Source organism: Slackia equolifaciens, from assembly GCF_003725995.1.
GTDB lineage: Bacteria > Actinomycetota > Coriobacteriia > Coriobacteriales > Eggerthellaceae > Slackia > Slackia equolifaciens.
The window spans coordinates 1-57,671 of the sequence record NZ_QIBX01000005.1 but is presented as its reverse complement, the minus strand read 5'-3'; the positions used below and the strand labels follow the sequence as shown (position 1 = coordinate 57,671).

Below are 57,671 nucleotides of genomic sequence, written 5' to 3'. Positions count from 1 at the left end.
CTTGCAGGCATCGACACCGAATCCGACACGCTGAGCATATGCGTCGCAGTGAGCTTCTTTGCAAACTCCTGGGCGACGCTCGCAACCGGAACCGAAGAAGGGCGGTCTCGGGCGACGACGCGTCGATGATGGCGGGCTGCTCCATCGAAAACGTCGGGATCGGACGCATCACTGGCGACGAATCCGACTATGTCCCATATGCCTACATGAGCGGCACATCGATGGCAGCGCCCGTTGCAAGCGGGTCGTACGCCCTCATGGCAAGCTTGCTTCCCAACAAGAACCCGCTCGAACTGCGCGGCCGCCTGCTGGGAACCACCGATGAGATGAAGATAAGCCCTACGGTGTATGGGCAGCGAGTAACCGCGACCGACGGGCGCATCAACCTAGCCGAAGCGATGTCGGCCGATGGGCAGAGCGCGAACGCAAACACGTGGTCCGCATCGCCCGATGCTGAAAACGGCGTGACCGTACTGCACGGCTACGCCCTGAAGGATGCCCTCGTTGCCATCGACGGGGAACCTGCGAAGATCGTGGACGAGGCCGATGACGGCTCCTGGATCGCGGTGGAGACCCCCGCCGCGACGTTCGACGGCGAGCAGCATCGCTTCGATGCAACCGACGCCGAAACGGGACGGGTGTACAAGGCCGCCTATACGATGCCGGTGGCAGAAGGCCCCGATGCTCCGGCAAGCGGAATAACGCTCGAGCGCGTGATGGATGCGCCCGATTTCGAGGGCTTGGCTCCCATCGGCTCGCTCGTCGGCGCCGCGAACGGGACGTACTATGCCGATCCCGAGGGTGCATACCTCTATTACTGCGCCGATCCCCAGGCGAAAGGCGCAACGTGGGAACAGCGCACCGCACCCGGCACTCCCCCCGAAGACGAAACGCTTGCCCATGTGAGCGCAGCGCTTGAGTACGCCTACCTCAACGGTTCGCTCTTCGGGTTCTGCGCCCGCAGCGAGCTCGACGACGAGGGCAACCGCGATCAAGCAGTGTATGCGGCAACCTATTCCATCGCCGACGACGAATGGACTCCGTACCAGCTTGTCGAACGCATCGAGGGCGACGCGGACAGTGCGCTCATAGGGTTCTCAGTCTCAGCGTACGCCGGCAAGGTCTACTGCTACTCCGGCATCACAACCACGCGAACCATCGAAATCGAGGGAGACCCGAACAGCACGACCACCGTCCGCGTTGCGCAGATGATGTGGGCGCAGCCCTCTGCCAATGGTTCCGGGTTCGACGTCGCGCAGTTCGAAAGCGGCGTGACTGCGGGCATGGTGCTGTACGGCGTGCTCGCCCTTCCGGAGGGCGTCGTAGGATTGGGCGTCGACAGAAGCGGCATTCTGCATGCGGTCGAGTACGATACCGCATCTGACACCTGGAGCGACGGCGGCGCCATCGCCGGCAGCCCCGTATTCGATTCCATCACCATCGCGGATTTTGCAAACGCGGTGAAAGTGTCCACGGGAAGTGGCATCGTGGTCACCGGGTTTTCCTGGGAAGGGCTGGGCGACACCTCGCTCATCGCGCACAACGAGGACGGCTGGGAATGGAACGCGCTCGGCTCGTTTGGCACAAGCGCATCCGAAGGAATCACGATAACGGCTGGCGGCATGGCGAACGACGCCCTGTACCTTGCCGGCATCGACGCGCGCACCGATGCCGACGGTTCAAAGGGAGGCATCTTCATGCTGCCGAGCGAAGCGGCGGCGCAGCTCGCCGGCCTTAGCTGCACGGCATCGGCTTCGGCAGGCGAAGGCGGGACGGCGGAGGTTCGTGCCCCGCTTGCCGAGGCGGGCGAGAACGTCACCGTGCGCACAAGCGACACGGCAACATGGACGGCGACCCCTGCGCAAGGATACGCCTTCACGGGCTGGTACGACGCTTCAGGGACGCTCGTATCCGCGCATGCGACCTATGCGATGGCGGTGCTTGGCGACGTTGCGCTTGAAGCGCGGTTCTCGCCCGCAACCGAACAGCCTCCCTCGGGCGAAGAGTCGCAGGAGCCGCCCTCGATCGAAGACCCGCAGGCGAACGACGCGAACGAGCCGAAAAGCCTCGCAGCCACGGGCGATGCGACGCCGTTGTTTGCGCTCATATGCGCGTCGGTGTGCGCCACCGCCATCGCCGCTTATGCAGCGCGCGCAGCACGCCGTCGCATCCGATAGCGGAAGAGGGCCTGCCGCACGACTGCCGCAAGATGGCAGCGGTGGCCTCCTCCAGATGCGCCGCGTCGGAAAAACAACGGACGAAACCCTATCCTTGATCCTGAAGGACAGGATTCATCTCTCAGAAACCATGACCTCACGACAAGAGCAGCCATCGCAAACGCCGCGCAGCAAACGCTTCATGAGCTAGGCAAGGCGTACCACGCAAGAGCTCAGAAGCTCTGCCTCGTAAGGGTCATGGGTAGCCACGATGAGAGTGCGGCCCTCTTCGCAATCGCGCACGATGGCGGCAACGGTCTCCCGCGAGCGGCTGTCCAGCCCCGAAAACGGCTCGTCGAGCAGCAGAATGTCATGCGGCGCAAGCAGGGCGCGAGCCAAAGCGATGCGGCGGCGCTGCCCTCCCGAGCATGCGCGCGCGGGTCTGCCGATGCACTCCCCCACACCGAGCGCCTCGAGCAACGACGGCGCTTCGGCCCATGCCGCATCGCGAGGGTGCAGCGCCAGACGCGCATTTGCGAGCGCGTCAAGGTGTTCTATCAGGCGGTCCTCCTGAAATACCATCGAAACACGCGGCACCTCACGCACGGAACGAGGCCGCGCGCCCGCCCCTCCATGCCGAGGAAGCGCATTCGCGCCCGAGGTTGCACCGCGCAGAGACGAGGGACGGGGATCGGCCGCACAGGAATTGCAGGCAGGGCCTTCTTGATAAGAAGAGCCCGACTCGCCATCGCGATGAATACGGAAAAGCGAAACCGAACCTTCGTCGGGCGCTTCAAGCCCTGCCGCCATACGAAGCAGGGTGGTTTTGCCAAAGCCCGAGGGAGCCATAAGGCACACGGATGCGCCGGGCTCTGCCGCAAACGACACGTCCGAAAAAGCCTGCACCCCATCGAACGACTTGGCAACATCGCAAAACCTGACGACCGAAAGCTCCGGTTCGCATGCGCCATGGCCACAATAGGGCTGGTGAAGAGCGGGGTTGGGGCTGGGATTGGAATCAGAATTGGAGTCGGACCTTGAGCCCGCGCCGGGATCGGCGTCAGCGCCGGACACGCCCTTCCCCCCTCGGTAGAATCCGGCGTTGCCCGACCGACGATCGGATGCGTCCGCCGATATTCCGAAAGCGCCTCCCACGCCAACCAGCAGCCATGAAAGCGCCTTTTCAAAGAGCACGCTCAGGCAGACCACGGCGAGCGTCCAGGCGAACAGGTCAGCCGTATCGAAATAGATTTTCGCACCGTAGAGGGCCTCGCCCATGGAGCCGGCAGGAATGGCGATGATTTCCGCCGCGACGCCGGCCTTCCACGCCATGCCCATACCCGAAGCGCACGCCGCGCGAAAATACGGCCAGACCTGAGGAAGATAGATAGCCGACAACCTGCGCAAGGGTGGCACGCGCAGCACATGCGCCATCTCCAGCAGGCGAACATCGGTCGAGCGCACGCCGTCGCACACGTTTTCATACACGATTGGCGCGACCACCAGCACGCTCACCACCACGGCAAGCTGCGAGGCCCCAGCCCATATAAGCGCAAGCACCACGAAACAGGCGACGGGCACGCTCTTCATGAGAGCCATCGCAGGGGCGAAGAGCTCGCCCAGCCGCACGAAGCGCATGGCGCCGGCGGCACAGAGCAGGCCGAGCAGCGTCCCGAATGCAAACCCCTCCGCGATACGCACGAGCGTGAATGCCACGCGCATCCAAAACTCCGACGTAGCGGCAAGCTCGAAAAAACGCACCAGCACGTCGGCGGGCCCAGGCAGCAGCAGCGCACTGCTCATGAGCATAGAAGCAATCTGCCATGCCGCGACCCATGCCACTACCGCCCATGGGCGGATGCGGAAACGCGTCGAAGAGGCATGCCCGCGACGCTTGGAACTGCCGCCGTTTTGCAAACCGCCTTTTCCTTTGGCGAACACCGCCCCTCCTTCCTTCCACCGATGCGAAGCTTCGCCGATTCGCGGGTTTTCCGCTGAGAGTGCATCGCGAAAAACACCACTCGGACAATAGCATCATACAGAAAGGCGGCAGCCGCACGCGCGACAGCCGCCTTGCCATACGCAATCGCAATACCTGTCTGACCCAGATAGTCTTTCTAGCTCAGATAATAAAAATCTTCTCCGGGCATCGCGCCTCCCACCGATTCGGGCGCGGCTTCATAGAGCGTTTGCAAATACCCCGAAAGCGACGACTTCATCTCCTCGCCCGACACGAACACGATGTTGCAGTACGGAATCGCCTTCTGCGCCACCGCCGCGTCGATAATGCCCTGGTCGCCGATGATTTGCGACGCTTCATCCACGTTATCGTTCACGAAGGTGATGGAATTCGCATAGTCATCCATAAACGCAGCCACCGCATCGGGATTATCCTGCACGAATTGAGTGCGCGCCACCACCACGCCGGTAATCAGCTGCGCGTCGGAACCCACCGCCTGAGCCGTTTGGTCCCACACGTCATTGAGGTCGATAGCGATACGTGCGCCCTCCACCTTAGAAAGCGCGCTCGTTGCGAAAGGCTGCGGAAGCATGGCAACGACGGAGGAATCGGCCTCGAGCGCTGCCAGGCATTCGGCATGCTCGCTCTTCCACTCGATGGTCACGTCGGTATCGGGGTCGATGCCGTTGTTCTCGAGCAGGTAGCGCAAGGCGTACTCGGGCGTAGAGCCCTTGCCCGCCGATACGATGGTCTTGCCCGCAAGATCCTGGATGCTCTGCACGCTATCGTCGACGCATACAATGTCGAGCACGCCGAGCGTGTTCACGGCCAGCACCTGCACCGCGCCCTCGGTCTTCTGGTAAAGCACGGCAGCCAGATTGGCGGGCACCATGCACATATCCAGATCGCCTTGGATGAGCATGGGCGTAAGCTCGTCTGCCGAACCGGCAAGCTCGAACGAATAGGCGCACGAATCGCTCACGCCGCTGGGCGCGTCACCCATCATGCCGGCAAGCCCCATGCCCGTGGGGCCCTTGAGCGCGCCGATGCGCACCTCGGTCTGCTGAATCTGCTGAGTCTCGTCCTGAGCCGTAGCGTCAGACGAGGGTTCGCCCTCCGAAACGACCTGCTGCGAGCATCCGGAAAGAGCGAGAATGCAGCCCAACGTCATCGCCGAAAGAGCCAGAAACGCCCGGCGCCCGAACGCCCGCGCGCAGCGAGCCGTCTGACCTACCTCCATGGCATGCTCCAATCTTTCAGATGGTTCGAATGCAGCAGAGCCTCGGCCTTCTCGGAAAGCGGAGCCTCCAGATAGTTCTCGTAGCACGCCTTGACCGAAGGGTTCTCATGGCTGAACCGCAAGGCGCTCTTTTGGTCGATGCCGTGCAGAATGCCGGCACGCGGCGCCGCCCATTCCTCGCCCTCGTGGATCGGCTGTCCGCCGCCGCCCACGCACCCACCGGGGCATGCCATGACCTCAACGAAATCGTAGTCCACCTCTCCGCGCTCGATAGCGGTGCACAAGGCGTCGGCATTGGCAAGTCCGCTAGTCACAGCAATGCGCAGCGTGCGGTCAGGCAGCTGGAAGCTCTTCTCGCGCCAACCGCGGTCCGCGCCGGCGCTGCGCACCTCGCGGAACGCGTCTGCATCGGGGTTCTCGCCCGTCACCAGGAAGTACGCGCTACGAAGCGCCGCCTCCATCACGCCGCCCGTCACGCCGAAGATATGACCCGCGCCGGTGGCCACGCCAAGGGGAGCATCGAATTCTTCCTCAGGCAGCAGAGCCACGTCAACAAAGCGCGATTTCAGCTGGCGGATAAGCTCGCGCACCGTGAGCACCACGTCGACATCGGGGCCGGCGCCCGCGGCGTCCATTCCCGGATACGTGCACTCCTCCTTCTTCGCCACGCACGGCATGTACGACACCACGAAGATGCGCGACGCGTCCACATCCAGCAGTTCGGCATAGTAGCTCTTGGCCAACGCGCCGAAGATCTGCTGGGGCGATTTAGTGCTGGAGAGCTTATGCACAAGTGCCGGATGCTTCGCCTTGAGGAAGCGAACCCAGCCGGGGCAGCACGACGTGAACATGGGGCCCTCTTCGTCAAGGCGATGCAGAAGCTCGCTGCCCTCCTCCATGATGGTCACGTCTGCCGCAAAATCGGTATCGAACACGTAATCGAAGCCGAGCTTGCGAATGGCAGCCACCATGCGCTGCGGAGTCGCCTGAGCGGGATCGATCGCCAGCCCCTCGGCCCACGAGGTGCGCACCGAGGGCGCCACTTGGGCGATTACGATCTTGTCAGGATCGGCGAGCGCCGCAGACACCTTGGCTATATCGTCGCGCTCGTGCAGGGCGCCCGTCGGGCAATGCGTGATGCACTGGCCGCAGAACGAGCACATATCCTCCGCAACCGCGTCCACGCGGGCGCGCGAACCGGAATCCACAAGATCCCACACGGAGAGATGCTGCACCTTGGCGCATACCGACACGCAACGCAGGCAGCTCACGCACTTGGCGTGCTCGCGCACGAGCGGGAAGCGCGCGTCCACCGGGCGCGAGTCGAATGAGCTCTCGAACGGCACCTCATGGATGCCGAACGTATCGGCCAACGACTGCAGGCGGCACGTGCCGTTGCGGAAGCACGTAGGGCAGCGGCGGTCGTGGCGCGACAAGATGAGCTGCAGGTTGGTGCGACGGGCGGCATGCACGCGCGGCGTATCGGTGCGCACCACCATGCCGTCGGTCACCTGGTTATCGCACGCTGCCACCAGATGGTCGACGCCTTCCACCTCGACCAGGCAAAGGCGGCACGCGCCGATCTCGTTGATATCTTTCAGATAGCACAGCGTGGGGATATCAACCCCGTTCGCGCGCGACGCCTCGAGAATGGTGGTTCCCTCGGCGACCGTTGCGCTCACGCCGTCGATAGTGACGTTTACCACGCGAGCCTCCCCTCTTTATGCAGGATTCCGCAACCGAAGTGATCGCAGTTGAGGCAGCGTGCCGCCTCCTGACGCATCTCTTGGTCGGAGAGCCCGTATTCAACCAGTTCGAAATCGCCGCGGCGCTCGGCGCCGGGACGCTCCCCCATCACCGCGCGTCCACATGGCACGCGGTCGTCCAAACGGGCAGCGGGAATCTCGACGTCCACCGCAATCGTATGATGGAACCCGAGGTACTCATCGATATGCTTGGCCGCCTCCTTGCCGTCGGCGATGGCGAGGATGACCGTGGCCGGGCTGCGCATGGCATCGCCGCCCGCGAACACTCCGTCGATGCTGGGCACCGCGCGCGTCTCGTCCACGTGGAACGTCTTGCGGTCACGCTGCGCGCCTTCCTCGGCGAACGCATCGGAAAGGATGTCTTGCCCGATGGCCACCACGATGCGCTGGCAGGCAAGCTCCACCGGCTCGCGGTCGGCGGCGATAGGGGCGGGGCGTCCTGCCTTTACCGGCCCGATGATCTGGGGCTGCGCCACCAAAGCGCGCACGTTGCCGCCCTCGTCGGTCGCGATGGACAGCGGCGCCATGAGGTCGCAGATCTCCACCCCGTCGGCGATGGCGCCCTCAATCTCCTCGGCGAGAGCCGTCATATCGGCCACGCGGCGACGGTATACCACGCGCACGCTTGCGGCGCCCATGCGCACGGCAGAGCGCGCGGCATCCATGGCAACGTTGCCGCCGCCGATCACGCACACGTCAAGGCCGTCGAAATCCGCCGGCGACCCTTCGCCGACCTCGCGCAGCATCTGCACGGCGCTCACCACGCCCGATGCGTCCTCGCCCTCGATGCCAACCTTTTTATCGCCGTGCGCACCGATGGCCAGATACACCGCATCGAAGTCGCGGCGCAGGTCGGACATGCTTTTGCCGCCCTCGCCTACCGCTTCTCCGCATCGCACTTCGACGCCCAACGCCTCGATGGACGAAATCTCGTCGTCAAGGATGGCTTTGGGGAGGCGGTAGTTGGGGATGCCGTAGCGCAGCATGCCGCCCGCCTTCTCTCGCTGCTCGAACACGGTCACGGCATGCCCCATGCGCGCAAGGTAGAACGCGCAGGTGAGCCCCGAAGGGCCGGCGCCCACAATGGCAACGCGCTTGCCGGTGGCCGGCGCGCACTCGACGCGACGAGGCGCCGTGGCGTGGTCCACCGCATAGCGCTTGATGCCGCGGATGTTCACCGCATCGTCCACCATGGTGCGGCGGCACGTTTTCTCGCACGGGTGCTCGCACACATACGCGCACGCGCTGGGGAACGGGTTGTCTTTGCGAATGAGCTCCACGGCATCGTCGTATTTGCCGGCGGCCGTAAGGGCGATGTACCCCGGAACATCCACATGGGCAGGGCAGCTCACCACGCAGGGAACGCCCTGGCTCGACCACATGACGCAGCGGCCCGACGCGGCGTGCTTCTCAAAATCGTCGCGGAAGCCGCGCACCGCGCGCAGCACCTGCTCGGCGGCGTGATAACCCACCGCGCAATCGGAGCTGATGCGAATCTGCTCGGCCAAGTTCTCCAAGGCATCGATCGCGCCCTGCTCGGCACGGCCGTCGATGATGCGCTCAAGCATCTGGCTAATCTGCCCCAGCCCGATGCGGCACGGCGTGCATTTGCCGCAGCTCTGCGCATGGGCGACGCCCACGAGCGCACGAGTCATGTCCACGGGACAGGTGCCGCGGGCGTTCGCCTCAAGGCGACGCGTGGTGCCCAGGCACAACCCGCCTAGCACATTGCGCATAGCGTCTTGGGGCGCTTCGGTTGCTAGCGTCATATACTCCCCCAAAATCCTTAAAGACCGCCCAAGAGGCGAGCGGTCGCCCGACACAATACGCGAGACGGGCCGCAGCCCGCATCGCACCTCGATGAATGAGTGTTGAATATTCATGCTATCACGCACGGGCACAATCCCTGTGTTTACAGACGGTTAAACACGGGGAGCGGCGCTCGGGCCTAGCTCATCACCTTCGCCGACACCACGTTGCCGGGAGCCACCATGAGCACGCCCACCTGACCCGCCTCGGGCGCATCGAAGTACATGGCGCCGTCGATGGTCTCGGCCATAGAGAAACGCCCGGACTGCTTGAACGTCACCACCACGTCCACGCCTTCGACGTATTTGAACGGCGTGGGATCGGACGTGAGCGCCACCACGGTATCCACCCCGCAGTCTTCGAAGTGCTGCAGAATGCCCTCGATGCGCTTAAGCGTGGCGGGCGACACGTCGTCTTCATCCACGTCCTCGAACATCTCCGCCACGCTGCTGTAGGCGTTGCGCACGCGCGTGGTGGTGCTCGTGCTAAGCGAGCCGGCGGTATCCTTGGTGGTGGTCGTGGTGATGCGCGTGGTGGCGCGTCCCTTTGTGGAGAGCGATGCCAGATCCTCCTCCGTCAGGCTGAAGATGCCGTAGGTGCGATCGCCCTGCATGATGATGCGCCCTGAGGCATAGCGACCGAGGTCGGTCGAATCGATCGAGATGATGGAGGCGCCTTTCTCCTGATACGCCTCTTCAGCGTCCTCGAGCGTAACCGTGTCGCGTTGGGCGCCCACGGAGCGCTTTGAGGACCCCGTGGTGCTCGAGGACGCGGTGCCCGAACCATTCCCCAGCTCACGCGAGGCGCTATCCGCGGATTCGCCATCGATGGAATCCGCCTCATCTTGCGACGATGCGCCGCTCGACGCAGCCGATGCGCCGGAAGACCCCGAGCCCGAAGCGGAATCCTCCTCGTCGTCCGAGCCAAAGATGCCGGAGAGGATCCCCTGGACGCCGCCCTGGTCCTCATCATCGGTCTCGTCGGCCGCATCGGGCCTCACCGTGCCCTCGAACAGTATCACGCCGTAATCCGACATATCGCCTGTGGCGTCGTCGATGGTCGTAGCGGCAACATTGAGACCATGTCCAGCATTGATATAAGAGAAAAGCGCAACGGCGCCCGCGAAAAGCAGGCACGCGAAAACGCCCAGGGCGATGCGCTCGCGTTTAGAGTGGCAGTCATCGTGCTTCTCAGAGCGCGCCGTGATCATACGAGCCGCCTCGGCGGAACAGGCCGGCTGATCGGCGGGCACGGGCTCCAGGCCTTCGACGGCTTCGGCGGCATGCTCCGAACCGCACGCTTCCTTCGAGGGCGCGTCAGGCGCCGCATCCGGCATGATGCCTTCCGCGTGATTTCCCCGCGGATCCGCTGCGGCCATCACGCCACCCCCTTCGCATCGGGCTCGGCGGGCGCGTACTCCGCATCATCATGGATCCCGTCCTCTTTGCTGGAGGATTTAGAGCTCACCATGAGCACCATGGCGATGATGCAGGCGAATCCAACCAGGTCGATGGAAGGAAAGTAGGTTCCCAGACCAACGGCGGTGAAGATGGTGGCCGCCACGGGCTCCACCGCTGCGATGAGAGACGCCTTGACGGGACCGATATCGGAGATGGCCTGCATATAGGCCCAGCTCGCGATAAGCGTGCCTATGACCACGCAGCCCGCGAAGCCGAGAAGCGATGCGGGCGTGAGCGGCATGGGATCGATCCACGGCTGCACGATCACGCACATGAGCAGGCCTCCCATCAGCATGCCCATGCCGATGGTGACGATAGAACCCCAGCGGCCAATCAGGCGCGTGGGAATGAGATTGTAGAACGCCTGGCCGAGCGCCGCCGCCAAGCCCCACACCAGCCCCGGGAGAGGAATGGCGAGCTTGGACACGTCGCCCTGGGTGGCGATGAGGAACACGCCGATGAGCGTCAGGCACAATCCCGTGATCTCGCGCTTGCGCGGCATGCGGTGGCTGATGCGCGCGTTGTACAGCATGATGATAGCCAGGCCGATCATGGAAAGCACGGTGGCGGTACCGCTATCGGTGTAGCTGATCGCCGTGAAGTAGGTGAACTGGCAGAACATGATGCCGAACATGCCGAAAAGGAAAAAGCCCACGAGCGAACGCTTGGAGCGCGCCGCAGCAAAAAGGCGCTTGCGGTCGATCGCGAGCGCGAGCAGGATGAACAGTACGCCCGAGACGGTCATGCGCACCGCGGTGAGCCAATCGGTGCGCACCGCGAACTCCTCGAACAGGAACTCGGCGCACGTGCCGGAGAACGCCCAGCCAACGCCGCCCAGCAAAGCGAGGAACACGCCGCGCACGAAGCGAGAGCGCGTAACCATGCCCTTGATCCTGCGTTTCATCTTTCCCCCTTCGCGCCGCATGCGGCGCAGCTCCTCAGGCCGCGCACTGCGGCACGTGTGGCGGCATGTCCCGATGGCACGCCGCCGGTTTTCGCCTCTAACCCAAAATATCCTTAAGGAACCGGCCGGTATGGCTCGCCTCCACCTGCGCGACCTGCTCCGGCGTTCCGCACGCCACAATGGTACCACCCTTCGATCCGCCCTCGGGGCCCAGGTCGATGATGCGGTCGGCGCATTTGATGACGTCGAGGTTGTGCTCAATCACAAGCACGGTGTTCCCCTTGTCAACCAAGCGCTGCAGCACGTCCAGCAGCTGGCGAACGTCCTCCATATGCAAACCCGTGGTGGGCTCGTCGAGGATGTAGAACGTGCGGCCGGTCTGACGGCGCTGCAGCTCGCTCGCCAGCTTAACACGCTGAGCCTCGCCGCCCGAGAGGGTGGTGGCGGGCTGGCCCAGGCGGATATAGCCCAGACCCACGTCGTGCAAGGTCTGCAGCTTACGCGCCAAACCGGGGATGTTCTTGAAGAACTCCAGCGCCTCGTCCACCGTCATCTCGAGCACCTCGTAGACGTTCTTGCCGCGGTAGGTCACCTGCAGCGTCTCGCGGTTGTAGCGCTTGCCTCCGCATACCTCGCACGGAACGTACACGTCGGGCAGGAAATGCATCTCGATCTTGATCTGGCCGTCGCCCTTGCACGCCTCGCAGCGGCCGCCGCTCACGTTGAAGCTGAAGCGTCCGGGCGCATACCCGCGCGCCTTGGCCTCCTGCGTGCTGGCGAACAGGGCGCGGATGTCGTCCCATAGCCCGATATAGGTGGCGGGATTCGAGCGAGGCGTGCGCCCGATGGGGCTCTGATCGATGTCGATGATCTTATCCAGCTCCTCGTAGCCGGAAAGCTTGCGGTATTCGCCCGTGCGATGGTGCGACCTATTGATGCGGTTGGAGAGCGCAGGGGCCAGCGTGTCGGTGATCAGGGAGCTCTTGCCGCTGCCCGAAACGCCCGTGACCACGGTGAGCGTGCCTATCTCTACCTGGATGCTCACGTTTTTGAGGTTGTTTGCCTTGGCGCCTGCGAGCTTCACGGCGCCGCGCTTGGGACGACGGCGCTCCTTGGGCACCACGATGGCGCGGCGACCCGAAAGGTAATCGGCCGTAATGCTGCCCTGAGCGGCGGCCACCTCCTCGGGCGTGCCGGCAGCAACCACGTGCCCGCCCAGCTCGCCCGCGCCCGGGCCCATATCCACCACATAGTCGGCGTGGCGGATGGTGTCCTCGTCGTGCTCTACCACGATGACCGTATTGCCCAGGTCGCGCAGGCGCTCGAGCGTGGCTATCAGACGCTCGTTGTCGCGCTGGTGCAGGCCGATGGAGGGCTCGTCCAGGATGTAGAGCACGCCCATGAGGCCCGCGCCTATCTGGGTGGCCAGACGGATGCGCTGCGCCTCGCCGCCGGAGAGCGTGGCGGTGGCGCGCTCGAGCGTGAGGTAGTCCAGGCCCACGTCCACCAGGAACTTCAGGCGGGCGCGAATCTCCTTCACCACGGCGGCGGCAATCACGGCTTCGCGGTCGGTGAGGGTGAGGGCCTCAAAGAACTCGAGGCTTTCCGCCGCACTCATCTCGCAGACCTCGTGGATGTTCTTGCCCGCCACGGTAACGGCCAGGATCTCGGGCTTCAGGCGCCTACCGCCGCAGGTGGCGCAAGGAATGGTGGCGAAATATTTCTCGTATTTCTCGCGCTGCGTGTCGCTTTGCGCATCTTTGTAGCGGCCCATCACGGCCTCGCAGGCGCCCTCCCAGTCGATAAACCAGTAGGTCTCGCGGCCGTCCACGGTCACGTAGTCGACGCGCACCTTCTCGCCCGGCAGCCCGAAGAGAAGAGCCTTGCGCACCTTGGACGGAAGATCCTCCCAAGGCGTCGCAGGGTCGGCGCCTAGATGACGGCACACGGCGCGCAGCACCTGAGGATAGTAGTTGCCCGTCGAAAACGGCGCGATGCAGCCCTCGTTGAGCGAAAGCGACGGATCGGGCACGAGCAGGCTGGGGTCTACCTCCTCGCGGCTGCCCAGGCCGGCGCAGTCGGGGCAAGCGCCGTAGGGCGCGTTGAAGCTGAAGTCGCGCGGCTGGAGCTCATCCATCGAATGGCCGTGTTCGGGGCATGCGAGCGCAAGCGAATACAGATGGTCGGCGGTAGAGACGCCGGTGAACCCGGGCGTGCTTTTCTGCGGGTCCGACCCCTTGTCCTCGTCATCCACCACATGCACGATCACGCGGCCCTCGGCAAGCTTGGTTGCCATCTCCACGGCCTCGGCGATACGGCTCGTCGCCGAGCTCTTAAGCACCACGCGGTCCACCACCACGTCGATCGAATGCTTGAACTTCTTGTCGAGCTTGCGGGGCTCGCCGTCAAGGCGCACGACCTCACCGTCGATGCGCACGCGAGAGAAGCCCTCCTTCTGGAGGTCGGCCAGAAGCTTTGCGTGCTCGCCCTTGCGGCCCATGACCACGGGCGCCAGGATGAGCGCGCGCTTGCCCTCGCCCAGGCCCAGGATCTCGTCGGTCACCTGGTCGGTGGTACGCTTCTTGATCTCGCGGCCGCACTCGGGGCAATGGGGCACGCCTATGCGCGCGAACAGAAGACGCAGATAGTCGTAGATCTCGGTGGTGGTGCCCACGGTGGATCGCGGGTTTTTGGAGGTGGTCTTCTGGTCTATTGCCACGGCAGGCGACAGGCCGTCGATGCTATCGAGGTCGGGTTTGTTCATCTGCCCCAGAAACTGGCGCGCGTAGGCCGAGAGGCTTTCCACATAGCGACGCTGGCCTTCGGCGTAGATGGTGTCGAAGGCCAAGCTTGACTTGCCCGAGCCAGAAAGGCCGGTGATGACCACCAGCTTGTCGCGCGGGATGGTGAGGTCTATATCTTTGAGGTTGTGCTCACGGGCACCCTTGATGACGATGGAATCGCTTGCCACGCTCTCCCCTTTCACGGGTCACATTTCGGCAACCGAGTATGATAGCGCAGCGATAGAGGGCCTGCGAACATTCGTGCGCAGGTTCGCCGGGATTCCACAATGCGGCAGACAATGCCCCATACGGAAGACCCGCGGAAAAGCGTAGCCCCTCTCATGCCCCCAATGCATCCTGACACGCCTGCGGGAGATCCTGGGGCTGAACCTCCTCCCACGAAACCACGCCGCGAATGGGCAGCACGCGCAGCATGAGGTAGGCGCCGTCGCGCAGCTCGCGCGTGGTCTTAAACGTCACCTCTTCGGATCGCCCGCGCTCGTCGTAAGCGGCGAGCGTGTATTCGAACGGCATGTCGGAGTCGCCCGAGTCATGCACGCGCGCATTGTCTATCTGCGCATACCGCGGCGCACCTTCGCCCGTCACCGACGAAAGCGCGAACCAAGCCGCACCCACCACGGCAGCAACGGCGACGATCACGACGATGAGGCCTTTTACCGAGCTTCGTTCCATGCGTAAACCTCCTATTCCATCACGGATCAGATAAAGACCATGATGAACGAGGCGGCTTACGGCATCCTGGCGCAGACCTTTCATCAACCTTACCGATTGTCAGCAAAGCTCAAACGCCCAGACGGCAATCGGCATATGGCGCCGTTCCGAAAGGCACGCACGCCCCTCCCCGCTCTCGGGCGCTATCGAGACGCAGGCAATCGGCCTACACCCCGGGCTTTACCAGACCGCTTTCATACGCCGCCACCACCAGCTGAGCACGGTCATGGGCGTCGAGCTTGGTCATGATGCGCCCGGTGTGGGTGCGCACCGTTGCGGGAGAAATCACAAGCGCGTCGGCAATCTCCTCGTTGCTCAAGCCCCGACCCACCAGCGTGAGGATCTCGCGCTCGCGGTCGGTGAGAGCCTCAACCGCGGTGCCGTCGAAGCGCTTGCGGCGACGCGACTCGGCATAGGCCTCCACGAGCCTGCGCGTGATAGAGGGATCGATGAGGGCATCCCCCTCGTGCACCACGCGCACGGCGCGGGCCAGCTCGTCGGGCTCGACGTCTTTGAGCAGGAAGCCGCTCGCGCCAGCCGCCAGGGCATCGTAGACGTATTCATCCAGATCAAACGTCGTAAGGATGAGCACCGACACATCGGCGGTGTCGGGGTCGGCGGCGAGCTCTCGCGTAGCCTGGATGCCATCCTTGCGAGGCATGCGGATATCCATGAGCAGCACATCTGGACGCATGCGGCGCGCGAGCGCCACGGCGTCGGCGCCGTCCACGGCCTCTCCCACCACCTGGATGCCTGGGAACGACGAAAGAATGAGCCTGAAGCCTTTGCGCACAAGCTCCTGGTCGTCGGCAATGGCGACCCGAATGGGACGACCCGCATCGTTAGCAGCAGCAATATCAGCCATGGTTCCCCTCCAAAGGTATCTCGGCGATCACGGTGCATCCCTCTTGCGGAGCGCTGCGCACCGTGAACGTGCCGCCTATCGCGCCCACGCGTTCGGCCATGCCCTGAAGGCCATGGCCCTCCGCGTGCTTCGCGGCGTCGGTATCCATGCCCACGCCGTCGTCTGAGAATTTGGCGTATGCCTGCGAGGCGGTAGAGCGCAGAAGGATATCCACGCGATGCGCCTGCGCATGCCGCACGGTATTGGTGGCCGCCTCGCGCACCACCTGAAACAGCGTCATGTCCACGAACGCGGGCACTGCTGCCCGGTCATAGCCGCGGTCGGTCAGCGTCACGCGGATATCGGCACGCTCAAGGTATTCCACCAGGTCGCCCATGCGCTCCGTGCCCTCGGCGGGCGCCTTTTCGGCTTCCTCGTCGCCGCGCAGCACGCCGATCATCGCACGAATCTCCTCAAGAGCGCCCTTGGACACGGCGCGTATGTCGCCGATGGCCTCCTTGGCGGCCGCAGGGTCTATATCAACGAGGCGCTCGGCAGCGGCGGCCTGTATGGCAACGGCGGAAAGCGAGTGGGCGGTGATGTCGTGCACATCGCGCGCGATGCTAACGCGCTCTTCGGCCACGCGGCGCGCGGCGAGCTCCTCGCGCCCGCGCTCCGCCTCGTCAAGACGCCGACGCGTTTCAAGGAGATACGCCGCATACACGCGCATGGCGAAACCGGCCAAACCGCCGGCGGCAACCACCGCCACGTTCATGCCCTTCATGATGAAGGCAAGCGTCACGCTCTGATACGGCGTGGGGGCAAACGCCACGCCTACGGCAACAACCGCCGCCGCAAGGATAGCCTCGCGCCGGGGGCGCTCGTTCGCCACCGTGTACACCGCAACCACGGGACCCACAACCGACAGCGAGAAGCCATACATGTAGCCGGCCGTGAACAGAAAGCATGACAGCACGATCAGCAGCGTGGGCCAGGGCGCCACGCGACGCAGCACAAGCGGAAGCGTAGTGAAGGCGAGCGCCACATAGGAGTAGAACCCGGGCACCAGATCAACCTGCCGCATCATTTCGCGAAACAGGTTGTCCACGAACACGACCGACGTGGACGCGAGCAAAAGCTGCGCGCACCCGAACGCGAACGCCGCTATGGCCACGGCGGCGTCAATCGCCCAATCTTTGGGCGTGCGCTCCTCCTCGTCGTCCACGGGCTCGGGGATGTCTTCACGAAAGGGTATGTCAAGTCTGATGTTAGTCATATGGCCACTCTATCCGATGGAGACCGCATGCGCCATACCCCACGCGACGTACTCGATGCAAAGGACACGATAGACGCATGGAAAAGACCCGGAAACGAAGCCCCGCGCTCGAAAGCCCGCGGATGGCGCAGGCGTATCGGCTGAGCAGGCGTTGCCGCCTATCCGCGAGGATGAGCGCGCCGGCGGGCCTCTTTGAGGTGCGCGACGGACAGATGCGTATACACCTGCGTGGTGGAAAGGCTCGCATGACCCAGAAGCTCCTGCACGCTGCGCAGGTCGGCGCCGCCCTCCACGAGGTCAGTCGCGAAGGAGTGGCGCATGTCGTGCGGAGTGTATGCCTCGTCGATTCCGGCCATGACGAGGCTCCTCTTGAACACGCGTCGCATGGAGTCGGTACTCATCTTGGCCCCGCGGGACGATACGAAAAAATAGGGGCATTCCGCACCGGAGAGCAGTGAGGGGCGCGCTTTTATCGCGTACGTCTCCATCGCCTCGACCGCCGCATCATGCAGAGGAACGATGCGCTCCTTGCCGCCCTTGCCGAAGATCTTCGCCAGGCGCGACTCGAAGGACACATCGCGCACGAGCAGGCCAGAAGCCTCAGAAACGCGAGCTCCGCACGCGTAGAGAAACTCGAGCAGCGCGCGATTGCGCATGCCGGTCGGCGTGGCGTCGCCCTCCCACGCCGAGAGCAGCGCGTCCATCTGCGCTGCGGGGATGGCATGGGGCAGGCTCTTTGCCGTCTTGGGCCCCGAAAGCGCACTCACCGGATCGCTTTCCGCATACCCGTGAACGATCAGCCAGCGAAAGAACGTGCGCAGGGCCGAAAGCCTTCGATTCACGGTGCGACGCGAATACTGCGCGCGATCGAGGTTGGCGAGGTACATGCGCACGTGACGATGGCTCGCGGCGAGCGGAGAAACGCCGCAGCGCGCCGCCCAACGCCCGAAATCCGCAAGGTCGATACGATAGTTGCGCGCGGTATGGGAGGAGAGGTTGCGCTCCTGCACAAGCGACGTGCAGAAGGCGTCGACGAGCGCCTCGTACGCAGCGTCGATGGTCGCGCCCCTAGGCAGCTCGCCGGCAGCTCCCTCCGACGCGCTCCCTCGGCTGAGCTCGCCTGCATCCCCCTTCGCTCGACCCTCGGACACGACAACCTCCTACAGGATTCCCCGTACGCGCAGATCGGCTACATAGCCCTCCATGGCGGCAAATCCTCGCGCGGCATAGGCGGCATAGCGCTGCTGCTTGTTGCGAACGCGTTCGGGCAGCGGCGGCATGATGCCGAAGTTCACATGCATGGGCTGATAGCCCTGGGTGGCGGGGTCGGTCGCGTAGTCAAGAAGCGCGCCGAATGCCGTCTCACGCGGCAGACGCGGCAATTCGCGCGCGGTCAGGCGAGCGAATGCGTTCAGCGCGGCCACGAGCCCCGACATGATCGCCTCGCAATATCCCTCTGTTCCCGAAAGCTGGCCGGCAATGTACACGTCGTGTCCCGCGCATCTCTCGGGCGCCAAGCGCATATCGCGCCCAAGAAGACGCGGCGCATCGATGAACGTGTTGCGATGCATCACGCCATAGCGGGCGAACTCCGCGTTCTCAAGGCCGGGAATCATGCGGAACACACGCCGCTGCTCGGGAAACGTCAGATTAGTCTGAAAGCCCACCAGGTTGTACGCGGTCCGCTCCGCGTTCTCGGCGCGCAGCTGAACAGCCGCCCACGGCCTGCGCCCGGTCGCAGGGTCAACCAGCCCCACAGGTTTGCACGTTCCGAAGCGCGGAGCGTCGTGCCCCTTGCGGGCGATCTCTTCTATAGGCTGGCAGGCCTGGAATAGGTCCTTCGTCTCGAAATCCTTCGCAATAACGCGCTGGGCCGCCAAGAGCTCCTCGATGAAAGCATCGTAGGACTCCTTGGAAAACGGCGCGTTCAGGTAATCGCCCGGTGCGTCCTGCTCATAGCGCGACTGCCGAAACAGCACGTCCATGTCGAGCGAATCGGCCGCGACGATAGGAGCGGCGGCGTCGAAGAACGCCAAGCTCTCCTCCCCCGTCGTGCGAGCAAGCCAGGCAGCGAGCGCATCGGATGTAAGAGGCCCCGAGGCGATGATCGTGGCGTCCGCCTCGTACGCGAACGGATCGGTCACCTCCTCCACGCGATAATCGATGAGCTCGTTTCCACGCACAAGCTCCGTCACGCGCCGGGAGAACCCGTCGCGGTCGACCGCCAACGCGCCCCCGGCATCGACCTTGTTCTCCCACGCCGCGTCGATCAGCCTGGACCCCAATGAGGAGAGTTCGGCTTTGAGCATGCCCGCCGCGCTTTCGGGCTTGGTGCTTTTGAACGAGTTCGAGCACACAAGCTCGGCGCACTCGTCCGTATGATGCACAGGCGTCGATGTGGCAGGGCGCATCTCCATCAGACGCACCCGCACGCCGCGCGAGGCGAGCTGCAGCGCCGCTTCGCTGCCGGCCAGGCCGGCTCCGATGATGTTCACAGTCTTTTCCATGCGCGAAAGCTTACCACACGCACCCCGGCGCGCGCCGCCTCGCACAGGTGCGCCCCACATACCGCCACGCGACCTCCAGAATGCCGTTCGGATCGCACGCCACCATGCGACACCCGGAATCTCATTCGCCTTGTATACCTCCACATGACCTACAGGGTGTCGCTCGGCTTGCTCACCTTCACGCGACATCCAACATGCCGCGTGGCACACGTCCTGTAGCGCATTCCCGCGCGCCGCAAGCATCCGATTGCGAAAGAGACCGCGTTTTTTGGACAAATCGACAGGTTAGCCGAGCGCGAAAGCGTCATCAAACACCTCTCAGAAAGTTGCACCAGGGTTCTTCCTGGTGCAACGCCGCGGCACAACGATGAGAACAGGGCTGGACGGCATCATTAGGCCCGATCCCGATGCTAATCCGCCGAAAAACCCTGTTCCGTTCCCGGCCAGCCTGAAAACTTGTCCAAAAATTAAAGGTTCGTCCGTTTTGCCCCACGCCCAAGAGGCTTAGCGTCCGCAAAACGCAGGATCAATCCCTACGCCTTTACCCCCCACGCCCCTAGGGGGCTTAACACCCGACGTAGCAAAAGGGCCAAGCCCCGGCTATGCCCCACGGCCAAAGGGGCTTAGCACCTGAGGAAACGGGGGCGAGCCCCGTTTTGTCCCACGTCCCTAAGAAGGCTTAGGCGCGAGTCGGTCGCATCTTCGTCACCCCGAAACGCCCGTCGGGGAACCGTTCGATGACGCCCTCGCCCTCAAGCCGCACGATGCGCGTCATCAGCCTGCTTATGGCAGCCACGCGATCCTCTTCGTCGTCGGCAAACATTTCCACCATCTGCTCCAGACGAAGCGGATCGGCCGCCAACGCAGCAAGCATGGGGTCGTCGTGCTCCTGCGGCATTTCGAAAGCGAGCTGGCCCGTGCGCGTCTCGGGAAACAGCCTGTCCAGCAGCTCCGAAAACGACGCCTCGTCCACCACGGGATACGCCCCTTGCGAGATGAGCGCGTTCGCCCCGCGCGATGTAGGGGAGAAAATGGAGCCCGGCACAGCGAGCACGTCGCGATTGGCGGCAAGCGCCTCGTCGGCGGTCGAGAACGTGCCGCTGGGAAGCCCCGCCTCCACGATGAGCGTTGCGCGCCCCAGGCCCGCTATCAGCCTGTTCCGCTCGCGAAACGTGTAGCCCACCGGAGGGAAATCCCACGGATGCTCCGACACCACCGCGCCGCCCGCATCCACGATGCGCTGGAACAGGCCGACGTTACGCACGGGATACGGCCGATTGCAGCCTCCCCCGAGAAACGCCACCGTTTTGCCGCCAGCCGAAAGAGCGGCCTCATGGGCGCATGAATCGCAGCCCAAAGCCCCGCCGGATATCACCGTAATTCCACGCTTTGCCGCCATCCCGGCAAAGAGCTTCGCAGCGTTCCTGCCGTAAGGCGTCGCCCGTCTGGCGCCCACCACCGAAAGCCCTTCCGTGAGAGCGTCGAGATCGCCCACGCCATAGAGCGTATCGGGCGGGCGTGGTATCGCCTCCAAGGCCGCGGGATACCCCTCCGACCCTCGCGCTATCTCCCATCGTGCGCCGCGCACGCCCGCATGCGGCCTCTCGCCCATAACGCCGTCAACTCCCTTCGACACCGCTCCTTCGATTCGTGCTGCATAGGTTTGCCCCCTGATCTGCGCCATTCGCTCGCAAAGTTCGCCGCAGACGCGGCAGAGCGCCTTCGGCCGCACGCAAGCCCGCGCTCCAGGCCCACCGGACCCATCGAATGCGCCGGAGCTTTCGCAGAAGCGGAGATCCGCCGCGCTCCAGGCCCACCGAGCCTACCTTCTCAGACGCAGCCCCATAGCCTCGAGCACATGCTCCTCGTGCACCTCTTTGCATTGAGCCATGTCGGCTATGGTTCTAGCGAGCGAAAGCACGCGCGTGATCCCTCTCCCCGAAAGCAGAGCATCGCGGGCCAACGCCTCGAACAATCGCCCCGTTGATGCGCTCATGCGACAGCATGCGAGAAGCGCCTCGGCGTCGTCGCGCTCCGAATCGCCCAGAACGTCGCGCCGCCACGAGGCGAACTCCCGCGCCGATCGCACGCCTTCGAACAGCTCGCGCGAGGACGTCTGCGGCGCCGCATCGCGAATGATGTCAGAGGGGTCTGTGCGCCATACGTCCACATGGATGTCGATACGGTCGAGCAGGGGGCCGCCGATGCGCGCCTGGTAGCGCTGCACCTGCGTCGCCGAGCACGTGCACTCTCGCGAAGGGTCGCCGTAATAGCCGCACGGGCACGGATTCGCCGCCGCTACGAGCATGAACTTGGCCGGAAGCTCGACCGAGCCGTCGGCGCGCGTAATCAGAATCCTGCCCTGCTCCATAGGCTGGCGCAGCGCCTGCAGCGTGCTCGAGCTGAACTCCGGCAGCTCGTCAAGAAACAGCACCCCGTGATGCGCGAGCGATATCTCGCCGGGACGCACAGGATTGCCTCCGCCCACGAGCCCCGCGGTGGTGGCGCTATGGTGAACCTTTCGAAACGGCCTCACGCCGGAAAGGATCGATTCGACGGGCTCGCCCACGGTCGAATGGACCATGGCTGCTTCGATACGCTCGTCGTCATCGAGCGGCGGAAGGATGGACGGCAGCGCGCGAGCGAGCATCGTCTTGCCCGACCCCGGCGGCCCCATGAGAAGCACGCCGTGCTCGCCCGCTGCTGCAACCTGAAGCGCGCGCTTGGCCATGTCGTGGCCGCGCACCGAGGCGAAGTCGATTCCGGCTCCCTTCCGCTCGCCCTCGGCGATGCGCAGGCGCGCGAGGTTCATCGCACGCAGCTGTCCGAGCGCGTTCACGCACAGCTGATCGACCCCCTCGAGGTAGGCGCCGTCGGCCGCGTCCGCCGCCACCACAAGATCGAGTCCCTCTTTGCGCGCGCATTCCGCATATGGAAGCGTGCCGCGCACAGCCCGTACGCGCCCCTCGAGCGAGAGCTCGCCCACCATGAGATACCTGGCAAGCTTTTCTGCATCAGCCTGACCCGTGGCGCCTAGCAGCGCGGCGGCAATGGGCAAATCGAATCCAGAGCCCGTCTTTCGAAGGGAGCTGGGCGCAAGGTTCACAACCACCTTATCCGCCGGCATCGTGAAGCCGCAGGCCCTGATGGCGGCGCGCACGCGCTCCTGTGACTCACGCACCGCCGCATCGGGCATGCCCACGATGGACATGCCTGGAAGGCCGTTGGACACCGAAACTTCCACATCCACAGGAACCGCGCGCACCCCCACGAGCGCTGCAGAGCGAAGGATGCATCGCCCCTGCATGCTAGTCGCCCGTTGCAAAGGCGTTGACCAGGTGCCGTGCGAGAGCTCGCCTACGCGGCAGAGCGAGCACCCCGATGACATCGAAACGCACGCGCGCGCCCGGCCCATCGTACTGACTCAGGAAAAATCCGGCGATACGCTCGTATCTCGCACGCTTTTGCGCCGTAACCGCCTCTTCGGGAAGCCCCCGCTCGATGCCGGCCCTGGTTTTGACCTCCACGAACACAATGCATCCGTCATCAAGCGCGATGATGTCGGCCTCGCCAGCGGGGCAGGTCCAGTTGCGCTCCAGTATCACGTAGCCCTTACGGCGCAGCAGCGCACACGCGGCCTCCTCGCCGCGACGGCCCAGCTGCTTGGGCGAAAGCGCCCGCGGGTCATCGTAGTCCTCCCCATCCGATTGCGCGTCCCGCTCATCCTCTTCGCAGGCAAAGGGGTCGAAGCCCAAAAACTCGCCCACATCGCACATCCCAATGAACTCGCCTTCGCAACCGCCCAAAATGAAAGGCCCGTCGGGCAGGACGCACTCCTCCTCATCGATTCCGCATTCGTCGAGGTCGCACACGTCGAGTTCGCCGCAGCAGACAGACCCCCTCTGCCGCTCGCATCGCACGGTCACCTCGACGGCAGACACCTGAGAAGGGCGCCCTTCGCAGGCTGCATGGCATGTAGGTCCGGTGTTTGTTCGCATGGAATCCCCTTTCTCTTTTCGCGACGCCGGGTCTTTCGCGCCGCGCTCGCGGCCAAGCGCACCCGGCCACGAATTCGCGTTCCGTGCCTACAAGCCTAGATTGCAAACCTTGCCAAACCCTTTCCCACGAATTCGCTTTTTGCCGCGCAGATTATGAGGTTTCTGGCCGACTACCATCTGAAACCTTGCGAAAACCGCCCCGGCATCCTTCCGGTTTAACGGAGCATCCCCTCTTGCCATGCGCAAAACCTTGCCGGACTCCCCTTCGAACCTTGCCCGTTTCTTGCTCGGCTCCCAAAATGAAAAAGCCGCGCAAGAGCACGGCTTTCCAACGGCTTTGAATGATGCTGCCCGTCAGAACAACGTTGCCTGGGTCCATGCGCGGCAAAACGTCTCTCGATGGATGGGGCATGTGCCCAACGCTTTGATGACTTCGATGTGGTCCGCGCTCGCATATCCCTTATTGTGGTCGAACCCATAGGCAGGCCACGTTTTTGCGTACTCGTCCATCAGGGCATCCCTTTCCACCTTCGCCACAATCGACGCTGCGGCAATGGACGCGCACTTGCTATCGCCCTTGACCACATTTCGCTCGCGGGGATCCAAATGAAGCGCGTTGCCATCCAGAAGCACCGCGTCGGCGCGTACGCCTTGCGCCTCAACCGCCGCAAGCGCGCGCGTGAAGGCGAGTCGCAGCGACGCCGCCATGCCACGCTCGTCTATTTCGGATGGCTCGACGTATTCTACCGCCCACGCAAGTGCGGTCTCCTTGATGGTCGCGGCAAGGGATTCGCGGCGCTGCGCGGTAAGCTGTTTCGAGTCGTTGAGGCCAAAAATGTGGGGTCGATCGGGCAAAACAACCGCCGCAACCGCCAGGGGCCCCGCAACCGGACCTCGCCCCACCTCGTCAAGGCCAACGACCACGCCCTCGGCAAGCTCCTGTTGGAAGGAATACATGCGCTCGGAACGCGCCGCCTCCGCATCTTGGGCATCCAGGCGCTTCCTTGCCGTAGCAAGCGCCTGGATAACGCCTTTTCGTTCGTCCGCCGCAAGCGCACGCGCAAGCGCCTCGTACTGATCGCGGTCGGCATGCTGGAGCTCCGCACGAATCTCAGCCAGCGTCTTACCCATGATAACCTCCGATACGAAAGAAAAAGGGGCCGCGAACTGCGACCCCTTTCATCACGCAGGAATGAAGCGCTAGTTGAACGCCTTCTCCTTGATCTTGGCAGCCTTGCCCACCTTGTTGCGCAGGTAGTACAGCTTGGCGCGACGAACCTTGCCCTCACGCGCGACCTCGATCTTGTCGATCTTGGGGGAATGCACGGGGAAGGTACGCTCAACACCCACGCCGAAGCTGATCTTGCGGACGGTGAACGTCTCGCGGGCGCCATGGCCGTGACGACGGATGACATCGCCCTGGAACACCTGAATACGCTCGCGATTGCCCTCGACGATGCGATAGTGAACCCTTACGGTGTCGCCCACGTTGAACGGAGTGACGTCCTTGATCTGCTGCTGCTCGATAGCGCGAATGATGTCCATGTTCGTTTCCTTCTGTTAGTCTTTCACAACGACTGAGCTGCCTAAACGCGATTTCAGGAGCGGCCTTGCGCGCGTGCGCGGGCATCGCAAGCAATGCCCCGATGAGCCGAACCTTTAAAGGCCCTGGACTGCCTGGCACCGCAACAGAGGTCGGATGGAAACGCCGCGTTCTCTGACGAGATGCCGCATGCTCCGACGTGAAACGGAACGCTTAAACAAGCCGACGCAGTAGTATATCAAAACAATCCCAGGTAACAAGGTATTTTTTCGCTATCACGGAAAAGTTACTTCGTTGTCTCGAGGACGTATTTATCTGGAATGGGATTCGGCATAAAGCCTCAACCTTTAACAAAAGAGGGCACATCAGAAGTTGAGACGCCCCCATTTAAGATGAACCAATCGTCTTCGACCGCCCGCGCGCACTGCCGCCCAGGCACCACCGTCTCATACACACGTCCTCGTCCGCAAGTTGGCGTCAGCCCAACCCTTAGTGTCGTGCACGAAACGCAGCATCACGATTGACACGGAATCTGTAGCGGATGCGGTATAAAAACAGCGTTATGTGCCAAGAATTCGAATGCCCGGTATAAAAAACGCGTTATATGTATGTCGAATCCCGATCGAGAGCATTCAATGAACGCCTTTTCACAAGACTTCATTAAATGTCATTCGAGAAACCCCAGCTCAATAAGCTACACACGACAGAGAATCAACTCGATGCATACGATTCGCCCCACCTGCATCCACATATAGCGCGATTTTTATACCGGACATGCTGAAAGTTAGCAAATAACGCCATTTTTATACCGGACGAGAACGACACTGATGACGAATTATGTGCCAACAAGACGATTTCTAAAGTTATCGAGGATAATCCGGCCCAGAGATTAGATTCCCGTAGAGCGCGAGGCTGACCCACTTAGCGGAAGAACTTAAGGCAGGAAGCGAAACCGACCAAAAACTAGGTCAACACCGAGATGGGTATCGACCTGGCTCAGATTATTATCAGCATGCTGCAGCAGATTGCGAATGCTACTTCTGCTGCGGAGGCTCAGGCTGCTGGGGCGTCGCAGAGGCTTGCGGCTGCTGCGGGATTGTGGGCTGAACGGGAGCGCTTGCCGGCTGGGCGTAAGCCTGCGTAGGCTCCTGAGGCATAACGGGCTGAGAAGCACCGGACGCCATGCCTCCCTGCTGCGGCGCATAGCCGACAGCGGGCTGTTGAACGTACCCTTGGGGAGCGGCCGCGCCATAGGCCGGCTGAGCATACGCGACAGGATTCTGCGCTGCCTTCTTCAAGCGGTTCGAATACACCGCATTCACGATAAGGAGGACGCAAGATACCACGCGGCCCATCAAAATGGAGCAGATGGCGCCCGCAATGGACCAGCCAAAAACCTTGCCCACCTTTTGCGGGTTGCGGCAGTTGCGCACACCAACGATACCGGCGATCAGCGAAATAACGCACAGCACCAGACCGACGCCAGAAAACGCGCTAATGAACCCGAATACTGCGGACACAAACGCAGAAGTCTCCTCGGGGGTCATGTCGTATTGAGCGTCGATACCGTTCGTGGCACCCAGCTCATCGCGATATTCGACATATCCGTCGAAGTTCGACGGGTCGCTCGCCACCGCGCCCAGGCCGGCCGAAAGCGCTATCACCGCAACGCAGCCAAGAATAGCAAGCACGGAAAGAACAATGGAGGCGATACTCACCCCGCGCACAACGCTGATGTCGGATTCTTGCATGGCGAAACCTTTCTCTTGGAAACCTGCGCCCATTCTAACGCGCCATACCGCAGCCGCCATAAGGCCGCCGCCAATCGAAACGCCGCGTTCACCAAGGCGTTACCCCGGCGTTTCCTTCATGTGCGCAGACGGTCGTCTATCGAATGCCCGGCAGACCGAAACCGGCAAGCATCTCTCGCTCGCGCGCCTCCATCTCCTCGGCCTCCTCGTCGGAATGCACGTGGTCCCAGCCGCACAGATGCAAAAGCCCGTGCACCAACAGCACGTAAAGCTCCTGCTGCGGCGTGGTGCCGAACTGCGCGGTCTGCTCGCGCGCCACGTCAGACGCGATTACGATGTCGCCCAGCAAAAACGGTTCGTCATCGGGAACCCCGGCGTCTTCGTAGGCCGTATCGGAGTCGAAATCGTCGTCATAGCCGTCGCATTCGAACGAAAGCACGTCGGTGGGGCGGTCGATGCCGCGGAACTCCTTGTTCAGGCGATGGACTTCCTCGTTGGTGGTAAGCGTGATGGACACCTCGGTGTTCTCAGGCTGACCCTCCCGTTCGAGCACGTAGCGAGCGATGCCCTCGATGTCTACGCCCTCGGCGATATCGGCGCCGTGCTCGATCTCAATCGCAATATTCACTATTCCTCGCTTCCCTTCGCTCCCATGCCGCCGCATTCGTAGAGAACAAGCGCCGGCGCCACCACGCCCGCCGTCTCGGTGCGCAGAATCGTCGGCCCGAGCGTTACCGGCCATGAGCGTGGCCCCGACGTGAGAATATCCACTTCGTCGGCAGAAAGGCCGCCTTCCGGCCCCACCACAACGGCGATGCGCGCGTCGCGCCTGTCGCCCATAGCGCACTCGGCCATGCCGCGCGCGATGGCATCCGCGATGGTGGAGGTGGCGGGGCACTCCTCCCAGCACACGAGCACGCAGGTCGCACCCGAAAGCGCTTCGGCGACTTGCTTCACGCTCATGGGTTCGCCCACCTCCGGCACCGTAAGGCGCCCGCTTTGCATGGCTGCCGATTTCGCGATGGCCCGCCAGCGCGCCACGCGCGAGGCCGCCTTTTTCTCATCGAGCCTCACCACGCAGCGCGAGCTCGCCATGGGAATGAACGCTGCTACGCCCACCTCGGTGGCGTGTCGAATCACGTCGTCCATCTTCTCGCCCTTGGCGATGCCCTGGACCAAGATAACGTCAGGCCCCGTCTGCTCCATGTCGAGCCGCTGCGAGATGCGCGCCCTGATATCGCCGCCTTCGACCTGCACGATCTCGCATTCGAAATAGTCACGCGCGGCGTCCACCACGCTCACGTGCTCGCCCGCGGCAAGACGCAGAACTTTGGCATGCTTGCGGTCATCCGCAGAAAGGCGCAGAGGAAACACCTCGTCCGCCTCATCGGCCAACACCTGATCGTCCAGAAAGAAATGATGGAGCGACATACGCCCTCGCTTTCATCGCTTTGCCGCTTTGGCGGCAAATCACACCCGACGCATTGGAAAACGGCAGAACGCGAACCCGATCAGGAGACACCTGCCAGTTTCAGCAACGCCGGAACATATACAATCCCAGCCACGACGATGCTCGCACAGGCCGTGATAAGCGCCGCACCCGCCGCACAATCCTTCGCGCGCTTGGCCAGCGGATGAAGCCCGGGCGACGCAAGGTCAACCACGGCCTCAAGCGCGGTGTTCATCGTTTCCATAGCGAGCTGCACGCCAATGCACACCGCGACCGCGGCCCAGCCCCACAGCGGGACCTGCAGCAATGCGCACAGCGCGAACGCGAGCACGGCTGCAACGCAATCCACCTTGAAATTGCGCTCCCCCGACGCCGACTTGACGCCCTGTGCAGCGTAGCCGAAGGATTTGAACAGCGAATTCCCGCTTTTCATGTCCTGCCCGGTTCTGGGACGGAGCCCCTCCGTAGCCGCATCGCCCATATCTGCGCTGCGGTGCGTTGCGGTGTCTTTCGGCTCGCCGCTCATAGCACGACCTCCACCATGTCGCCCGTCGTGGCACCCGCAGGCACCGAAACCGTATGATAGCTTTCCGTTGTGGCAACGCCATCGGATTCAACGAGCGCAAGCTCGCATGTTCCGGCACGCCTCGCGCGGTCGGCCGAGCGAAGATCGGCGCCCACGGCCTCCAGACGTTTGGCGCGATCGGCCTTCACCTCGGGCGCCACCTGATCGGTGCGACGCGCGGCGGGCGTGCCCTCGCGCTTGGAGTACCGGAAGATATGCATCTTGGAGAACCGGCACGCACGCGCCATGTCCTCGGTGGCGCGGTAATCCTCTTCCGTCTCGCCGGGAAAGCCCACGATCACGTCGGTCGAAAGCGAGAGCATCGGCATGGCATCGTACAACCTGTCCACCAGATCCTTGAATTGTTCGGCCCTGTACGGACGCGCCATCTCGCGCAGCACCTTGGTCGAACCCGATTGGAGCGGCAGGTGCAAATGGCGGCAGATGCGCCCCTGAGCCGCGGCCATGAGCGCAATCAGATCGTCGTCCACGTCGCGCGGCTCGATGGATGAAACGCGGAACCGCACGCCCACACCCGTCGCGTCAAGCAGAAGGCGCAGCAAGTCGGCGAGACCCATCCCGTCGTAGGAATACGATCCCAGGTTGATGCCCGTAAGCACGATCTCCCGCGCCCCGGCCTCGGCCGTGCGGCGCACCTCTTCGACGATTTCTTCGGCAGGACGCGACCAGGCGCGGCCGCGTGCCACATGCACGATGCAGTACGTGCACGCATTGTTGCAGCCATCCTGCACCTTCACGCCGACGCGCGTGGGAAACTCCTCGCCAACATGCACGTGCTCGACGCCCGCACCCCAACGGTCATGCCCATGCGATTCGAGACCCGCGTCACTGGCGAGCATCGCATGCACCGCAAGCTTGGGGACCACTTGAACGCGCTCGCCCATCGCCGTATAGGTTTCGGGGTCTATAGCGGCCGCGCATCCCGTCACGAGCACGCGGGCACGATCGTTGGACCGCAGAGCCTGGCGCACGGCCTTGCGCGTCTTCTTCTCGGCCTCGCCGGTCACGGTGCACGTGTTGACGATGATCAAATCGGCGGCCGCAGCATCCACCGCTTGCGCGCCTTGCGAAAGCAGCGTGGCTGCAAAGTCATCGCTCTCAACGCGATTGACCTTGCAGCCCAAATTGACTACATGGAATTTCATGTTAGTTGAACGCATCGCGCAGCTTTTGCAGAGGAGAACGGGGCGCGGCAACCTCTTCGCCGAACTCCTTTGCCACCTTCTCCAAAAGCTCTCGCTGCTTCTTGGTAACGCGCTTGGGAATGAGAACGTTGATGTGCACGTACATGTCTCCGCGCGAATCGGCGTTCAGGCGCGGCATGCCCATGCCCTTCACGCGCACCACCTGCTCGTTCTGGCATCCCTCGGGAATACGCACCTGCACCTTCTCATCCTCGAAAATGCCGTCGATTTCGATTTCAGCGCCGAGCGTTGCCTGAATGAAGCTGATGTTCGCGCGCGCATGCAGGTTGTCGCCTTCGCGCTCGAAGAACTCATGCGGCTGAATGCGGCACGTGACGATGAGGTCGCCCGCTTTGGCGCCGTGCATGCCCGCCTCGCCGAAGCCGCTCACGCGCAGCTGCTGGCCCTCGCGGATGCCTGCCGGAACTTCCACGGTCACATGCTGGCGGTCGGGGATGCGGCCCTGGCCCTCGCACTCCTCGCACGGGTGGTCGATGACCTTGCCGGTGCCGCCGCAGTTGCGGCACGTGCTGGCCGTTTGCATGTCGCCCAAGAACGTATGCTGAACGGTGAACACGCGGCCGCGGCCTCCGCACTCGGGGCAGTCGATTTCATGGCCGCCCTCGGCCATGCCGGTTCCGCCGCAGGTTTCGCAGGGCGCCAGACGGTCGTACACGATTTCCTTCTTGGCGCCCGCCGCGACCTCTTCAAGCGTCAGGCGCAGACCCACGCCCATGTCGCGACCCTCTTTGCGCACTGTGGCGCGACCGCCCGCTGCGCCGCCGAAGAAGCTGGAGAACAGATCCCCCATGCCGAAGCCGCCGCCGAACAGGTCCTCGAAGTCAACGTAAGGAGCACCGCCGCCCGCTGCGCCCGCCGCCCCGGGAATGGTGCCGAAACGGTCGTACTGGGCGCGCTTGGACGGATCGGAAAGCACGTCATATGCCTCATTGAGCTCCTTGAAGCGCTCCTCGGCATCCGGCGCTTTGTTCACGTCGGGGTGCAGCTCGCGCGCCTTGCGGCGAAACGCCTTCTTGATCTCGTCGTCGGTAGCGGTCTTGGCAACGCCGAGCACCGCATACAGATCTTTGGCCATCTTGGGGGACCTTTCTATCTTCTACAGATCGCGCAGCGCGCTTCGTGCGGCGCGAACGGCGCGAATAACCTTCGAATAATCCATGCGCGTGGGGCCGATAACGGCCACGATGCCCGGCGCGTCAGGAGGACCGTATTGCGCAGCCACCACCGAGACGCCGGAAAGCTGGCTTGCTCCGTTCTCGCTGCCTATGCGAACGCCCAATGGCTCGGCGCCCTCGGCGACGTCATCGAACAGATGCATGAGCACCGTGTCGTCTTCGAGCACCTGCAGCACCGGAAGAGCCGCCTCGGTCTGCTTGAACTCGGGCTTGCGCAAAAGCGAAGAGAGCCCCAACCTGTGGGCGCGCAGCGCATCCGCTTCCTCGAGACAAGCAATGAGTTCCTCGATGATCACGCGCGCGAGCGGACTCGAAAACGCCTCGTACGCACGACGCGCCGCCTCCTCCTTGCGAATCTCGTTCACCGAATGGCCGGCAAGGAGCGCATTGAGCGAATTCTGAATTCGCGCCAGGTCCTCGGTGCTCACTGGCTCAACGAACTCGACGGAGCGATTGAGTACCTGCCCTTCCTCGGTCACCACCACCATGAGTATGCGGTAGTCGGAAAACGACACCAATGACACCTGCTTGACCGACGAGCCCAGAAGCGAGGGCGCCGCCACCACCGAAAGGCAGTCGGTAAGGCGAGCGAGCGCCGCCGAGGTCTGCTCCATGAGCTCATCGACGCGAGTGGCGGCGTCGCGCACGTCGTCGAAGGTGGAATCAGAGGCCTCGTCGCCGTATTCCTGCGCAAGCAAATCGTCCACGAACGCACGGTAGCCGGCATCGGTGGGAATGCGACCCGCGGAGGTGTGCGGCGAGGTCAAATAGCCCTCGTCTTCAAGCACGGAAAGCTCGTTGCGCACCGTCGCGGGAGACACCCCCAGGCGATAGCGATCAACCAACGTGCGCGAGCCCACAGGCTGCGCATTGGCAACATACTCCTCGATGAGCGCCTGGAGCACCCTCTGTCGACGATCGGATAGCACCGAATTACGGCCTTTCTGCGTACGAAGCCCCGCACTTAGGGCTTTATCCCTTGCGCGGGGTCATGGATTCTTAAACGTAGAGATTCTAGCAGCCCCGGGCGCAGAGTGCTAACGATATCGTGAATTGTCACGCTACCGTCACGCATCCGTCAACGAACGAAGGCATCCTCCGCCTCAAAGCGATACGCATCCTCCAGCAGACGGTCAAGCACGGCATTGAAATCATCCAGGGTCACACACTGGTTGAGCTCGCCCCGCGCGCGAGCGGCTCCGGGGATGCCGTGAAGGTACCACATCACGTGCTTGCGCATGTACACGATGTGGTTGCCCATTCGCTCGGAAAGCATGGCGGCGTGACGGCGCGCCATACGCACGCGCGTCTCGACGCTGGGAGCCGCCGGCTCAGGCGCACCCGCAAGCGCAGCTTTGGCCTGCTCGAATATCCAGGGATTGCCCTGAGCCGCACGGCCGATCATCACCGCGTCGCAGCCCGTCTGACGCACGAGCGCAACAGCGTCTTGGCCGCATTTCACGTCTCCGTTGCCGATCACAGGCACGCTCACCGCACGCTTCACGCGGGCGATCACGTCCCAATCGGCCTCGCCCGAATAGAACTGCGCAGCCGTACGCCCGTGCACGGTGACCGCTGCCGCACCCGCACCCTCCATCATGCGGGCGAATTCCACGGCGATATCCTCCCCCGCCGCGTATCCTTTGCGGAATTTGACCGTGACCGGGTGCTCAACCGCACGCGCCACCTGCTCGACGATCGAGCGCGCCACATCGGGCGTGGTCATAAGCGCGCAGCCGTCGCCCTTCTTCACGATTTTGCGGGCCGGGCAGCCCATGTTGATGTCGATATACGCCAGCGCCTCCCCCATCTCCTGCTCGATCCAGGCGGCCTCGCGCGCCATGGTATCGGGCTCGTGGCCGAAAAGCTGCACCGCAACCACGCGCTCGCCCTGCGCGCGATCGAGCAGATGCCGCGTTTTCTCGTTGGCGAACGAAAGCGCCTTGGAGGAAACCATCTCGGTATAGGTAAGATCGGCGCCGCACTCCAAGCAAAGCGCCCGAAACGCGATATCGTTCACCCCGGCCATGGGGGCAAGCAACACAGGCACGTCTAGGGGACGGGAAGGAAACGTAACCCCAAAAGGCGCAGGCGGAGTCACGTGCGGCTCAGCCAGAGCGCGGAGAGGGGGCTCCGCGCGCAGTTCCGCACGAACCGAACATGCCGTTTCCGGCATGTTCGCGCGAGCAGGACTGTTTGAGCACGGAGCCTCCTCTCCACGCGAGCCCTGGGATGAGAGCAATTTACGGAGCCAGTTCGAAGATTCTTCCATATAACTCATTTCCTAACAGCCAGCCGCCCAACGTTGGCATATAGCGGCCGTTCTCGCGCTTTACCAGATTGTCGCGTACCAGCCCGCGGAACACATCTAGCACGCCGGGCAAAAGAAGCGCCGCCTTGCGCACTTCCTCCTCGGATACACCTGCACACATGCGCATCTTCATCATCAGGTCCTCTGCGCACATCTGGCGGCGATTCAAATCGTCCACCACCTCGCCGTCCTGAACGCGCATCCGGCGGCTCTCGTTCTGCGTCATGGTAACGGCCGACGCGCCAAGGCCCAGATACGGCACTCCGGTCCAATACGCCTTGTTGTGGCGGCATTCGTAGCCATCCTTGGCGTAGCTCGCCACCTCGTAGCGATGGAAGCCCGCCTCTCCCAGTACGTTGGGCGCCATGCCCATCATCAGGGCCTCATGCTCCTCGTTCACGTCTTCCAGCTCGCCGGAATCCACCATGCGACGGAAGGGCGTATGGTCCTCGATGGTAAGCGGATACACGCTCACGTGCGTGACGCCCAGATCGACGGCTTTCCGCAAATCGGCCAGAAACATATCGGGCGTCTGGCCGGGAATGCCGCACATCAGATCGATCGACACGTTCTCGAAGCGCTCAAGCGCCGCGCGCACCGCAGCCTCGGCACGGGCGGAGTCATGGATGCGATCGAGCGTCTTCAGCAAGCCGTCGTCAAAGCTCTGCACGCCAATAGACAGCCGGTTCACCCCAAGCGCGTACACGTCGCGAATAAGTTCGGGCGTGAGCGACTCCGGGTTGGCCTCCATAGAACACTCAACCTCAGGCGTGAGGTTCATGGAAACGCCGAGGGCGTACAGAAGCGAGCTCAAGCGCTTCTGGCCCACGTAGCTCGGCGTTCCGCCGCCGATGTACACCGTTTCTATGGCAGCAAGCTCCCCTTCTTTCGCCTTGCGACGAACATCCATGATGAGGCCGTCCATGTACTCATCGATTGCCGGGCTGTCAGAAGCGATCGCCTGCGTCGCGAAATCGCAATAGGCGCAGCGGTGTTTGCAAAACGGCAGATGGATATAGAGCGCCTTATACGGATCGTGCGGCATGCGCCCTCCTTCCTTACGCAAAAGCGGGCGCGTCGAGCCGCACCCGCCATTCCGTTTGTCAGCCGATGGAGCCCATTCCCAAAAGAATCCAGCCGCCCACGGCAAACATGACAATGACCAGCACGATGACAACGAAGCATCCCACGGCTACCGCCGCCTTGGACCCGCCGCCCATGTGCGCACGCTCGCGCTCGGCGGCAGCCTTCTTCTCATCGAACGGATCGTTCAGCCAATCGTAATCGTCGTTTCTCGCCATGTTATTCGTCCACCTTCAGAATGGCCATAAACGCCTCCTGCGGCACCTCTACGTTGCCGATGGCCTTCATGCGCTTCTTGCCCGCCTTTTGCTTTTCAAGCAGCTTACGCTTGCGGCTGATGTCGCCGCCGTAGCACTTGGCAAGCACGTCTTTGCGCTTGGCGCGAACGGTCTGACGTGCCAGCACGCGACCGCCCACCGCCGCCTGGATAGGCACCTCGAACATCTGCTGCGGGATGATGCCCTTGAGCTTCTCGCACAGCACGCGGCCTCGGTCGTACGCCTTGTCCTTGTGCACGATGAAGGAGAGCGCGTCCACCGGCTTGCCGGATAGGAGGATGTCGAGCTTCTGCAACGCGCCGGGCTTGTAGCCATCGAATTCGTAATCAAGGCTCGCATAGCCCTTGGTGCGGCTCTTGAGCTGGTCGAAATAATCCAGGATGAGCTCAGACGATGGGATTTCCCAGATCTGCTCCACCGTGGTGGTGGAGAGGTAGTTCATCGTCTTGAACGTGCCGCGGTGCGACACGGTAAGGTCCATCACCGCACCCACGTAATCGGGCGGAATCATGATGGTGGCCTTCAGGTACGGCTCCTCGATGTGGTCGATTTTGGAGGGGTCGGGCATGTCCTGGGGAGAATGAAGGCTGATCATCTCGCCGTTGGTCATGAACACGTGATATTCCACGCTGGGGGCTGTGGCGATGAGGTCAAGGCCGAACTCGCGCTCCAATCGCTCCTTGATGACCTCCATATGGAGCAGGCCCAGAAATCCCACGCGGAATCCGAAGCCCAGAGCGTGGCTGGTCTCGGGCTCCCAAATGAGCGCCGGGTCGTTGAGCGAAAGCTTCTCGAGCGCCTCTTTGAGATCCTCGTACTGGTCGCTATCAATGGGGAAAAGACCTGTGTATACCATGGGCTTTGCCTCGCGGTAGCCCGGAAGAGGCTCGCTCACGCCGCCCTTGGCGCTGGTGATGGTGTCGCCCACGCGCACCTGCGAAACGTCCTTGAGGCCCGTGACGAGGTAGCCCACCTCGCCCACGGAAAGCTCCGGAAGCGCGATTTCGGCGGGGTGACGCGCGCCCACCTCTTCTACCAGAATCTCGGTGCCAGCATTTACCAGACGCACCTCATCGCCCTTTTTGATGGAGCCGTCCACCACGCGCACGAGCGCCACCACACCGCGGTACGGGTCGAAATACGAGTCGAAGATGAGTGCACGCAGCGGGGCGCTCGCATCGCCTTCGGGAGCGGGCACCATGTTCACCACGGCCTCGAGCAGGTCGGGCACGCCCTCCCCCGTCTTGCCGCTTGCCAGGATGGCGTCATCGGCCAGAATCGCCAGGCCGTCTTCGATCTCGCCCTTCACGCGCTCGGGGTCGGCGGAAGGCAGGTCGATCTTGTTGATGAGCGGGATGATTTCCAGGCTCGCGTTCATAGCCATCATGGCGTTTGCCACCGTCTGCGCCTCCACGCCCTGGGTGGCGTCCACCACCAGCACAGCGCCTTCGCACGCGGCCAGGCTGCGGCTCACCTCGTACGTGAAGTCCACATGCCCCGGCGTATCGATAAGGTTGAACTGATATTCGTGGCCGTCAGAGGCGGTGTACATCACGCGCACGGCCTGGCTTTTGATCGTGATGCCGCGTTCGCGCTCGATGTCCATCGAGTCCAGCAGCTGATCGGTCATATCGCGCTTAGCCACGGTGCCCGTGAGCTCAAGGATACGATCAGAGAGCGTCGATTTGCCGTGGTCGATATGCGCGATGATGCTGAAGTTGCGAATAAACTGGGGGTCGGTTGCCATGCAATGCCTTCTCTACCTATGTAAAAACCGTTATGTGTCAAACGTTTTCATTTTAAATGAGCAAGCGCTTCGCGGCGCGCACCATTGCGTCGCTGCACGGGTTTTTCGCACGGACGAAGCGAAAACGCACGCCCTACGGCTCGATATAGCTGTCGATGAGACGCTTGAGCACGTCGATGCCCGTGCCCTTTTCGGAAGAAACCGCCACCACGGGCACCTCCGGCCCCAGCTCAAGCTGCTTGCGCAGGGCGGCGGTGGAGCGCGACACCTGCGATTTGCTCAGTTTGTCAGCCTTGGTCTGCACGATGATGAACGGAAGCCCGGTTGTCTGGAGAAATCCCACCATCTGCACGTCGAGAGCGGTGGCGGGATGGCGTATGTCTATGAGCGACACGACCAGCGCAAAATCGCGATCCTGGTTGAAGTAGCCCTCGATCATCTCCGCCCAGCGAGCCTTCTCCGATTTGGACACCTGAGCGTATCCGTAGCCAGGCAGATCGACAAAATCGGCGGAATCGGCCTCAAAGAAGTTGATCGTGGATGTCTTGCCGGGCTTCGACGAGACCTTCGCCAGCTTCTTGCGATTAAAAAGCTTGTTCAGAAGCGATGACTTGCCGACATTCGAACGACCGGCAAACGACACCTCCGCGCGGCGCGAAGGGGGCAGCTGCTTAGACGTGCCGTACGCCGCCATGAATTTCACGTTATTGTAGTTCATGAATGCTCTCCTGAATGCGTAAGCGCCGAGGTCGAAAAGGACGAAGCTCAAGCCCGACCAAGCCCCTGCGCGTTTTTCTCTGCGCCATCCTACCCAATAGGCGCCGCCCGATTGTTCGTTTTCGCAGATATTCCTCCATATTCGCAAGATTTCCTTTGACTCGAGCGAGGCGGGCGCTTATAGTTATCCATCGCTGTGTGCAATGCGGGCCTGACCACATGCCCGTCGCGCTCCGCCCCCAGCTCTCGGCCGATACGGAGCGTACAGCGCACAGGTACGCGGCAAAAGCCGCAAGCGGTTGCCAAGACCCAACCGCGGCAATCGTTGGACACCCCACGTGTATGGAGGAAAGAACTGTGGCAAACATCAAGAGCCAGAAAAAGCGCATCCTGACCGCCGAGAAGGCCCGCCAGCGCAACCGCGCCTACAAGTCCGCCCTGAAGACCGCCGTGCGCCGCGTGCGCGAGGCCGTCGCCGAGAAGGACGGCGTGAAGGCCTACGTTGCCGCCCAGGAGGCGTGCCGCCTGCTGGACAAGGCCGCCGGTAAGGGCATCATCCACAAGAACCAGGCCGCCAACCGCAAGAGCGGCGTCATGCAGCTGGCCAACACCGTCGTGACCCCCGAGGATATCGCCAACGCCCCCAAGCGCGAGAAGCGCGTCCCCGAGGCGAAGGGTGGCACCAAGAAGGCCGCCCGCAAGGCTGAGAAGAAGGCCGCCTACGCTGCCGCCGACGCCGAGAAGGCCAAGCGCCGCGAGGAGACCCTGAAGCTGGAGAAGGCCGCCCATGAGCGCAAGGCCGCCGAGGCTGCCGCCGCTGAGGCCGAGGGCGAAGAGGCTGCTGAGTAGCAAGGCGCCGTCACGGCAGAAGCTCATATCTGAGCGAGACAAAGCCCGCGAGCAATCGCGGGCTTTTTTGTTGGTTCGACAAGGTTTCTAGCAGAACCCGAGCAAAAACCGGCAAGGTTTGGGCAAGGTTTTGAGGTAGGTTGATTAGAGGCCAATCATATTTCCGATCGAATTCGGACACAAACTTCGGCAATGTTTCGGCAAGGTTCATATGCCACCATAGTTGCACAAAAAAGCATGCGTGCATGCGGCGTGACTTGCTTACTCTTGACTGTTTGTATCCTGTAGGATACAGTATGGAGGTGCACATGTGGGATGCGGAGCTAACGCCAAGATTCAAAAAATGGATAAACGGGTTAAAAAATCGCCAATCGCGTTTTCGCATACTCGCCAAGATCCAGGAAATACGAATCGAGGAAACGCTGGTGGGAGACTGGAAACCCGTAGGCGACGGCGTCTACGAACTGCGCTTCCCATTCGGGCCGGGCTATCGCGTGTACTTCGCCATGTTCGAGAATAAACTGATAGTCCTGCTTGCGGGAGGAGACAAGACCACTCAGGCCCGAGATATCCGCGCCGCCAAACAATTGCTGCGCCAGCGAAAGGAGCATCGAGATGAAGACTGAACGCTTCGATATCGTCGATTTCCTTGATTCGGAAGAGGATATGGCTGCGTACCTGGATGCGATCATCGAGCTGAACAATCCCAAATTACTGCAGGCGGCTCTAGGAGACATAGCCCGCGCCAAAGGCATGAGCTCCATCTCAAGCGAAACGGGCCTCTCAAGAGAAAGCCTCTACAAATCGCTGTGCGAACAAGGTAACCCACGATTCGAAACCCTTGCCAAGGTACTTGATTCTTTGGGGCTGCGCTTCAGCATCGCACCGAAGCGCACCGCCTGAACACGAAGCAATCTTTAATGCGGGAGCATGTCAGCGCAGGTAGTACACCTTGGGACCGGTGCCAGCGGATTCGTGAAGGAATTCGTACGTGCGCCCTTTGATTGCCTTGGAGATTTCGGATTCGGGGTCATCAAGATCGCCCCAGTAGCGGGCGCGGCCCGGGCACAGCTGCATGCAGGCGGGCACCTCGTCGCGATCGATGAGGTTGTAGCAGAGCGTGCACTTCTCAACTGTGCCGCTGCGATGCGCCGGAGCATCCGCCTCACCCACCACCATATCAAGATAGTAGCTCACATCCCCCGGAATGAGCGTGCGTACGCCCTCGTACGGACATGCCTCAATGCACGATTCGCAGCCGATGCACAGCTCGTCGTCTATCCACACAATCCCATCGTCGCGAATTTGCGTAGCGCCCGTAGGGCAAACATTCTCGCAGGCGGGAGCTTCGCAATGCTGACACGAACGCGGCAAATAATACTGATGGCAGTTGGGGAACACGCCGCCCGCTATGTCATTGGAAAGCGCTCCTTCTGCCGCTGCAATGCCAGGAACGTCAATATCCCCATCATCCGTTTTGGTGTACACCACATTGTAATGAATGTCCTTGGGCAGATTGTTTGCAACCTTGCATGCCACCGAGCAAGTGTGACAACCAAAGCAGCGCCTTAAATCGATTGCCATCCCGTATCGCGTCATACGACCCCCACTCACTATCCCAAGCGGCTATGATACCGCAGCCGCTCATTGCTCGGCATGCGTTTTCGAGTCGCGCAGCGCACGAAAGAGACGTGCTGCGCCATATCCAATAAACACCACGGAATAGATGGCGACCGAAACCTGCGCAGCTTCTCCACCTTTCAAGGCAGGCGGCAGGAGCATAAGCATCAGATGCGCGTACACAAGCCCGAAAAACACATACGCAAGCGACTGGACTCGTTTCCAAGTTTCAGCCTGCATATAACGCTTGACCAGCTTAAACGAAGTTATCCCAAGAATAAGGAGCAGCGCAAAGAGCACAAGCGCCACAATGAGCGCCACCAAAACGGCGCCATTGACATTTCCAGAAATCAAGCGAGTCGCGTACGAAGAAAGATACACCGCCATATGGCCCAGCGAAAGAATCCATGCAATTACAGATAGCTCAGCCCGAATTGGCTGCAGCCAACGACGCACGCGCGATTCGCGAGAGAAAACGCCTATGAACATAACGATGACAAACAGAGCGAGCGCAAGAGTGCACTTGTGGACAGCGGCGAACAGCCCTTGCGACACCAATCGCGGCAGCCCTAAAGAATCGCCGAAAATAAACAGCGCGTCAACGCAGACGGCCAACGCATAGAACAGTGCTGGCGCTCTATGAATTGGATTGCGCAATGCAAAGACGGCACCGGCAGATCCAGCCAATATTGCAAGAAACGCCATTTGTCACACCCTGTCGGATTCCCGTCCGCCCGCATAGTCGTTGCACAATCTGCCGACAAGCAAAGTGGCAGCCTGCGCAATATGAGCGTACGCTCCCGCTTCGGGATATTCAATCGTACGGATAAGAAAATCAGGAAGCCAAACAGCAACATGGCGCGACGCAAAAGAACTAATTTTGGTTTCCAAGTCTGCAGCCGCACCGCAATCGCCGCTATGCAGTGCTGAAGCAAGAGAGCCAAACAGATACGACAGGAAAAGGAACTCATTTTGAACGCTATCGCAGGGCTCGCTATGGGCGTCTTTGGGCATCACGCCCGCCTCTTTCATGCAACGCTCGACATCAAGCGCAACGCGAGTTTGGAACAAAGCAGGAACATCCTCACGCCCCTGCGCCACATGGAGAAAAGCGCTTTCGTAAGGGAAGATGGGGGTATGCCCACCAGGAGTTAGATACATTATCGAATACGCAACGCGCAATGATTCGCAAAGCTCATCGGGCTGCCCGCCGGCATGCCGCCTAAGCCGCAAAGCTACCTCATCTACATTACTGCCTTTCAACCCAATCTCATTGAGGCATGAGGCGCAATCCGCCTGAAAACTCCCGCATGTGAGGGCATACGCTAAATCTCTGTCAGGAAATGAAAATGCCCTTCCAAAAAGCTCGCAGCTGTCCGCCATCCCAATTGCCAAGCGCAAGCTTTCCTCCGTCGTCTTCCTCACCTCTTCATCTCCCTCCAACCAAGCGCAGGCGCCGCAGGCTATGCTACGGCGCCGCGCTGACACTCGATTCTATTGCAGGTAGTAAACCTTTGGCTTTGTTCCGGCATCCTCGTTCATAAAGACGTATTCACGTCCTTCAATTGCCTTGGATATTTCGGATTCCGGATCGTCCAAGTCACCCCAGTAGCGGGCGCGACCCGGGCACAGCTGCATGCATGCGGGCACTTCGCCGCGATCGATGAGGTTGTAGCAGAAGTTGCACTTCTCCGTGGTGCTAACCTTGTGCGGAGGAGCATCCGCTTCCCCCACCTGCATATCAAGATAGTAGCTGGGCTCTTCCGTAATTGTCGTACGCACTCCATCATATGGGCACGCCTCCACGCACGATCCGCACCCGATGCAAAGTTCGTAGTCAATCCATACTATCCCGTCCTCGCGCTGCTGGGTCGCGCCCGACGAGCAGTTCGCCATGCATGCTGGGCTCTCACAATGCTGGCACTGCATGGGATGGTATGACATCGTGCACTGGGGGAAAGTCCCCGAGGCGGTGTCTATGGCGTCTCCGCCCACTGTTTCAACCCAGCTATAGTTCATGTTCTCGGGCATATTGTTAGCAACCTTGCACGCAATTGCGCAGGTATGACATCCGATGCAGCGCTTAAGGTCTATCGCCATTCCGTATCGCGTCATTGCTATTCGCCCTCCTCGATTTTCTCAATGTCAATTGCGCAGTCGAGAAATACCTGATTCCTGCTGATTCCGTCGTATTCGTGCATGGACAGATTACCGAAGTGCCCTTCGATGAACTCATCCATCTCAAAGCCACGAGGAACCGTCACCGTCTTACGCGGGGCTCCCGCATGAAGAACGGCACGCATAACCACGCTGCCGCGATCGTTGAACAACCTGACGGTATCCCCTTCAACTATTCCAAGCTCGCTGGCATCTTCAGGGTTAATCTTGCACACAGGCTCGGGATACAGCTCGTTAAGGTAACCCACATCCTGCCATTGCGTGTGAGTTCGAGTTCGAGGACGCTCCGAGATGCAGTGGAAGGGGAAGGTTTTGCGCGCTTCGCTGTTAATCCACGCCTCCTTGGGCGGTGTCCAGGCAACAGAGCGCTCACGCTCCGCATCGACGTTTGAGCCGGAGTTGGGAACATAGGCGACATACGGCTCTTCCTGGTAGAGGGAAATCAGGCCTGACGAGGTACCAAACGTGTAGTTCTTATAGGCGATGAATTCCGATCCGTCTGCCGTCCAATGGCGCAAAGCTTTTTCCTGCTTGAGCTTATCAAGCGTAATGCCGCTCTGACGCAGTGCATCGGTGTCGAAAATTGCCTGCTGATAGGCATCGTCGCTCTCCAGCAATGGGAAATTGCTATAGCCCATCGCATCGACGAGCATCTTTACCATTTCGCGGTCGCTTTTGCTCTCATAAAGAGGATCGCATACCTTGTCCTGCCAAAGAACAAATGGGGAGTTGGTGCTTTGCCACAAAGCATCCTCCACCTCAAACCAATAAGCCACCGGAAGAAGTATGTCGGCGTATTTCGCGGTCTCGCTCATCACCATATCTGCCACAACAACAAGTTCAAACTTGTTGATCCACTCCAGCATGTACTCTCGCCCAGTGTTGGTTCCCAGGGGATTTATTACAGCAAATACAATGGATTTGAGTGGGAACGGCTGTCCCTGGTATTCACCAGTATCAAAAATCTCATTGAACTCACTTACAGGCGGCGAAAGCGGGCTCGTACCCTGGCAGTAATTTCCATCGGCATCTTTTGGCATGCTCACACCAACTACGTTGTATAAACCATAGGGCTCGCCGTTGCCGCTGCCCGTAGCCCCACCCTGAACTCCAATGTAGCCAAGCGCAAAGCCCAAAGTATTAACGGCACGATATGCCTGATGGGCGTTGAAGTAGTGGTTGAACCCGTAAATGTTGTAGGTGTTGACAGGACCTTCTTCGCCATAGACGCGCGCAAGCTCGCGAATGTCGTCAGCCGGAACTCCGGTAATTTCGGAAGCCGCATCGGGGCCGTATTCTGCAATACGCTCAACAATAACTTCCCATTCGGTCTTCACCGTAAAGCCCTCAACCTGGGGTATTTTAGAAAGCTTCGGATTTTTCGCTTCCGCATATGCAACAGCCTGCTGGGCATCTTCGTCCCATACCACATTAGGGTCAATTATGGTGGGTTCGCCGGTCAGGGGATTCGGGTCGCCCTCGGTGGGCTCGACCCCTAAATCGCTCATGCGCAAGAAGGTCCCGTCTTCTTTAATAAGGAAGGGTGCTTCAGTGTGCGCCTTTAGGAACTCCTCGTTATGCCAGCCGTTTTCCACAACAACATTTAGCACGCTCATGGCCAAAGCGGCATCGGTACCCGCATTAATGGGAATAAACCAGTCGGCAAACTGAGCTGTAGGGCTAAACACGGGGTCAATGACAATAAACTTCGTGCCGTTCTCTCGCGCCTCATTGATAAAGTGCATGGTTTGCACGTGAGAAATAACGGGATTAAAACCCCAAGCCACAATGGTCTTGGAATTCAGTAGGTCAGCGTTTTCGTTCTGGGCGCGGAACATATCCGGCCCGCCCAGCATTGGCGTTCCCGCAGTGCTCCAGGCGGCATCGAAATCGGTACCGACTGACGTCATGCCGAGAATGGCCGCGAGCGTGCTCCATACGAATGTAGGTGCACCCAAGTTGCCGCCATTGGTGCATTTGACATTGGAAGCGGGACCGAATTCCTCAATGTTCTTCTTCCAGTTGTCAGTGATGGTTTGAATGGCCTCATCCCAGCTGATACGCTCAAATTTGCCTTCGCCGCGCTCCCCCACACGCTTCATAGGGTATTGCAAGCGTTCGGAGCTGTACATCCTGAATGGCTGCGTAAGACCTTTGCTGCAAATTCTAGTATAACGCGAATCGGGCAGCTCTCGAGCAGACGTGCGCACCACCCTGCCATCGCGCACATGGACATTCAGTTGGCAACCCTGCATACATGCTCCGCGACATGACCCGCAGTAAATTTCATCGGGCTTTACCTCGGTCGTTGCCTCCTGCATGCCTTCGGTCTGCGGCGCACAACCCGCAAGCGCTCCCGTTGCAGTGAGAAGCGCTGCGCCTTTGATGAAATTCCTCCGAGTGAATCCGCGCGATGTGCTCTCGCCCATAGTTCCCCCTTCTCCCTTTTAGGACTATGCGGACAAACCGGGCCCTGGAGAAGATGTTGGAGGGAGGGTTGCATCTCCCCCAGATGAACCCGATGCGAAAACGTCTCGCAATTTCCGCTGCAACCATTGTGCGACGCAGAGTGCATTATTGCGATAAACCGACTATAAGGTTTGGGTGAATTAAAGATTAACCCGAGATAAACTCGCATCGTAAAAGACCGGGCAGAACGAGCACACCACCCTCGTGGACGAATGCATGTTGACGATGCGCCTGGAGCAATCCGCTAAGACGGTCCACCAAACCGTTACGCTGCCCGCATGGCTTTTCGCGCTCGCAGTTTAACGCGACGTGAATTTCCCTTACCCCCCAAGCCGCGCTTCACAAGCAGCTGGCAGTCTAAGTCCTACACCTCGTCGGTCATCTTGTAGCCCACGCGCTGCACGGTGAGCAGGTATTTGGGCTCGGAGGGGTTTTCCTCGATCTTCTCTCGAATCTTGCGCACGAACACGGTGATGCTGTTGGATTTCGGGTCTGCATCGCCCCAGATGTATTCCTGAATTTGGCTGCGCGTGAACACCTTGCCGGGGTGCGCGGCCAGAAACGCCACGATTTCGAACTCCTTGGTGGTTAGCGTCACCGGCTTGCCGCGCACGAGTACCTTGTACTCGTCGAAATGCACCTCAAGCTCGCCGATCTTCGCCACGCCCTCGCGATTGGTGGCGTGTACGAAATCCATCGTATCTTTATGCCGGCGGATATTCGCCTCGATGCGCAGGAGAAGCTCGGCTGAATCGAACGGCTTCGTTACGTAATCGTCCCCTCCCGCTCTAAAGCCTATGGTCTTGTCCACAATATCGCTTTTGGCCGACATGAAAATGATGGGGATGCGCCTCCCCTGCGCGCGAATATGCTGACACAGGTCAAAGCCGTTGATTCCTGGCAGCATCACGTCCAAGAGCAGCAGGTCAGGATGCTCTGTGGATAGCATTTCCATGCCCTCTTCGCCGTTGGTCGCCCCGCAGAATGCATACCCGTGCGCCTCCAGCAGCTCGCGCATGGCTCGCTGCAGGCTCTCTTCGTCGTCTATCAGCATGACCTTATACATCGTCATCCCCCACAATCGCCTCTTTGGGAATTTCCACCGTGAACGTTGACCCGCAGCCCAACTCGCTTTGCACGCGCACCGAATAGCCCTGCAGCTGTGCATACTCTCGCACCAGAGCAAGCCCCAACCCGCTGCCGTTGTATTTACGCGTTGAGGTGCTATCGACCTGGAAGAACTTGTCGAATATACGAGTTTGATCCTCGGACGCAATGCCTATTCCCGTATCGGCCATCTTCAGCGAAACGGAATCCGAAGCCGCATTATATTCCACGGTCAGTCGCACGCTACCGCCATCGGGCGTGAATTTGATTGCATTGCTTCCAAGGTTCTCAAGCATGCGCGCGATTTTCTCATAGTCTCCCATAACGAGAGGGACATCAGGCGCGACACTCGTACTGAATCCGACCTGGTATTTCTTGGCCAGGGGTGCCATGGTCGATTTCACCGAAGCAACAACATCGCCGAGATCAACAGGCTCGCATGACGCCGAGATATTGCCCGAATCCGATCGCGCCATATCAAGCATATCGTTAATCATACGCAGCAAAATCTGAGCGTTCTTTTCGATTTCCTCCCATTTGGCGCGCTCGCCCTCCTGACCTCCTTCGCATGATTCGCGCGAAAGCTGGGCAAAAGTGATGATTGAGGTAAGCGGTGTGCGCAGCTCATGGTTCACCATTGAAAGCAGGTTGGATTTGAACTCCGTCTCTTGCTCGAGCTTTTGATTGAGTCGCGCAAGATCGTCGCGCTGACGCTCGAGAGCTTCGTTTGCCCGTGTAAGGTCGCGCGTGCGATCGCCCACCTCTTCCTCCAGATTGGCATAAATCGAACGCAGCTCGCCCGCCATAGAATTGAATCCGCGCATCACGCGCCCGATCTCTTTGGCAGTGCGCGTGTCGTCAAGCGTCACCTTGAGCGATCCGCCCTGCATTTCGCCAAACGCCAGCTTCATGCGGTTGAGGGGGCGAAACACGAACATCGAGGTGATAACCCACACCACACCGCCGATGACAAGGGCAATGAGCAGGAAGTATATGCAGTCCCGAATGAAGTTCTCCCACATATCTTGCACATGCATATCGGTCGGAAGGACGATGCTAATAGCACCTCCCACCGAATCAAGCGTCCATCCTTCTTTGGCATGACCGGTTTTATCGATCTCTCCCACCGGATCCCCGTGGCACTCCAAGCAGCTTTCGTCTACCTCAAGCGCCTGCACGTAACGAAACCGCTCTTCGCCCTCATACTCCGCAATACCGTATTGCTCGGTCACGGAGTGGTCCGCATTGAAGGCGTTGAGAGCCTCCGTCTCGAAGGCATCGGGCGTGCCTTGATAGTTGCGGGGCTCCAGATTCACATAACGTATGGCATAATCGCTTCCGGCGGAAAAAATAGCTCCAACGCTCTTGCCCACCACCGCGCAGTGGAGCCCCTTGAATTCATAGGTTCCGTCGGAGGTGTAGTTGATTTTGTCTTGGGAGTTATCCATGAACTGCCAGACTGCATCCATTTCGCGCGCAAACGTGCGCGCTTCTTCAAGCATCGCCGATTCCGCCTGTTCACGCTGGGAGTTCAGATCGAAAACCGCGAACATAGCCAGCGCCACCAGAAACACGGCGGTAAGCGCACTGAGATAGATGGTCTTGAGACTGATGTTTTTCATTTTCACGAAGAACCCCCATCGCCCGTTGGACTTTCGGGCAGATACGGGTTCATAATATCAGCGCGTGCGGATGACGGAAAGCATCCAATTCATAAATGCGTCTTCGGCAACAGCGCCGCTTTTCATGGCGCGCTCGGCTTCGCGTGCCGAAACGAGCGCATGACGCAGCTCCTCGGCGCTCCAGCGACGCGCCCATGCCGGATGATTCTTCACGCGCCACTCGGGCTGTTTAAGATGGGCCGCAAGTGCCTTGGCGCCCCCTTGACCTCGCGCCGCAAGCGCATGGGCGGTGATAAGCTCCCGCAGACGCGTGACGCACATGCCGATCAGCGCGTACGGGCTTACCGATTCCATCTTGCCCAAAAGCGAGACGCAAGCAGCCGCATCGCGCGCGGCGAAGGCTGCCGTGAAATCCCAGGGCTTCACCTCGGCGCTGCGCGTAACGAGCATCTCGACCTCGGCTGGGCCGATTGGCTGCCCTCCCGAATGAGCCAATGCGAGCTTCTTGATTTCGGCGTCGAGATGGACGGTGTTCTCGCCCACCAGATCCACCAGCCGACGCGCCCCTGCATCGTTGAGCGTGACACCGTGCGAAACGGCCATGCCGCGAACCACTTTGGGAAGCTCGTACGCCTTCTTCGGAGTGCAGTCGATGACGGCCTGCTTCCCCAACGCCGCAACCGCTTTGTACAGTCGGGTGTTTTTCGCCAGCTTGCGCGACACCAATGCAAGTACCGTCGTGGGGCTTGGCGACCCAAGATACTCAACAAGCGCTTCGGAATCGGCTTTGGCGAGCGAATCGGCATTGCGCACCACTACAAGGCGCGCCTCACTGGCAAACGGCATCGTATTGCACGCGGTGACGATATCTGGACCTGAGGCGTCGGCGCCGTCAAACGTATCGGAATTGAAATCCATATCGCCCAGCTTGTCCATACGGGCACGTAAACGCTTAAGCACGGTCTCGCGCTTGAGTTCGTCCTCGCCATTGACAAGGTATGCGGAAAGAAGATTCGAGTCAGCCATAGCAATCAGTCTAACGCAAACGGGGCGAAGTGCGCCCTACATGACAGAATCGGCGGATTTGCCTTTAGGCGATTTCTTCCTAAACACCATTTCGACACCCAATGCGTCCAAGATCTTTTCCACCGTTTTAATGCGCGGATTGCCGTCTTTGCTGAGCGCCCGATACAAATGCTCGCGGGAAAGACCGGTTTGCCGCGAGAGCTCCATCATGCCGCGCGCCCGGGCGATATCGCCTAAGGCAACCTGAAGAAACTCGGGGTCATTCTCTTCTATGGCGGCATTGAGGTAATCGGCGATGTCTTCCTCGGTTTTAAGATATTCCTGGATATCCCACGAAGTGAATTTAGTTCTCATTCAGCATTCTCCAATCCTCCAAAACACGCTTGGCTTTGGCGATGTCGCGCTGTTGGGTTGATTTATCTCCTCCCGCAAGCAAAACGATCAATGCGCTCCCCGTCAAAGCAACGTATACCCTATATCCCGGACCAATATCAAAGCGCAGCTCGACAATGCCGCTCCCAATCGGTTTCCAGTCTCCCGCGATTGCACCCTGAGATTGAATCCTACGGATGCGTGCCGCAATCGCCCTTTTTGCCCTCCGATCCGACAGCTTCTCAAACCAGCGACGATACGACCTTGCCTGCACCACCCTCATCATCTGCACTCCTTACTGTAGCTTATAACTTACACGTTTTCAAGCAATTGCATCCTTTTGCGCGAATACCTCTATGCCGGATTCGGAAAATCGGCAGGTCACGTCGCCCATCGTATCGGCGCGAAATACTTCAGCCCCCGCCTGGTCAAGCGCCTCAAGGGCCTCCTGCGCAGGATGGCCGTAACGATTGTTTTCGCCCGCGCTGATCAGCGCCACCGAAGGAGACATCGCAGCATACGCCTCAATGCTCACGCCGTTTTTGCTTCCGTGATGCCCCGCTTTGAACACGTCCACATGCCCCACCAGCCCCGACTCCACCATCGCCTCAAGCTGATCGGCCTCCGCATCGCCCGTCAGAAGAGCGCACGCCTCGGGCAGCCCATCGCCTTGCGCATCGTACTCAACGAGCAGGCACAGACTGTCGGCGTTGCCTCCCTCCTCGCAGAACGACTTTGGCCACACGGCGGTGCAGATGAAACGCCCAACCTTGATCGCTTCGCCTTGCGCAATGCCGCTCACTCCATGGGGTCCGGCAACGCGTTGCGCATCGGAAATGAGTTCGTCGCATCCGTCGCAGCCGCAAGAGAACGTCGGTTCAGCCAAGAACACGCCCCCTCGAGAGATCAGCGAATCGAGGGCCGAGAGCGATCCGCAATGGTCATCGTCGTGATGGGTAACAACCACCCCATCAAGCGCCATCACGCCATGACGCGCAAGCGCGGCAGAAAGCTTTGAATCCTGGTTCCCCGTGTCCACGAGCAATGCGGCCCCTTGGCTCCGAACAAGAATCGCATCCCCCTGGCCAACGTCCAGCATCACAATCTCATCCGCCGAAAGGCGTGGCGCGAATAGCGATAGGACGATGAAAAGCGCAGCCGTCGCACACGCCAGCAGCCTCATCGCCCTTGCAGAAACATCCGGCCAAACGGCCCAGACGGCCCCAACGGCGACGATCGTTACCAAGGTGGCCTCCACGGCCCCAATTGCGCACGGCACAGCCGCGTAGGGCACGCGCGAAAGGACCATCGCCACATCGCAGAACAGTCCCGAGAGGACGCACATCGCCTGCAGCACGAACATTCCCGCATCGGACACGATGGCCGCTATTGCCAGCGCAACAAGTCCCCCTATCAGGAGAACCGAAAACACCGGAGCAGCAAGCAGATTGGCGATCGGAGATATGAGCGGCACGCGCGCGAAGACGCTCGTCGTCACGGGAAAGATGGGGAGGTTTGCGGCCATGGTCATACCGAACGCCTCACTCACGGCATCCGCGCGTCCACCCAGCGCCTGCCGAAACCACGAGGCGAACAGCCCAGCGAACACCACAACGCCAAACGTGGATGCGGCAGAGAGAAAGAACGAAAGCGAGAGCGCGTTCGCTGGGTCCATCGCAATGAGCACGCATACGCACACCGAAAGTGCCGCAAGGGGCGACGACCTTCGCGAGGCGAACACGCACGAAATCGCCACGCCCGCCATGACGGCTGAACGGATCACGGGCGCCGAAAGCCCCGTGAATACGGAATATGCCGCATACATCAGGCATAGCGCCACCACGCATGCACGCCGCGGCACACCCGCCCTGGCCAGAATCGCAGCAGCAAACGCTCCGACCACGGCAAGATGCGAACCCGAAACGGCCACCATATGAGCAAGGCCCACCGTCTTCATCGCGTCGTAGAGCCCGCCTTCTTCCAAATGGCTGCGATCTCCAAGAAGCAACGCGCGAAGCAGCGCGGAACCCATGCCGGGGATTTTATCGAAACGCCCGGCAGCCCAGCGGCGTGCAGCTACGACAGGGCCAAAAACTCCCTGCTCAGCGCAGAGCCGAACATCCGACGCACTCGCTCGGCACGCGATCCCCTCCGCCGCATACCGCGCAAACGACGACTCGGACAGTTCCGAGAAACGGGCCGCGCCCACGATGCGTTCGCGCGCGAAGTACAGCACGTCGCCCTCATAGGACAGGAGCACCTTGACCCGGCTTCCGTCGGAACGTCGTACGAAAGCCTGCGCGCTTTTGCCGAAATCGCCCTGCTGAGCGTCAGTTGCGAGCTCGAATACGACCTCGCCTGCACTCAAGTCCTCAGGTACGCCGCGGTCGATCAATCCCGCGTCAATCCTCATCACCGTGAGACAAACGGCACAGATCCAAACAGCCACCGCAACGTAGAAAGTGATAGGAGGCCGGGGACGAAGAGGGCGATTCCCGCCTTCGCGCACGTGCCCCTCGCCAAGAAACGAGTCTAGAAGCGAAGAGACGCGCAACCCGCCTGAAGCCATGCGCAACGCGTCGCAGCGCCTCATGCAAGCGTCCATCGTCCGCCCTTATACGCAAATCGAATCTTTGAGCTTCTCGAACTTTTTCTCGCCTATGCCGCTTACGCGCTGGATATCCTCAACCGACGCGAACGGCCCTCCCGACTCTCGCTCCTCGATGATAGCCTGAGCAGTGGCAGGCCCCACGCCGGGCAATGTATCCAGCTCATCCGCTCCGGCGGTGTTGATGTTGACGACTGCCGCAGCAGCCGAAGACCCGGCGCCGTTTGACGTCTGCGCGCTCTCACTTGCGGGAAGCGCGCCGCCTTTGACCTGTTCTTGCGTGGGAATCACCACCTGCTCGCCGTCTTGGAGCACACGGGCGAGATTGACGGCATCGGGAGCGGCGTCTTTGGCCAATCCGCCCGCCGCATCTACCGCATCCTGCACGCGGGACCCTTCGGGGATCGAGTAGATGCCCGCATCCGCCACCGCCCCGGCAACATGCACGGTTACAAACGGCGCAAACGAGGAAGCCGCATCCCCATCGGCCGCGCTACCGCTCGACCCACCAGCACCGCTCGCAGCCGCAGCGGAGCCGGCATCGCCTGCAGGGCCATCCCCAGGCTCCCCCTGCGATTCTTCGGCGGAATCGCTCGGAACGACAAACGCCGGCGTTCCGCCCGAAAGCGGACCGAACGCCACCGCCGCTATGCATACCGCAGCAAGCACGGCGGCACCGATGAGCGCGGCAGGCGGCACGCGCAGGGATCGAATCTTGGTAAGGATGCTTTCTGAGGATTGGGCAAACGGCATAAGGCACCGCCTTCCGCATCGAGCGCCGATCGGCGCCATCCCATCGGTCTGATTCGATGCTAGCCTGCAAACCTTGCCAAACCCTTTCCGCGGAATTCGTTTTTTGCGTCGCGGATTATGCGGAATGCGCCGTGCCCCTCGATCGAAACCTGCCGGCTCCCCCCTGCACCACCGCGATCTCTCAGAATATTGCCCTCTCGTTTTGGCCACAATCTTGCCAAAACCTTGCCGGAGCGCAAAACGCACCCGACGAGCCCCATGCAAACGCCTCGCGCGCAAACAAAAAGGGCCGCGACCCGAAAGTCGCGGCCCTTAAGCGAACGTCTGCATGACGCTTCCCGCCTACCGATACGCCCGCCAAACGGAGGGCGCGCTCGAACGCAAATGCGACACGGGAGATAAGCAAGACGCCTGAAAACAGACCTACCAGCCTTTGCCGGCGGGAACAACGTCGTCAGGAACCTTGCCCTCTTCGACCTCGCCAATAACCCGGTCGAGCACATCGAGCGCTCGGTCGAGCTGCTCCTTGGTGATGACCAGCGGCGGCTGGAAGCGCAGGATGGACTCGGCGATGGTGATCATCACCACGCCCTCGTCGTAGGCGCGGTAGATAATCTTGAGCGCATCTTTGGCGCACTTCGTGCGCGTGCCGGGCTCTACGATGTCGATACCCAGGTTGAGTCCCATGCCGTGCACGCTGCCGATGATCTTGTGACGCGCCTGCATATCCTCGAACCGCTCGCGGGCATACGCGCCCAGCTCACGCGAGCGCTCGATCAGGCCCTCGTCCTCAATAACTCCGATCGTCGCGAGCGAAGCGGCGCAGCACACGGGGTTTCCGCTCGTGGTGAACAGATGCGCCGGGAAGTCAAGCGAATCCATGACCTCGGCCTTGCCGATGACGGCAGAAAGAGGCATGCCGCTCGCGATGGACTTGCCAACGCTCATCAAATCGGGCTCGATGCCGAAATGCTCGATGGACCACCACGTGCCCGTACGCGCCATGCCCTGGTTCACTTCGTCCACGGCGAACAGGATGCCGTGTTCCTGGCAGAACGCGTAGAGCTGCTCCACATAGGCCTTCGGCGGCACGATGATGCCCAAATCGCCCGCGATGGGCTCCATGATGATGCAGGCGATCTCCTCGGGAGGCAGGTAGTTCTCGCACATCTCGAGCAACGGATGCATGAAGTAGGCAGCCTGCTCCTCTTCAGAAAGATGGTCCACGCCCTCATGGTAGGCGTCGGGATACGGAATGTGATACACGCCGGGCAGCAAGGGCGCCATCTTGCGACGCATGTTCAGGCTGATGGCGGAAAGCGTGAGCGAGCCGAACGTTGAGCCGTGGTAGGCGCCCTGGAAGCTCACCATGTACTGGCGGCCGGTGTAGGCGCGCGCGAACTTAATGATAGCGTCGTTGGCATCGGATCCGGAATTGCCGAACACGACTTTCTTAGGGCTATCGCCCGGGGCGATCTCGCACAGCTTTTGCACAAGCTCGATTTCGGGCGTGTGGTACATGTACGCCGGCGTGTAATGGATCAGCTTCTGCGCCTGCTGGGTGATGGCATCCACCACGCGCGGATGGCAATGACCCACATTGGTTGCCGAGGCGCTGGCCAGAAGGTCGATGTACCCGTTGCCGTCCACGTCGTAGAGCATGGCGCCCTCGCCGTGGTCGATAACCATGTCGTAGTACGGAATGCGGCCCGTAGGAGCATAATACTTCTGCTCCTGCTGCACCATCTGCTGCGAAAGCTTCTTCTTGGCATCCGCCATGATGAACCTCTTCTCTCTTGCCGTCTTCGCCGCCCATGCCGTTGAATCGCTTACGCGTTTGCCTTGCGTCATTCAAGCACCACGCCCCATCACCGACGGGGCGACGATGCGCATCCTTCTCCCAGGAAGAACCCGCATGCAACCCGCAGGCGCTCCGCATGCGCAGCGACGCGGCAGACGAATCCGCCGCGTCGATTTCCCTTATTGTACAGCTCTAGAATGAATTTCTAATCCTCGTCGCGCTCCATAGCGGGAGTCTTGCCCGTAACCTTCCAGTAAATGGTGCGGGCGACGATGATGACGATGAAAGCGATGGCAAAGTACGCCACGAACGGGTAGATGGTGTTCACCAGGATGGAGAACGGCAGCTGCCCGCCGATGAGAGTGACCAGCGCCAACGCCACGATCAGCGTCTTATGCTTGACGGGATCCTGTTCCTCGGTGACGAACTGGTTGGCCACCGATACGAACATCGGGACGATGGTGTTGTAGATCATAATCAGCAGCACGATGGCGAATACGATGCCCACAGCCGGGGAAATCATCTGCGCGAACTGCAGAGCAGGGACCTCAAGATGGCTCACGTCGGCGTAGGTGGACAGCATGGCCAGGTTCAGGCACACGGCGCACAGGCCCAGCAGGAAGCCGCCGAACAGACCGCCCAGCACAGCCTCTTTCTGGGTGTTTGCCTCGGCGCCCATACGCGAGATGAACGGCACGCCAGCCAGAATGTTGTAGGCAACATACATAACGGCGCCCATAAACCACCAGCTCACGGAGTCGCCGATGCCGCGAAGCACGCCGCCCTCAGCGTCAGCCGCAGCGACGGCCGCATCGGCGTTGCCCAGATTCTGGAAGTTGGTGAAGAATGCCACCAGCGCGATGACGATCAGGAACACGATGGCGATAGGGCCGATGGTTCCCAGCAGGTTTACGATGCGCTTCATTCCCAGAAGCGAGCTTGCCAGTGCGATCACGCACATGATGGCGCTGCCCACGAACTGAGGCAGACCGAAGTACTGGTTGAACGTGGCGCCCGCGCCCGACAGCATGATGATGCCGATCAGGAAGCAGAACAGGATGGTGAACCACTGCAGAAACGTGCCGATATACTTGCCGGCGAAGAAACGGAAGCTCGAGAAATCGACCGCGCTGGCATGCTTGTAGCCGTAGTTCATGAACACAGCGCCCAGAACCGCGAACAGCAGCGTGGTGACGAAGCTACCGAAGATGCCCAGGGTTCCATACGATGTGAAGTACTGCATGACCTCCTGGCCCGACGCGAAACCCGAACCGACCAAGGTGCCCACCAGGGTGCCTGCGAACTGCACGACTTTGCCCGGCCTGGTTTTCTTTGCGGACTCGTCTGCCATCCCCATCATCCCCTTTCCCAGTTGCGTCGCCCGCCGCGACGCTCTCGAAACGGATACTCTGCTATCGCGCTTTACTCCGCGATAGCGTTCTGCTCATTATGGGGAGAACGGCCCCGCAAGTCCATTGAGCGGGGTGAATTATTGGGTGGACGGCACGTGATTTAACAGGCAAGAAACAATCGCGCGAGGCATATCTCAACCCTGATGCGCCTCGCCGCGGCGTGAAACGCTTCGCCGCGTCGCCGGACGCATCGCCACATTACCGAAGATAAAGCTTAAATGTATTTCGAACCGAGTCGCTCGTCGACCGCCTGAGCACGCAGCCGATCGAGCTCCGCCTTCGGAGTGACGAACAGGGAGCCATCGGGGTTGTAACGAGGGCAGATTACCTTGATATACGCATTGCCATCGGTGCACTGCGCCACGTAATTGACCCCGGTGTCAAGATCTATGCTTACCGCATGATCCCTCAATGCAACACGGTGACCCGCTCTGGGAGATTCATACACGCACAACAGGTTCATTTGCTAGCACCTCCTCAATCGATTCTCTTCTTCTTCGCGCACCCTTATGCCCTTTGCAGAACGCAGCATGTAACCGGACAATCTATAGCGAGACTGGCCAAAATGATCCCATCCACTCTCCTCGTACGTTGGCTCCATCGCAAGATCGAGCCGTTGCGCCAACGCCTGGGCAAGGGCCAAAGGGTCGGACGGTGTCGCAAACCCGTGATCCCTGAACCGGTAAAACCTGTTATCGCCAAAACGCGCGCCGATCTCATGAATATTGAGAAAGGCGTCGACGTAGCGAGGAGACATGTCCGCGTCAACCGAAATCCAATCAAGATCGATCCGGCTTTTGCGGATAGCATTCGCGATATCGTCCACTAAAACCTGCAGGCTCGCCCAATCCCCTACTTCGCCAGACTGTGCATTCCGCTGTTGCCCGTTGTCACCTTGCCGCTTACCGCCGCCGAACAGCTCGCCGAACAAACCCATAACGCACCGCCTTCCACATTCCTTCTTCTTCTCCGTGATATGGCCTATGGTTATGATGCTCCCCTTGTCAAGCCCCGGTCACTCCTGACGGCGTTTTGCGCAAAGCGGCGCATCCATGCGGAATGCGCGCCGCCCCATGCTTCATCAGCCCGCTCGCCCCGTATGAGCAGTTTGCGACGCGACTGCGAACGTTTTTTGACCCGGAAAACGCAAATCCCCTTCGTTCCAAAACGCCTCAACAACGACAAACGGGGTTCAAAGCTTGCTTCGTTTGCAGATCGATTGCAAAACAGACAAGCTTTGAACCCCTGACAAATCGGGTCAGCTATGAATCCTACGCCTGAGCGGGCGCTTCATCCTTCTCACGACGCTTTGCGCGCCAGTACGACGAAGGGCAGCGATATTCGTGAAGCTCGAGCGCGTCCATGATCTCGTCTATCCACGCGTCGTAAGGCAGATTGGCCTCCACCGCCTCCACCTCGGGAATTTTCGCATGGGTCTCAGGGCTGCGCGGCATGAACAGCGTGCAGCAATCGGGCGCGGGGTTGCTGGAGATGTCGAACGTGCCCAGCTTTTGCGCGTCGGCGATAATCTCCAGCTTATCGCAGCCGATGAGCGGACGGAAAATCTGCATGTCCACCGCCGCATTGGTGGCGGCAAGGTTGTCGAGCGTCTGGGACGCCACCTGCCCCAGGCTTTCGCCCGTCACCAGGGCCTTGGCCCCTTCCTTGTGGGCAATGCGCTCGGCGATCTTCATCATGAGCCTGCGATAGATGACGATGCGCAGCGCAGGAGGAACCTGCATGGCGATCTCGCGCTGATAGTCGCCGAAGGGTACGATATAGATGCGCGCGATTCCGCCGAACTCCTCGAGCACGTGCGCGATGTCGTCCACAAGATATTCCGAGGTGGAAGCCGTCTGCGGGCGCCCTGAGAAATGCACTCCGATGACGGTGGCGCCGCGGCGCGCCATGCGCCACATGGCCACAGGCGAGTCGATGCCCGAGGAAATAAGGCACACCACTTTCCCGGCCGTGCCCACGGGCAAACCACCCACGCCGGGCACGCTCAGCGCATAGATATAAGCATGCCCCTGCACTACCTCGACGTGAACCTCGACGTCGGGGTGCTTCATCTTCACGGGCTTATCAGGAAAGCGCTCGCACAGATGCGCCCCCACAATCTGATTCATCTGCATGGAATCGATTTCGAAATCGGTATGGCTGCGGCGAGCCACGACCTTCCACGTGGTGAACTCCCCCGCCTCTGCCAGCGCCTGGGCGGCGGCCTCGCACATGACGCCGATATCGCGCTCGCAGGAGAATCCGCAGCTCACACGTGCGACTCCAGGCACGCGAGCAATAAGGCCCACCGTGGATTCCGCATCCTCCTCGGTGGCTTCGTGCACAAAAATCACGAGAATGCGACCCGATATGCGAATGACCTTTTCCACGCAGGGGCGATCGAGCAACGCCTGGAGGTTGTACATGAGTTTTTTCTCGAACGCCGTGCGGTTGTGGCCCTTGAGGCCTAGCTCGTGGTAGTGGGCCAGGCAGATACGTTGGAATTGCATGGTTTCCTTTCTTTCAAAGGGGGAGGGGGAAGAGGAAGAATCCTCTTCCCCCTCCCCCTTTGC

Annotated in this window: 51 protein-coding genes (1 of these 51 running past the window's edge); 5 read left to right on the top strand and 46 right to left on the bottom strand. The window is 61.1% G+C overall.

The features are described 5' to 3' along the window. Positions 1–129 carry the 3' portion of a S8 family serine peptidase gene (locus DMP06_RS04385; protein ID WP_123208537.1) on the top strand. 1,830 nt of this gene lie to the left of the window's left edge, so 129 of the gene's 1,959 nt are visible here — the last part of the coding sequence; its start codon lies beyond the left edge, outside the window; it ends in the stop codon at positions 127–129. Further along, positions 39–2,177 (top strand): S8 family serine peptidase, encoded by a 2,139-nt coding sequence (locus DMP06_RS04380; protein WP_123208536.1) that lies wholly within the window; start codon positions 39–41, stop codon positions 2,175–2,177. The genes DMP06_RS04385 and DMP06_RS04380 overlap by 91 nt, the downstream gene beginning before the upstream one ends. A gap of 186 nt (positions 2,178–2,363) precedes the next feature. Here DMP06_RS04380 and DMP06_RS11785 read toward each other — a convergent pair whose 3' ends face one another. The 29 genes from DMP06_RS11785 to yihA form a co-directional block, all read right to left on the bottom strand. Then, on the bottom strand, positions 2,364–4,097 hold the full coding sequence (locus tag DMP06_RS11785) for an ATP-binding cassette domain-containing protein (protein ID WP_123208535.1): 1,734 nt from the start codon (positions 4,095–4,097) through the stop codon (positions 2,364–2,366). A gap of 176 nt (positions 4,098–4,273) precedes the next feature. After that, positions 4,274–5,356: an ABC transporter substrate-binding protein gene (locus DMP06_RS04370; RefSeq protein ID WP_123208534.1), complete on the bottom strand. Its 1,083-nt coding sequence runs from the start codon at positions 5,354–5,356 to the stop codon at positions 4,274–4,276. Next, entirely contained in the window at positions 5,347–7,062 is a 1,716-nt protein-coding gene (locus tag DMP06_RS04365; RefSeq protein WP_123208533.1) for a [FeFe] hydrogenase, group A, read from the bottom strand. Before DMP06_RS04365 ends, DMP06_RS04370 begins: the two co-directional genes overlap by 10 nt. After that, on the bottom strand, positions 7,056–8,891 hold the full coding sequence (locus DMP06_RS04360; RefSeq protein WP_123208532.1) for an NAD(P)-binding protein: 1,836 nt from the start codon (positions 8,889–8,891) through the stop codon (positions 7,056–7,058). The genes DMP06_RS04365 and DMP06_RS04360 overlap by 7 nt, the downstream gene beginning before the upstream one ends. A gap of 179 nt (positions 8,892–9,070) precedes the next feature. Then, the gene (locus DMP06_RS04355) at positions 9,071–10,267 is read right to left on the bottom strand and encodes a hypothetical protein (RefSeq protein ID WP_148042490.1); all 1,197 of its coding nucleotides are present in this window, start codon (positions 10,265–10,267) and stop codon (positions 9,071–9,073) included. A gap of 41 nt (positions 10,268–10,308) precedes the next feature. Next, complete coding sequence (locus DMP06_RS04350; protein WP_161957814.1) at positions 10,309–11,295, bottom strand: DMT family transporter; 987 nt, start codon at positions 11,293–11,295, stop codon at positions 10,309–10,311. A 97-nt stretch (positions 11,296–11,392) separates the two neighbouring features. Then, positions 11,393–14,266: an excinuclease ABC subunit UvrA gene (gene uvrA, locus DMP06_RS04345; RefSeq protein WP_123208529.1), complete on the bottom strand. Its 2,874-nt coding sequence runs from the start codon at positions 14,264–14,266 to the stop codon at positions 11,393–11,395. Between the two features lie 151 nt (positions 14,267–14,417). Next, entirely contained in the window at positions 14,418–14,771 is a 354-nt protein-coding gene (locus DMP06_RS04340) for a YxeA family protein (protein ID WP_161957813.1), read from the bottom strand. Positions 14,772–14,976: 205 nt separating this feature from the next. Further along, on the bottom strand, positions 14,977–15,675 hold the full coding sequence (locus DMP06_RS04335; protein ID WP_123208527.1) for a response regulator transcription factor: 699 nt from the start codon (positions 15,673–15,675) through the stop codon (positions 14,977–14,979). Next, positions 15,668–16,930, bottom strand: coding sequence for a sensor histidine kinase (locus tag DMP06_RS04330; RefSeq protein ID WP_123208526.1), 1,263 nt, complete (start codon positions 16,928–16,930; stop codon positions 15,668–15,670). Before DMP06_RS04330 ends, DMP06_RS04335 begins: the two co-directional genes overlap by 8 nt. Positions 16,931–17,088: 158 nt before the next feature. Beyond that, positions 17,089–18,081 (bottom strand): tyrosine recombinase XerC, encoded by a 993-nt coding sequence (locus tag DMP06_RS04325; protein WP_245962373.1) that lies wholly within the window; start codon positions 18,079–18,081, stop codon positions 17,089–17,091. 9 nt (positions 18,082–18,090) lie between these two features. After that, a complete protein-coding gene (trmFO, locus tag DMP06_RS04320; RefSeq protein ID WP_123208525.1) occupies positions 18,091–19,437 on the bottom strand; it encodes a methylenetetrahydrofolate--tRNA-(uracil(54)-C(5))-methyltransferase (FADH(2)-oxidizing) TrmFO in 1,347 nt (448 codons plus the stop codon). Between the two features lie 679 nt (positions 19,438–20,116). Further along, complete coding sequence (gene dprA, locus DMP06_RS04315) at positions 20,117–21,049, bottom strand: DNA-processing protein DprA (protein ID WP_123208524.1); 933 nt, start codon at positions 21,047–21,049, stop codon at positions 20,117–20,119. A gap of 210 nt (positions 21,050–21,259) precedes the next feature. Then, entirely contained in the window at positions 21,260–22,744 is a 1,485-nt protein-coding gene (locus DMP06_RS04310; RefSeq protein WP_123208523.1) for a YifB family Mg chelatase-like AAA ATPase, read from the bottom strand. A 1-nt stretch (position 22,745) separates the two neighbouring features. Beyond that, the gene (locus DMP06_RS04305; RefSeq protein WP_245962371.1) at positions 22,746–23,435 is read right to left on the bottom strand and encodes a YraN family protein; all 690 of its coding nucleotides are present in this window, start codon (positions 23,433–23,435) and stop codon (positions 22,746–22,748) included. Between the two features lie 354 nt (positions 23,436–23,789). Beyond that, positions 23,790–24,566 (bottom strand): ribonuclease HII, encoded by a 777-nt coding sequence (locus DMP06_RS04300; RefSeq protein WP_123208522.1) that lies wholly within the window; start codon positions 24,564–24,566, stop codon positions 23,790–23,792. A 69-nt stretch (positions 24,567–24,635) separates the two neighbouring features. Continuing rightward, positions 24,636–24,980 carry a 50S ribosomal protein L19 gene (gene rplS / locus DMP06_RS04295; RefSeq protein WP_123208521.1) on the bottom strand — a complete coding sequence of 115 codons (345 nt, stop codon included), beginning with the start codon at positions 24,978–24,980 and terminating at the stop codon, positions 24,636–24,638. Positions 24,981–26,012: 1,032 nt separating this feature from the next. Next, positions 26,013–26,729, bottom strand: a complete 717-nt coding sequence (locus DMP06_RS04290) for a hypothetical protein (RefSeq protein ID WP_123208520.1) — start codon at positions 26,727–26,729, stop codon at positions 26,013–26,015. A gap of 136 nt (positions 26,730–26,865) precedes the next feature. Continuing rightward, positions 26,866–27,357, bottom strand: coding sequence for an rRNA maturation RNase YbeY (gene ybeY, locus DMP06_RS04285; protein WP_123208519.1), 492 nt, complete (start codon positions 27,355–27,357; stop codon positions 26,866–26,868). Then, positions 27,357–28,160: an RsmE family RNA methyltransferase gene (locus DMP06_RS04280; RefSeq protein ID WP_123208518.1), complete on the bottom strand. Its 804-nt coding sequence runs from the start codon at positions 28,158–28,160 to the stop codon at positions 27,357–27,359. Before DMP06_RS04280 ends, ybeY begins: the two co-directional genes overlap by 1 nt. Positions 28,161–28,240: 80 nt before the next feature. Then, positions 28,241–28,705: a diacylglycerol kinase family protein gene (locus DMP06_RS04275; RefSeq protein ID WP_245962370.1), complete on the bottom strand. Its 465-nt coding sequence runs from the start codon at positions 28,703–28,705 to the stop codon at positions 28,241–28,243. Beyond that, positions 28,702–29,925 (bottom strand): tRNA (N(6)-L-threonylcarbamoyladenosine(37)-C(2))-methylthiotransferase MtaB, encoded by a 1,224-nt coding sequence (gene mtaB, locus DMP06_RS04270; RefSeq protein WP_123208517.1) that lies wholly within the window; start codon positions 29,923–29,925, stop codon positions 28,702–28,704. The genes DMP06_RS04275 and mtaB overlap by 4 nt, the downstream gene beginning before the upstream one ends. Next, complete coding sequence (gene dnaJ, locus DMP06_RS04265; protein ID WP_123208516.1) at positions 29,912–31,045, bottom strand: molecular chaperone DnaJ; 1,134 nt, start codon at positions 31,043–31,045, stop codon at positions 29,912–29,914. The genes mtaB and dnaJ overlap by 14 nt, the downstream gene beginning before the upstream one ends. 21 nt (positions 31,046–31,066) lie before the next feature. Beyond that, complete coding sequence (gene hrcA / locus DMP06_RS04260; protein WP_123208515.1) at positions 31,067–32,074, bottom strand: heat-inducible transcriptional repressor HrcA; 1,008 nt, start codon at positions 32,072–32,074, stop codon at positions 31,067–31,069. 149 nt (positions 32,075–32,223) lie between these two features. Continuing rightward, a complete protein-coding gene (gene dusB / locus DMP06_RS04255) occupies positions 32,224–33,195 on the bottom strand; it encodes a tRNA dihydrouridine synthase DusB (RefSeq protein WP_274542717.1) in 972 nt (323 codons plus the stop codon). A 193-nt stretch (positions 33,196–33,388) separates the two neighbouring features. After that, entirely contained in the window at positions 33,389–34,501 is a 1,113-nt protein-coding gene (hemW, locus tag DMP06_RS04250) for a radical SAM family heme chaperone HemW (RefSeq protein ID WP_123208513.1), read from the bottom strand. Between the two features lie 58 nt (positions 34,502–34,559). Next, a complete protein-coding gene (locus tag DMP06_RS04245) occupies positions 34,560–34,757 on the bottom strand; it encodes a hypothetical protein (RefSeq protein WP_123208512.1) in 198 nt (65 codons plus the stop codon). Position 34,758: 1 nt separating this feature from the next. Next, positions 34,759–36,564 carry a translation elongation factor 4 gene (gene lepA / locus DMP06_RS04240; RefSeq protein ID WP_123208511.1) on the bottom strand — a complete coding sequence of 602 codons (1,806 nt, stop codon included), beginning with the start codon at positions 36,562–36,564 and terminating at the stop codon, positions 34,759–34,761. 133 nt (positions 36,565–36,697) lie between these two features. Next, entirely contained in the window at positions 36,698–37,282 is a 585-nt protein-coding gene (gene yihA / locus DMP06_RS04235; protein WP_123208586.1) for a ribosome biogenesis GTP-binding protein YihA/YsxC, read from the bottom strand. A gap of 356 nt (positions 37,283–37,638) precedes the next feature. On the opposite strand from yihA, the gene rpsT reads away from it, so the two are divergent. The 3 genes from rpsT to DMP06_RS04220 all read left to right on the top strand — a co-directional run bounded on the left by rpsT (position 37,639) and on the right by DMP06_RS04220 (position 39,033). Then, positions 37,639–38,130, top strand: coding sequence for a 30S ribosomal protein S20 (rpsT, locus tag DMP06_RS04230; RefSeq protein ID WP_123208510.1), 492 nt, complete (start codon positions 37,639–37,641; stop codon positions 38,128–38,130). 308 nt (positions 38,131–38,438) lie between these two features. After that, positions 38,439–38,756 carry a type II toxin-antitoxin system RelE/ParE family toxin gene (locus DMP06_RS04225; protein WP_123208585.1) on the top strand — a complete coding sequence of 106 codons (318 nt, stop codon included), beginning with the start codon at positions 38,439–38,441 and terminating at the stop codon, positions 38,754–38,756. Further along, positions 38,746–39,033: an addiction module antidote protein gene (locus tag DMP06_RS04220; RefSeq protein ID WP_123208509.1), complete on the top strand. Its 288-nt coding sequence runs from the start codon at positions 38,746–38,748 to the stop codon at positions 39,031–39,033. The genes DMP06_RS04225 and DMP06_RS04220 overlap by 11 nt, the downstream gene beginning before the upstream one ends. A 30-nt stretch (positions 39,034–39,063) precedes the next feature. On the opposite strand, the gene DMP06_RS04215 is transcribed toward DMP06_RS04220, so the two are convergent. From DMP06_RS04215 to thiI, 17 genes are all read right to left on the bottom strand, one after another. Beyond that, on the bottom strand, positions 39,064–39,729 hold the full coding sequence (locus tag DMP06_RS04215) for a 4Fe-4S dicluster domain-containing protein (protein WP_123208508.1): 666 nt from the start codon (positions 39,727–39,729) through the stop codon (positions 39,064–39,066). 45 nt (positions 39,730–39,774) lie between these two features. Continuing rightward, a complete protein-coding gene (locus DMP06_RS04210; protein WP_123208507.1) occupies positions 39,775–40,455 on the bottom strand; it encodes a ferric reductase-like transmembrane domain-containing protein in 681 nt (226 codons plus the stop codon). A 3-nt stretch (positions 40,456–40,458) separates the two neighbouring features. Further along, complete coding sequence (locus DMP06_RS04205) at positions 40,459–41,175, bottom strand: TorD/DmsD family molecular chaperone (RefSeq protein WP_123208506.1); 717 nt, start codon at positions 41,173–41,175, stop codon at positions 40,459–40,461. A 69-nt stretch (positions 41,176–41,244) separates the two neighbouring features. Next, positions 41,245–41,865, bottom strand: coding sequence for a 4Fe-4S dicluster domain-containing protein (locus DMP06_RS04200; protein WP_123208505.1), 621 nt, complete (start codon positions 41,863–41,865; stop codon positions 41,245–41,247). A gap of 2 nt (positions 41,866–41,867) precedes the next feature. Continuing rightward, positions 41,868–44,357 carry a molybdopterin-dependent oxidoreductase gene (locus tag DMP06_RS04195; protein WP_123208504.1) on the bottom strand — a complete coding sequence of 830 codons (2,490 nt, stop codon included), beginning with the start codon at positions 44,355–44,357 and terminating at the stop codon, positions 41,868–41,870. 404 nt (positions 44,358–44,761) lie between these two features. Next, entirely contained in the window at positions 44,762–45,463 is a 702-nt protein-coding gene (locus DMP06_RS04190) for a response regulator transcription factor (protein WP_123208584.1), read from the bottom strand. After that, a complete protein-coding gene (locus DMP06_RS04185; protein ID WP_123208503.1) occupies positions 45,456–47,126 on the bottom strand; it encodes a c-type heme family protein in 1,671 nt (556 codons plus the stop codon). Before DMP06_RS04185 ends, DMP06_RS04190 begins: the two co-directional genes overlap by 8 nt. A gap of 57 nt (positions 47,127–47,183) precedes the next feature. Further along, positions 47,184–48,152, bottom strand: a complete 969-nt coding sequence (gene holA / locus DMP06_RS04180; protein ID WP_123208502.1) for a DNA polymerase III subunit delta — start codon at positions 48,150–48,152, stop codon at positions 47,184–47,186. Positions 48,153–48,188: 36 nt separating this feature from the next. After that, entirely contained in the window at positions 48,189–48,506 is a 318-nt protein-coding gene (locus DMP06_RS04175) for an addiction module antidote protein (RefSeq protein ID WP_123208501.1), read from the bottom strand. Beyond that, positions 48,496–48,810, bottom strand: a complete 315-nt coding sequence (locus DMP06_RS04170; RefSeq protein ID WP_123208500.1) for a type II toxin-antitoxin system RelE/ParE family toxin — start codon at positions 48,808–48,810, stop codon at positions 48,496–48,498. Before DMP06_RS04170 ends, DMP06_RS04175 begins: the two co-directional genes overlap by 11 nt. Positions 48,811–48,846: 36 nt before the next feature. Further along, the gene (locus DMP06_RS04165; RefSeq protein ID WP_123208499.1) at positions 48,847–51,129 is read right to left on the bottom strand and encodes a DNA internalization-related competence protein ComEC/Rec2; all 2,283 of its coding nucleotides are present in this window, start codon (positions 51,127–51,129) and stop codon (positions 48,847–48,849) included. Between the two features lie 9 nt (positions 51,130–51,138). Next, complete coding sequence (locus tag DMP06_RS04160; RefSeq protein ID WP_161957812.1) at positions 51,139–51,885, bottom strand: ComEA family DNA-binding protein; 747 nt, start codon at positions 51,883–51,885, stop codon at positions 51,139–51,141. 423 nt (positions 51,886–52,308) lie between these two features. Further along, positions 52,309–53,664 carry an aspartate aminotransferase family protein gene (locus DMP06_RS04155; protein ID WP_123208583.1) on the bottom strand — a complete coding sequence of 452 codons (1,356 nt, stop codon included), beginning with the start codon at positions 53,662–53,664 and terminating at the stop codon, positions 52,309–52,311. A gap of 227 nt (positions 53,665–53,891) precedes the next feature. After that, positions 53,892–55,037: a YkvI family membrane protein gene (locus DMP06_RS04150; protein WP_123208497.1), complete on the bottom strand. Its 1,146-nt coding sequence runs from the start codon at positions 55,035–55,037 to the stop codon at positions 53,892–53,894. Between the two features lie 275 nt (positions 55,038–55,312). Next, entirely contained in the window at positions 55,313–55,561 is a 249-nt protein-coding gene (locus DMP06_RS04145) for a hypothetical protein (RefSeq protein WP_123208496.1), read from the bottom strand. Between the two features lie 3 nt (positions 55,562–55,564). After that, positions 55,565–56,035 (bottom strand): hypothetical protein, encoded by a 471-nt coding sequence (locus DMP06_RS04140; RefSeq protein ID WP_123208495.1) that lies wholly within the window; start codon positions 56,033–56,035, stop codon positions 55,565–55,567. A 334-nt stretch (positions 56,036–56,369) separates the two neighbouring features. After that, complete coding sequence (gene thiI, locus DMP06_RS04135; RefSeq protein WP_123208494.1) at positions 56,370–57,608, bottom strand: tRNA uracil 4-sulfurtransferase ThiI; 1,239 nt, start codon at positions 57,606–57,608, stop codon at positions 56,370–56,372. Positions 57,609–57,671: the final 63 nt, after the last annotated feature.

Bases quoted from the DNA above. Each gene is read 5' to 3' on its own strand.
- DMP06_RS04335 (WP_123208527.1), bottom strand. From the start codon at position 15,675: ATGGCTGATATTGCTGCTGCTAACGATGCGGGTCGTCCCATTCGGGTC.
- lepA (WP_123208511.1), bottom strand. From the start codon at position 36,564: ATGGCAACCGACCCCCAGTTTATTCGCAACTTCAGCATCATCGCGCAT.
- DMP06_RS04215 (WP_123208508.1), bottom strand. From the start codon at position 39,729: ATGACGCGATACGGGATGGCAATCGATTTAAGGCGCTGCTTTGGTTGT.
- DMP06_RS04190 (WP_123208584.1), bottom strand. From the start codon at position 45,463: ATGTATAAGGTCATGCTGATAGACGACGAAGAGAGCCTGCAGCGAGCC.
- DMP06_RS04210 (WP_123208507.1), bottom strand. From the start codon at position 40,455: ATGGCGTTTCTTGCAATATTGGCTGGATCTGCCGGTGCCGTCTTTGCA.
- DMP06_RS04305 (WP_245962371.1), bottom strand. From the start codon at position 23,435: ATGCGAACAAACACCGGACCTACATGCCATGCAGCCTGCGAAGGGCGC.
- DMP06_RS04225 (WP_123208585.1), top strand. From the start codon at position 38,439: ATGTGGGATGCGGAGCTAACGCCAAGATTCAAAAAATGGATAAACGGG.
- DMP06_RS04360 (WP_123208532.1), bottom strand. From the start codon at position 8,891: ATGACGCTAGCAACCGAAGCGCCCCAAGACGCTATGCGCAATGTGCTA.
- DMP06_RS04350 (WP_161957814.1), bottom strand. From the start codon at position 11,295: ATGAAACGCAGGATCAAGGGCATGGTTACGCGCTCTCGCTTCGTGCGC.
- DMP06_RS04185 (WP_123208503.1), bottom strand. From the start codon at position 47,126: ATGAAAAACATCAGTCTCAAGACCATCTATCTCAGTGCGCTTACCGCC.
- DMP06_RS04380 (WP_123208536.1), top strand. From the start codon at position 39: ATGCGTCGCAGTGAGCTTCTTTGCAAACTCCTGGGCGACGCTCGCAAC.
- DMP06_RS04200 (WP_123208505.1), bottom strand. From the start codon at position 41,865: ATGACGCGATACGGAATGGCGATAGACCTTAAGCGCTGCATCGGATGT.
- DMP06_RS04355 (WP_148042490.1), bottom strand. From the start codon at position 10,267: ATGCCGGATGCGGCGCCTGACGCGCCCTCGAAGGAAGCGTGCGGTTCG.
- trmFO (WP_123208525.1), bottom strand. From the start codon at position 19,437: ATGGAAAAGACTGTGAACATCATCGGAGCCGGCCTGGCCGGCAGCGAA.
- rplS (WP_123208521.1), bottom strand. From the start codon at position 24,980: ATGGACATCATTCGCGCTATCGAGCAGCAGCAGATCAAGGACGTCACT.
- dprA (WP_123208524.1), bottom strand. From the start codon at position 21,049: ATGGGCGAGAGGCCGCATGCGGGCGTGCGCGGCGCACGATGGGAGATA.
- DMP06_RS04245 (WP_123208512.1), bottom strand. From the start codon at position 34,757: ATGGCGAGAAACGACGATTACGATTGGCTGAACGATCCGTTCGATGAG.
- DMP06_RS04330 (WP_123208526.1), bottom strand. From the start codon at position 16,930: ATGACTAACATCAGACTTGACATACCCTTTCGTGAAGACATCCCCGAG.
- DMP06_RS04150 (WP_123208497.1), bottom strand. From the start codon at position 55,037: ATGGCAGACGAGTCCGCAAAGAAAACCAGGCCGGGCAAAGTCGTGCAG.
- DMP06_RS04290 (WP_123208520.1), bottom strand. From the start codon at position 26,729: ATGCAAGAATCCGACATCAGCGTTGTGCGCGGGGTGAGTATCGCCTCC.
- DMP06_RS04275 (WP_245962370.1), bottom strand. From the start codon at position 28,705: ATGAGCGGCGAGCCGAAAGACACCGCAACGCACCGCAGCGCAGATATG.
- holA (WP_123208502.1), bottom strand. From the start codon at position 48,152: ATGGCTGACTCGAATCTTCTTTCCGCATACCTTGTCAATGGCGAGGAC.
- DMP06_RS04195 (WP_123208504.1), bottom strand. From the start codon at position 44,357: ATGGGCGAGAGCACATCGCGCGGATTCACTCGGAGGAATTTCATCAAA.
- DMP06_RS04155 (WP_123208583.1), bottom strand. From the start codon at position 53,664: ATGGCGGATGCCAAGAAGAAGCTTTCGCAGCAGATGGTGCAGCAGGAG.
- DMP06_RS04300 (WP_123208522.1), bottom strand. From the start codon at position 24,566: ATGGGTAAGACGCTGGCTGAGATTCGTGCGGAGCTCCAGCATGCCGAC.
- DMP06_RS04280 (WP_123208518.1), bottom strand. From the start codon at position 28,160: ATGTCGCTCCATCATTTCTTTCTGGACGATCAGGTGTTGGCCGATGAG.
- hemW (WP_123208513.1), bottom strand. From the start codon at position 34,501: ATGCCGCACGATCCGTATAAGGCGCTCTATATCCATCTGCCGTTTTGC.
- DMP06_RS04170 (WP_123208500.1), bottom strand. From the start codon at position 48,810: ATGATGAGGGTGGTGCAGGCAAGGTCGTATCGTCGCTGGTTTGAGAAG.
- DMP06_RS04310 (WP_123208523.1), bottom strand. From the start codon at position 22,744: ATGCAGGGGCGATGCATCCTTCGCTCTGCAGCGCTCGTGGGGGTGCGC.
- thiI (WP_123208494.1), bottom strand. From the start codon at position 57,608: ATGCAATTCCAACGTATCTGCCTGGCCCACTACCACGAGCTAGGCCTC.
- DMP06_RS04175 (WP_123208501.1), bottom strand. From the start codon at position 48,506: ATGAGAACTAAATTCACTTCGTGGGATATCCAGGAATATCTTAAAACC.
- yihA (WP_123208586.1), bottom strand. From the start codon at position 37,282: ATGAACTACAATAACGTGAAATTCATGGCGGCGTACGGCACGTCTAAG.
- dnaJ (WP_123208516.1), bottom strand. From the start codon at position 31,045: ATGGCCAAAGATCTGTATGCGGTGCTCGGCGTTGCCAAGACCGCTACC.
- DMP06_RS04140 (WP_123208495.1), bottom strand. From the start codon at position 56,035: ATGGGTTTGTTCGGCGAGCTGTTCGGCGGCGGTAAGCGGCAAGGTGAC.
- DMP06_RS04340 (WP_161957813.1), bottom strand. From the start codon at position 14,771: ATGGAACGAAGCTCGGTAAAAGGCCTCATCGTCGTGATCGTCGCCGTT.
- DMP06_RS04160 (WP_161957812.1), bottom strand. From the start codon at position 51,885: ATGCCGTTTGCCCAATCCTCAGAAAGCATCCTTACCAAGATTCGATCC.
- DMP06_RS04370 (WP_123208534.1), bottom strand. From the start codon at position 5,356: ATGGAGGTAGGTCAGACGGCTCGCTGCGCGCGGGCGTTCGGGCGCCGG.
- DMP06_RS04165 (WP_123208499.1), bottom strand. From the start codon at position 51,129: ATGGACGCTTGCATGAGGCGCTGCGACGCGTTGCGCATGGCTTCAGGC.
- DMP06_RS04145 (WP_123208496.1), bottom strand. From the start codon at position 55,561: ATGAACCTGTTGTGCGTGTATGAATCTCCCAGAGCGGGTCACCGTGTT.
- mtaB (WP_123208517.1), bottom strand. From the start codon at position 29,925: ATGCGTTCAACTAACATGAAATTCCATGTAGTCAATTTGGGCTGCAAG.
- DMP06_RS04220 (WP_123208509.1), top strand. From the start codon at position 38,746: ATGAAGACTGAACGCTTCGATATCGTCGATTTCCTTGATTCGGAAGAG.